At 41.4% G+C, this 57671-nt stretch carries 52 protein-coding genes (2 of these 52 running past the window's edge); 23 read left to right on the top strand and 29 right to left on the bottom strand.

What is annotated here, in order from left to right; all coding sequences use genetic code 11:
- From QWZ01_RS12990 to QWZ01_RS12970, 5 genes are all read right to left on the bottom strand, one after another.
- Window positions 1-125, bottom strand: the 5' portion of a protein-coding gene (locus tag QWZ01_RS12990) for a hypothetical protein (protein WP_290323767.1). 61 nt of this gene lie to the left of the window's left edge; only the first 125 of its 186 coding nucleotides appear in the window; it begins with the start codon at window positions 123-125; the stop codon falls past the left edge of the window.
- Window positions 126-148: 23 nt separating this feature from the next.
- On the bottom strand, window positions 149-952 hold the full coding sequence (locus QWZ01_RS12985) for a DUF1223 domain-containing protein (RefSeq protein ID WP_290323766.1): 804 nt from the start codon (window positions 950-952) through the stop codon (window positions 149-151).
- Between the two features lie 362 nt (window positions 953-1314).
- On the bottom strand, window positions 1315-2079 hold the full coding sequence (locus tag QWZ01_RS12980; RefSeq protein ID WP_290323765.1) for a LytR/AlgR family response regulator transcription factor: 765 nt from the start codon (window positions 2077-2079) through the stop codon (window positions 1315-1317).
- Window positions 2060-3091 carry a sensor histidine kinase gene (locus QWZ01_RS12975; RefSeq protein ID WP_290323764.1) on the bottom strand — a complete coding sequence of 344 codons (1032 nt, stop codon included), beginning with the start codon at window positions 3089-3091 and terminating at the stop codon, window positions 2060-2062. Before QWZ01_RS12975 ends, QWZ01_RS12980 begins: the two co-directional genes overlap by 20 nt.
- A gap of 440 nt (window positions 3092-3531) precedes the next feature.
- Window positions 3532-4257, bottom strand: coding sequence for a DUF4397 domain-containing protein (locus tag QWZ01_RS12970; RefSeq protein WP_290323763.1), 726 nt, complete (start codon window positions 4255-4257; stop codon window positions 3532-3534).
- A gap of 220 nt (window positions 4258-4477) precedes the next feature.
- Between QWZ01_RS12970 and QWZ01_RS12965 the strand changes: the two genes are divergently transcribed.
- Together QWZ01_RS12965 and QWZ01_RS12960 are read left to right on the top strand one after the other, a co-directional pair.
- The gene (locus tag QWZ01_RS12965) at window positions 4478-7594 is read left to right on the top strand and encodes an AsmA family protein (protein ID WP_290323762.1); all 3117 of its coding nucleotides are present in this window, start codon (window positions 4478-4480) and stop codon (window positions 7592-7594) included.
- A 20-nt stretch (window positions 7595-7614) separates the two neighbouring features.
- Window positions 7615-7977 carry an ankyrin repeat domain-containing protein gene (locus tag QWZ01_RS12960; RefSeq protein WP_290323761.1) on the top strand — a complete coding sequence of 121 codons (363 nt, stop codon included), beginning with the start codon at window positions 7615-7617 and terminating at the stop codon, window positions 7975-7977.
- Between the two features lie 24 nt (window positions 7978-8001).
- Here QWZ01_RS12960 and QWZ01_RS12955 read toward each other — a convergent pair whose 3' ends face one another.
- From QWZ01_RS12955 to QWZ01_RS12935, 5 genes are all read right to left on the bottom strand, one after another.
- On the bottom strand, window positions 8002-8313 hold the full coding sequence (locus QWZ01_RS12955; protein WP_290323760.1) for a hypothetical protein: 312 nt from the start codon (window positions 8311-8313) through the stop codon (window positions 8002-8004).
- Window positions 8314-8443: 130 nt separating this feature from the next.
- Window positions 8444-10249 carry a hypothetical protein gene (locus QWZ01_RS12950; RefSeq protein WP_290323759.1) on the bottom strand — a complete coding sequence of 602 codons (1806 nt, stop codon included), beginning with the start codon at window positions 10247-10249 and terminating at the stop codon, window positions 8444-8446.
- 26 nt (window positions 10250-10275) lie between these two features.
- Entirely contained in the window at window positions 10276-10965 is a 690-nt protein-coding gene (locus QWZ01_RS12945) for a hypothetical protein (RefSeq protein ID WP_290323758.1), read from the bottom strand.
- Window positions 10966-11422: 457 nt separating this feature from the next.
- Complete coding sequence (locus QWZ01_RS12940; protein WP_290323757.1) at window positions 11423-11899, bottom strand: DUF417 family protein; 477 nt, start codon at window positions 11897-11899, stop codon at window positions 11423-11425.
- A 107-nt stretch (window positions 11900-12006) separates the two neighbouring features.
- Window positions 12007-13668, bottom strand: coding sequence for an alpha-L-fucosidase (locus QWZ01_RS12935; RefSeq protein WP_290323756.1), 1662 nt, complete (start codon window positions 13666-13668; stop codon window positions 12007-12009).
- Between the two features lie 234 nt (window positions 13669-13902).
- Here QWZ01_RS12935 and QWZ01_RS12930 point away from each other — a divergent pair, with 234 nt between their 5' ends.
- Window positions 13903-15621: a tetratricopeptide repeat protein gene (locus tag QWZ01_RS12930; RefSeq protein WP_290323755.1), complete on the top strand. Its 1719-nt coding sequence runs from the start codon at window positions 13903-13905 to the stop codon at window positions 15619-15621.
- A gap of 10 nt (window positions 15622-15631) precedes the next feature.
- Here QWZ01_RS12930 and QWZ01_RS12925 read toward each other — a convergent pair whose 3' ends face one another.
- On the bottom strand, window positions 15632-17614 hold the full coding sequence (locus tag QWZ01_RS12925; RefSeq protein ID WP_290323754.1) for a phosphatidylinositol-specific phospholipase C domain-containing protein: 1983 nt from the start codon (window positions 17612-17614) through the stop codon (window positions 15632-15634).
- A gap of 119 nt (window positions 17615-17733) precedes the next feature.
- Here QWZ01_RS12925 and QWZ01_RS12920 point away from each other — a divergent pair, with 119 nt between their 5' ends.
- Window positions 17734-19191 carry a hypothetical protein gene (locus QWZ01_RS12920; RefSeq protein WP_290323753.1) on the top strand — a complete coding sequence of 486 codons (1458 nt, stop codon included), beginning with the start codon at window positions 17734-17736 and terminating at the stop codon, window positions 19189-19191.
- Window positions 19192-19321: 130 nt separating this feature from the next.
- Here the strand turns inward: QWZ01_RS12920 and QWZ01_RS12915 are convergent, their stop codons facing one another.
- Window positions 19322-20302, bottom strand: a complete 981-nt coding sequence (locus tag QWZ01_RS12915) for an NHL repeat-containing protein (RefSeq protein ID WP_290323752.1) — start codon at window positions 20300-20302, stop codon at window positions 19322-19324.
- 416 nt (window positions 20303-20718) lie between these two features.
- On the opposite strand from QWZ01_RS12915, the gene QWZ01_RS12910 reads away from it, so the two are divergent.
- Complete coding sequence (locus QWZ01_RS12910) at window positions 20719-22029, top strand: aspartate kinase (protein WP_290323751.1); 1311 nt, start codon at window positions 20719-20721, stop codon at window positions 22027-22029.
- A gap of 109 nt (window positions 22030-22138) precedes the next feature.
- On the top strand, window positions 22139-23374 hold the full coding sequence (gene lysA / locus QWZ01_RS12905; RefSeq protein WP_353959409.1) for a diaminopimelate decarboxylase: 1236 nt from the start codon (window positions 22139-22141) through the stop codon (window positions 23372-23374).
- Between the two features lie 143 nt (window positions 23375-23517).
- Here the strand turns inward: lysA and QWZ01_RS12900 are convergent, their stop codons facing one another.
- The gene (locus QWZ01_RS12900) at window positions 23518-24171 is read right to left on the bottom strand and encodes an HAD family hydrolase (RefSeq protein ID WP_290323750.1); all 654 of its coding nucleotides are present in this window, start codon (window positions 24169-24171) and stop codon (window positions 23518-23520) included.
- Window positions 24172-24373: 202 nt separating this feature from the next.
- Between QWZ01_RS12900 and QWZ01_RS12895 the strand changes: the two genes are divergently transcribed.
- Together QWZ01_RS12895 and QWZ01_RS12890 are read left to right on the top strand one after the other, a co-directional pair.
- A complete protein-coding gene (locus QWZ01_RS12895; protein WP_166089472.1) occupies window positions 24374-24568 on the top strand; it encodes a cold-shock protein in 195 nt (64 codons plus the stop codon).
- A gap of 141 nt (window positions 24569-24709) precedes the next feature.
- Entirely contained in the window at window positions 24710-25108 is a 399-nt protein-coding gene (locus QWZ01_RS12890; protein ID WP_290323749.1) for a YtxH domain-containing protein, read from the top strand.
- 71 nt (window positions 25109-25179) lie between these two features.
- On the opposite strand, the gene QWZ01_RS12885 is transcribed toward QWZ01_RS12890, so the two are convergent.
- Both QWZ01_RS12885 and QWZ01_RS12880 read right to left on the bottom strand, forming a co-directional pair.
- Window positions 25180-27054, bottom strand: coding sequence for a M1 family metallopeptidase (locus QWZ01_RS12885; RefSeq protein WP_290323748.1), 1875 nt, complete (start codon window positions 27052-27054; stop codon window positions 25180-25182).
- 290 nt (window positions 27055-27344) lie between these two features.
- Window positions 27345-27851 carry a DUF892 family protein gene (locus QWZ01_RS12880; protein ID WP_290323747.1) on the bottom strand — a complete coding sequence of 169 codons (507 nt, stop codon included), beginning with the start codon at window positions 27849-27851 and terminating at the stop codon, window positions 27345-27347.
- Between the two features lie 155 nt (window positions 27852-28006).
- Here QWZ01_RS12880 and QWZ01_RS12875 point away from each other — a divergent pair, with 155 nt between their 5' ends.
- A complete protein-coding gene (locus QWZ01_RS12875) occupies window positions 28007-28951 on the top strand; it encodes a Smr/MutS family protein (protein ID WP_290323746.1) in 945 nt (314 codons plus the stop codon).
- 38 nt (window positions 28952-28989) lie between these two features.
- Here QWZ01_RS12875 and QWZ01_RS12870 read toward each other — a convergent pair whose 3' ends face one another.
- From QWZ01_RS12870 to QWZ01_RS12860, 3 genes are all read right to left on the bottom strand, one after another.
- On the bottom strand, window positions 28990-29859 hold the full coding sequence (locus tag QWZ01_RS12870) for a creatininase family protein (protein WP_290323745.1): 870 nt from the start codon (window positions 29857-29859) through the stop codon (window positions 28990-28992).
- A gap of 107 nt (window positions 29860-29966) precedes the next feature.
- Complete coding sequence (locus QWZ01_RS12865; RefSeq protein WP_290323744.1) at window positions 29967-31835, bottom strand: tetratricopeptide repeat-containing sensor histidine kinase; 1869 nt, start codon at window positions 31833-31835, stop codon at window positions 29967-29969.
- Window positions 31836-31939: 104 nt separating this feature from the next.
- Window positions 31940-32362: a secondary thiamine-phosphate synthase enzyme YjbQ gene (locus QWZ01_RS12860; RefSeq protein ID WP_290323743.1), complete on the bottom strand. Its 423-nt coding sequence runs from the start codon at window positions 32360-32362 to the stop codon at window positions 31940-31942.
- Between the two features lie 228 nt (window positions 32363-32590).
- Between QWZ01_RS12860 and QWZ01_RS12855 the strand changes: the two genes are divergently transcribed.
- Together QWZ01_RS12855 and QWZ01_RS12850 are read left to right on the top strand one after the other, a co-directional pair.
- A complete protein-coding gene (locus tag QWZ01_RS12855; protein WP_290323742.1) occupies window positions 32591-33769 on the top strand; it encodes a GAF domain-containing sensor histidine kinase in 1179 nt (392 codons plus the stop codon).
- An 89-nt stretch (window positions 33770-33858) separates the two neighbouring features.
- The gene (locus QWZ01_RS12850) at window positions 33859-34272 is read left to right on the top strand and encodes a winged helix-turn-helix transcriptional regulator (RefSeq protein WP_290323741.1); all 414 of its coding nucleotides are present in this window, start codon (window positions 33859-33861) and stop codon (window positions 34270-34272) included.
- On the opposite strand, the gene QWZ01_RS12845 is transcribed toward QWZ01_RS12850, so the two are convergent.
- From QWZ01_RS12845 to QWZ01_RS12820, 6 genes are all read right to left on the bottom strand, one after another.
- Window positions 34269-34742 (bottom strand): GNAT family N-acetyltransferase, encoded by a 474-nt coding sequence (locus QWZ01_RS12845; RefSeq protein WP_290323740.1) that lies wholly within the window; start codon window positions 34740-34742, stop codon window positions 34269-34271. The genes QWZ01_RS12850 and QWZ01_RS12845 overlap by 4 nt on opposite strands.
- 193 nt (window positions 34743-34935) lie before the next feature.
- A complete protein-coding gene (locus QWZ01_RS12840; RefSeq protein WP_290323739.1) occupies window positions 34936-35688 on the bottom strand; it encodes an SDR family oxidoreductase in 753 nt (250 codons plus the stop codon).
- Window positions 35689-35827: 139 nt separating this feature from the next.
- Window positions 35828-36568 carry an SDR family oxidoreductase gene (locus QWZ01_RS12835; RefSeq protein WP_290323738.1) on the bottom strand — a complete coding sequence of 247 codons (741 nt, stop codon included), beginning with the start codon at window positions 36566-36568 and terminating at the stop codon, window positions 35828-35830.
- 88 nt (window positions 36569-36656) lie between these two features.
- Entirely contained in the window at window positions 36657-37595 is a 939-nt protein-coding gene (locus tag QWZ01_RS12830) for a helix-turn-helix domain-containing protein (RefSeq protein ID WP_290323737.1), read from the bottom strand.
- Window positions 37596-37677: 82 nt separating this feature from the next.
- Window positions 37678-38052, bottom strand: a complete 375-nt coding sequence (locus tag QWZ01_RS12825) for a DUF779 domain-containing protein (RefSeq protein ID WP_290323736.1) — start codon at window positions 38050-38052, stop codon at window positions 37678-37680.
- 65 nt (window positions 38053-38117) lie between these two features.
- Window positions 38118-39620: an aldehyde dehydrogenase family protein gene (locus tag QWZ01_RS12820; protein WP_290323735.1), complete on the bottom strand. Its 1503-nt coding sequence runs from the start codon at window positions 39618-39620 to the stop codon at window positions 38118-38120.
- A 158-nt stretch (window positions 39621-39778) separates the two neighbouring features.
- Here QWZ01_RS12820 and QWZ01_RS12815 point away from each other — a divergent pair, with 158 nt between their 5' ends.
- Window positions 39779-40708, top strand: coding sequence for an AraC family transcriptional regulator (locus QWZ01_RS12815; RefSeq protein WP_290323734.1), 930 nt, complete (start codon window positions 39779-39781; stop codon window positions 40706-40708).
- An 11-nt stretch (window positions 40709-40719) separates the two neighbouring features.
- On the opposite strand, the gene QWZ01_RS12810 is transcribed toward QWZ01_RS12815, so the two are convergent.
- On the bottom strand, window positions 40720-41532 hold the full coding sequence (locus QWZ01_RS12810) for an alpha/beta fold hydrolase (RefSeq protein ID WP_290323733.1): 813 nt from the start codon (window positions 41530-41532) through the stop codon (window positions 40720-40722).
- Window positions 41533-41733: 201 nt separating this feature from the next.
- On the opposite strand from QWZ01_RS12810, the gene QWZ01_RS12805 reads away from it, so the two are divergent.
- From QWZ01_RS12805 to QWZ01_RS12755, 11 genes are all read left to right on the top strand, one after another.
- Complete coding sequence (locus QWZ01_RS12805) at window positions 41734-42102, top strand: hypothetical protein (protein ID WP_290323732.1); 369 nt, start codon at window positions 41734-41736, stop codon at window positions 42100-42102.
- Between the two features lie 105 nt (window positions 42103-42207).
- Window positions 42208-43068, top strand: a complete 861-nt coding sequence (locus QWZ01_RS12800; RefSeq protein WP_290323731.1) for a helix-turn-helix domain-containing protein — start codon at window positions 42208-42210, stop codon at window positions 43066-43068.
- A gap of 61 nt (window positions 43069-43129) precedes the next feature.
- Entirely contained in the window at window positions 43130-43702 is a 573-nt protein-coding gene (locus tag QWZ01_RS12795; RefSeq protein WP_290323730.1) for a DUF417 family protein, read from the top strand.
- A 29-nt stretch (window positions 43703-43731) separates the two neighbouring features.
- Entirely contained in the window at window positions 43732-44271 is a 540-nt protein-coding gene (locus tag QWZ01_RS12790) for a carboxymuconolactone decarboxylase family protein (protein ID WP_290323729.1), read from the top strand.
- Window positions 44272-44281: 10 nt separating this feature from the next.
- Entirely contained in the window at window positions 44282-44788 is a 507-nt protein-coding gene (locus QWZ01_RS12785) for a DUF302 domain-containing protein (protein ID WP_290323728.1), read from the top strand.
- Between the two features lie 71 nt (window positions 44789-44859).
- Window positions 44860-45558: a ribose 5-phosphate isomerase A gene (gene rpiA / locus QWZ01_RS12780; RefSeq protein ID WP_290323727.1), complete on the top strand. Its 699-nt coding sequence runs from the start codon at window positions 44860-44862 to the stop codon at window positions 45556-45558.
- A 349-nt stretch (window positions 45559-45907) separates the two neighbouring features.
- Complete coding sequence (gene dinB, locus QWZ01_RS12775) at window positions 45908-47098, top strand: DNA polymerase IV (protein WP_290323726.1); 1191 nt, start codon at window positions 45908-45910, stop codon at window positions 47096-47098.
- Entirely contained in the window at window positions 47088-50036 is a 2949-nt protein-coding gene (locus tag QWZ01_RS12770) for a DNA polymerase III subunit alpha (RefSeq protein WP_290323725.1), read from the top strand. The genes dinB and QWZ01_RS12770 overlap by 11 nt, the downstream gene beginning before the upstream one ends.
- Window positions 50037-50110: 74 nt before the next feature.
- Window positions 50111-50962 carry a ThuA domain-containing protein gene (locus tag QWZ01_RS12765; RefSeq protein ID WP_290323724.1) on the top strand — a complete coding sequence of 284 codons (852 nt, stop codon included), beginning with the start codon at window positions 50111-50113 and terminating at the stop codon, window positions 50960-50962.
- A gap of 101 nt (window positions 50963-51063) precedes the next feature.
- Window positions 51064-51261 (top strand): hypothetical protein, encoded by a 198-nt coding sequence (locus QWZ01_RS12760; protein ID WP_290323723.1) that lies wholly within the window; start codon window positions 51064-51066, stop codon window positions 51259-51261.
- A gap of 41 nt (window positions 51262-51302) precedes the next feature.
- The gene (locus QWZ01_RS12755; RefSeq protein WP_290323722.1) at window positions 51303-51926 is read left to right on the top strand and encodes an alpha/beta hydrolase; all 624 of its coding nucleotides are present in this window, start codon (window positions 51303-51305) and stop codon (window positions 51924-51926) included.
- A 200-nt stretch (window positions 51927-52126) separates the two neighbouring features.
- Here QWZ01_RS12755 and QWZ01_RS12750 read toward each other — a convergent pair whose 3' ends face one another.
- The 4 genes from QWZ01_RS12750 to rhaT form a co-directional block, all read right to left on the bottom strand.
- Entirely contained in the window at window positions 52127-53515 is a 1389-nt protein-coding gene (locus tag QWZ01_RS12750) for an FGGY-family carbohydrate kinase (protein ID WP_290323721.1), read from the bottom strand.
- A 3-nt stretch (window positions 53516-53518) separates the two neighbouring features.
- Entirely contained in the window at window positions 53519-54793 is a 1275-nt protein-coding gene (locus tag QWZ01_RS12745) for a sugar isomerase (protein ID WP_290323720.1), read from the bottom strand.
- A gap of 277 nt (window positions 54794-55070) precedes the next feature.
- The gene (locus QWZ01_RS12740) at window positions 55071-57191 is read right to left on the bottom strand and encodes a bifunctional aldolase/short-chain dehydrogenase (RefSeq protein ID WP_290323719.1); all 2121 of its coding nucleotides are present in this window, start codon (window positions 57189-57191) and stop codon (window positions 55071-55073) included.
- 49 nt (window positions 57192-57240) lie between these two features.
- Window positions 57241-57671, bottom strand: the final stretch of a protein-coding gene (rhaT, locus tag QWZ01_RS12735) for an L-rhamnose/proton symporter RhaT (RefSeq protein WP_290323718.1). It continues 649 nt past the right edge of the window; 431 of the gene's 1080 nt are visible here — the last part of the coding sequence; its start codon lies off the right edge, out of view; the stop codon is at window positions 57241-57243.

Below are 57671 nucleotides of genomic sequence, written 5' to 3'. Positions count from 1 at the left end.
ACACTGATCATTTCACAGTTCTGCGGGTTACTTTCAAATGGGGCGCTTGTCAGCATCGACATGGATAACAGCGATACCAGCCCGATAATTAATCTGTTTTGTCCGTATTTGCTTAGTTTGTTCATGATCTGGTTTTTTATTGCTGTTATTATTTTGCTTGATTTGCAGCTCCGCTCAAGTCGGCTTTGGCAGCGGCCAAAATTTTACCTCGGGTTTGCTCTTGTACCATGGCCAATACTTCCCAGTTTTGGGTGTTAAAGCCTTTAGGTAAGGCAATTGTGCTGGTTCCGGTCCCGGTTTTATTGATCGAATCGCTTTGCAGCTTACGAACTATCTGTACATGTGATAATATGCGGCCTGCGTTTTCACCACGTTCAACCTTAGTTTTGGCTGATTTTTGCACTAAGGCAAGTACAAGATTGCTTCCTTTTATAGCCCCTGTAGCCTGGTATTGAACTTTTAGCATATCTCCTTGCTGGTTGGCTTGAAGTGCAAGCGTAGCATTTGGTTTAGTCGTTAATTCTTCTGAGATAGCCTGACGAAGAGCTGGTTCATCTGATCCCACAAATTCAGACTTTCCGTTTACAACAACCTGGGGAGTATAAATTTGGGATCCGCCGAACCAACGGCCATAATCAATTTGCCTGTCTGAGAAATCAGCACTGCTGAAAACATCTTTCCAGCCCTGGCGGTTCCAGTAATCAACGTGATAAGTCAATACGTAAACTTCTTTGCCTTGTGCTTCTTTCTGTATTTTGGCCAGTAGTTCATCTGCTGGTGGGCAGCTTGAGCAACCTTCGGAGGTAAATAATTCCAATACTGCAAAACCTTTTCCATCAACTTTAGCATCCGCTTTTTGAACTGATGTTTCATCCAGGCCGATAAAAGCGGCAAGCGATAATGATGTAATTATAAAGGCAGTGGCTATTCCTAAAATTTTGATAGTTTTCATGCTTTTTTTCTTATTTGTTACTCAAAGCTACCCCAAACAGGAGGCTGGCGTTAGCTAAATATGGCCCAGTTAGACACAATCCGGGCTGAGGTAGACAATTTTCGGGCTGAGTAATTTGGAAGGAATAGTTATAGGCTGTAATAGCTTATCAAGTTATTAAGCCTGCGATTATAACATCGGGAAAGGTGGTCTAAAGGCAGGCTGGCCCGCGGATGTTTTTGCGGATCTTCGCAGGCGTTTAAAACCATATAATAATGTGGTTTTGGCCAAAGAGTAAAGCGCACAAAACCAAGCTATATTATTAGCTGATTAGCAATAATATAGCTTGGTTGAATAGGAGAGCGGAGTTATTTAATTATAATTTAACGGTTATCAAGCCAGCCCAGGAAATCATGTATCTTTTCCTTGTTGATCAATAATTTTTCAGGTGTTGGTATAACCAGTTTCACGTACAATTTGCGGGCAAAATAGCGTTCAGTTTCTTTTACTGCGGTAAAGTTTACGAGGTACTGCCTGTTTACCCTGAAAAACTGGTTAGGGGTAAGTAAGCTATGAACATGATCCATTGATTGAGGAATACCGTATTCCTGCTGGCCAAAAGTTACAATGGTTGTTGTTTCGTTCCTGATATAGAAATAAGCAATGTTTTCGGTAGATACGGTAAGGTATTTATGGCTTTTGGTAACTAAAAAGCTTTTCTTTCCCTCAGTATTGCCACCCAACTTTGTAAGGAGGCCATTAATATCAGGGACAAGACTTTGCTGAAAAAAATTCTTAAACTCATCAACCTTTTTAAAGGCCGCTATGATGTTATCTTTTGAAATAGGTTTCACTACATAATCAATGCCATTTGCCTTAAAAGCCTCTAATGAATATTCGTCAAAAGCGGTGCAAAAAATAACCGGGGCTGTAATTTTAACCTCCTTAAAGATCTCAAAACTTAAGCCATCTGCCAGTTGAATATCCATGAATATGAGGTCGGGTTGCGGGTTTTGGGTGAAGTAGCTTACAGCACCTTCTATGCTTTGAATTTGAGCCAGAATCTTAGACTCTGGCTTAATATCGGTTATCATTGCCGCCAGCGATTTGGAAGCCTTTATCTCATCTTCAATGATTATGATGTTCATTTATTACTGGAAGTTTTACTTTAAATAGTTTATCGTTGCTTTCAATATCAACTTTCTCGTTTAAGAGGTGAATATAGCGAAGATTGATATTTTCAAGACCTACTTTAGTTGAAATTTCCTGTGTTTTTTTAAGCTGAACCTTGTTTTCAACAACTATTTTATTGTCCTCGGTGTAAAGCCTGATCTCCAATGGCTTATCCAATGATACCACATTATGTTTGATACAATTTTCAATAAGCAGCTGTATAGTAAACGGGGGGATCAGTGAATTGAAAAATTTTGGCTCAATGGTGTTTACTAAATTTATTCCCTCTTCAAAGCGTGCTTTTAATAAGAACATGTAAGCAGTTAGTATCTCCAGCTCTTCGGACAGGTGAATAAGGTCATGCTTGCGGCTTTCTAAGGTAAAACGGTAAAAATCAGATAGTTTAAGTATAAATTCAATAGTGTGCTTGTCATTGGTTTCAACCATCGCTTTCAATGTATTCATGTTATTGAATAAAAAGTGCGGGTTAACCTGTTGTTTCAGCATTTCATATTGTGCACCAAGGTTATCGGCCTTGCTGCGCTCCAGTTCAATGCCAACCTGTTGGTTTTGGTAACCCTGGTATACCAAATGCAAAAACATGTAAAAAGTAAGGTTAATAAGTATACCCCGTACTTCAACCATTAACATGGTTGGGCCAAAATCCATATGAGAAAGCAGCAATTGCTGAACATAGGCCAAAATAAACATAACTCCCAGACCAATGAGCAGGCTAAGCATAAGGCGCAGTATTGAAAATCCCCTGGCCTTATCACGAGAGGTGTATGCAGGCATGGTGTAGATGTTGTAATACCATACAAACAGGGCGAACAAAGCTGTAATTGACGAATTAACCAATGCTTCTGCAGTGTTAAAGTGGCGCTCTGCTATTTTAGGTACAGAAGCCAGTACGCCCATTAAGATAGAACTTGACCAAATGATAGCCGGAGATACACGCTGTATTTTATAATTTTCCGAATTATGCATAATGTTTTTATGGAAATACCGAAGGTTTTAAGTCAGGGATCATGTGATGCGGTAAATATACAATATGCCTATATTTTATACCGAATCAATCATCGTGAATAGGCCTGATCTTGTTCTTGATCATCCCGGTATTTCATGCTTTAATGTTTTACTTATTGCCAAGTTATCAAGTATTAAAGTACATAGGTAGTAATATAAGGTTAAGCCAGACAATTAAACCATTAAAGCAGACATTTTGATTGCTGAGTCGTCTATGGCTTATCTACACAATTAAATATTGATTTTTCGTTTTTTTGACATGGTTTAAAATTTACTATGCAGTACTTGGAAAAGTATAGAACCCAAAGTGAATTTTCTCATTGATTCGATTCGCAAAATGCATATAAAACAACAAAGGCCGCCTGGTTATCAGGTGGCCTTTGTTGTGAGTTGTAAAATGATCAATAATAAAAAGCGTTTGTTTGCACATGAGCTTCAAGTTTCTTTTGGTCGGTAGCGGCAGCAAGTCCTTGTAACCATACGGTATAAACGGAGCCACTGTTCACCTTTACATCGGTTAAAGTTACCAAAACAGTGCTTGTGCCAGCCTTGCGTACTTCCAATGTATAAGCGCTGTTTCCTTGCACCGGGATAAAAGGTGAAGCGGTTTTGTAGGCATTGCCACTTGCCAGTACTGTGCTGCTTTTAATAGCAAGATCAACTGCACCAGCATCTGGGCTAACATTTACCAGGCGAATAGTAGCTTTCCCGGCATCTGGCCTGGTGATTGAATCGGCAAATAAAACAATATCGGGTGTGCTGGCCACATTGGTTAAATACACAGTGTATAGTTTTTGAGCGGTAAGGTTGATGGTATCGGATTTAAGCTTTTGTGAACCTGAGCCTGCCAAAGAGAAAGTAGCAATCCTTTTGCCCGTAAACGCACGGATATAATCAATTCCGTGGCCGTAACTAATGGGCTCGATATTGGCGCGGTTTTGGTCTAAAAAGAAATTTACAGGTTGCACATCCGGTGAGGCGTTGATCACCGAAACAAGGGCCACCGGCTCATCTACATAATGGCCATTATCATGATCTTTTAAACATGATGAAAGTAGCCCGCTAAGCAAACACATCATCCCGACTATGCCTGCCCTTCTGTTGAAATTTTGGAAAACGTATTTCATAAATCAATAATGGTAATAGTGTATCTATAACTACTTTACGTTAGTTTACAGGCGGAATGCTACACATAATTAAAAATTTTATCTGCGAGATAAAATGAATGAGTTGGTATGATACCATAGGTTAATTTGTTCATGAGTAAAGTGTAATAATAATTTCATCTGCTGCATTTATCTTTTATAGCTATCTTCATGCGCCCTTGTCAGCAATAATTTTATGCCGATGCCGATCAAAAAAATCATATTTAAAACGCTTAAAATAAGCGGTATTACAATTGTTAGCTTACTACTGCTCATGTTCTTGTTACCGTACCTGTTCCCCCAAACGGTAACCAATAAAATAAAACAATGGGCAGGCGGCAGTATCAACGGTAAGCTGAATTTTACCAGCACACGTTTATCGTTCTTTAAAAGGTTTCCGGCACTTACGCTTACTTTAAATGATTTTTCGCTGAATGGCAGCGCGCCTTTTCAAAATGATACGCTGGTGGCCGCTAAAGAAGTTTCGCTGGCTATCGACCTATCTTCGGTATTTAAAAGCAAGGTCAACATTAACAAGATATACTTGAGTCAGGCTGTGATCAATATTCAGGTAGATAGCAGCGGCAAGGCCAACTATAATGTATATAAATCAAAAGACACCAAAGCTGCAAATGCTGCCGACACCAGCAGCGCTTCGTTAGGTATTGAGCAGATACTGATTGAGAACAGCCGACTGGCCTATAATGACCGCTCGATGCCGATGCTCATCAACGCGCGTGATTTTAACTACAAAGGCAGCGGCGATTTGAGCAAGGATGTTTTTGACCTTTACAGCCATGTACAATCTACCTCGGTTGACTTTTATTACGGCAACAAAGCTTATGTGCTGCATAAAAAAGTAAACGCCGATCTGGTGACCAGTATCAACACCAAATCATTAGCCTTTGCCTTTCAGAAAAATGATCTGCTCATCAACCAGTTGCCGGTTAAATTTAAGGGCCGGTTCGAGTTCCTGAAAGAGGGTTATGATATGGAATTCAGGGTAACGTCTGATCAGAACGATCTGAGCGATATTTTTACCGCCCTGCCTGCCGAGTATGCTAAATACGCAGATGATACCGATATTAGTGGTAACGGTAATATTCAACTTGCACTTACCGGTAAATATATCGCTTCCAAAAACATTATGCCCGACCTGAGTTTCAGTATGAAGGTTCGAGATGGTTATGTGGCTAACAAAAATACCCCTGAGCCCGTGAAAAACCTGTTTATCAACATGGATGCTAAACTGCCGGGACTAAATCCCGACAGTCTGAACCTCAACATAGATTCGATTTATTTTAACATCGGTAAAGATTATTTTGGATCGGTGATCAAAGTAAAGGGCATAAAAGAGCCGCAGGTATTCGCCAAGATCAATACCGAGGTTGATCTTGAAAAATGGAACCGCGCCTTTGGTATAAAAGCTGTTGATTTAAAGGGTCGTTATGCATTACACCTACTGGCCGATGGAAAATATGCTAAAGGCATCAAAAAAACAGGCGGCCTGAGGCCGAAAACCGATACCGTGATCACCAGCATCCCTAAATTTACCTTGCGTTCATCATTCAGCAATGGATATATCAAATACGCGAGTTTGCCGGAAGCTATTAAAAGCCTCAGTTTTAATTTGAATGCCAGTTGCCCCGATCATGATATAGCTCACTCCACCATGCAGGTTGATAACCTGAATATGCTTGCCCTTAATAACTATGTAAAAGGTTATTTTAAAGTGAGCAATACCGCAGGGACGCTTATTGACGCAGGCATTAAGGCTAAGTTTCACCTGGCCGATATTAAACAATTTATGCCTGCCGATACCAGTATGGATATCCGCGGCGACCTGAATGCTGATGTGCAAACCAAAGGCCATTATATTCCAGCCAAAAGGATATTCCCGGTAACCAAGGCGCTGTTGGAGCTTAAGGATGGCTACATCCAAACCAAATATTATCCGCACCCGCTGCAGGATATACAGGTAAGCGCTGATATTACAAATAACACTGGTTCGTTAAAAGGGCTGAAAGTGAATATTAAACCGGTATCGTTTAAATTTGAAGGCCAGCCTTTTATGCTTAAGGCTGATCTGAAAAATTTTGACGACCTGGATTACCGGATCGCTTCGCATGGGCGATTGGATATTGGCAAAATTTATAAGGTATTTGCCTTTAAAGGTTATGATGTGAACGGGCTCATCAGCACCAATTTTTCATTAAAAGGTAAGCAGAGCGATGCGACCGCGGGAAGGTATGATATGTTGGCTAATTCAGGTACCATGAAGGTGAAAGATATAGCGTTGACTTCAGAACTATTCCCTAAACCATTCATGATCAAAACCGGATTGTTTAGCTTTAACCAGGATAAGATGAAGTTTGATCAGTTTACAGCCAATTATGGTAAATCTGTAATTGTACTGAATGGAGCCTTATCAAACGTGATAGATTATGCGCTTAAGCCTAATTCGCCTTTAAAAGGGGAGTTTAACCTGAGCAGCAGCCTTATTTTAGCTGATGATTTTATGGCATTTGCTGGCACACCGGCTTCGGCCAGGCCAACACCATCTACTGGAGTGATATTGGTACCAACCAACCTCAATCTGAACTTTACGGCCGATGTGAAAAAGGTAAAATATATGGGCCTTGATATCAGCGATGCTAAAGGGCAGATGAACATCAATAACGGACAAATCGTGCTAAAGCAAACCGGCTTTAGTTTAATAGGGGCACCGGTAATTATGGATGCTACTTATGGGAGCGTTACACCACAAAAGGCATATTTTGATTACCACATCAACGCCAAAGAATTTGATATACAACGGGCTTATAAAGAAGTGAAAATGTTTCATGATATGGCCTCGTCCGCTGCTCATGTGCAGGGAGTAGTATCGCTTGATTACCAACTGAACGGCAAGTTGAACGGTGATATGAAACCCATATATCCTTCCATAAAAGGCGGCGGAGTACTTTCGGTTAAAAAAGTGAAGCTTTATGGGTTTAAATTATTTAGCGCAGTGGGCAAACAAACCGGGCACGATAGCCTGGCCAAGGGCGATGTGAGCAAGGTTGATATTAAAAGCACCATTGCCAATAACATCATGACCATTGAGCGTACCAAAATGCGTATGGCAGGTTTCAGGCCAAGGTTTGAAGGGCAGGTTGGCCTTGACGGCAAACTGAACCTGCAATTCAGGCTGGGCTTACCGCCATTTGGTATTTTCGGTATTCCGATGACCATCACCGGCACCCAGGAAAACCCTAAGATAAAGATGGGCAAGGCCAAGAAAGAAGATGAACTAAAGGAAACGACGGAGGATCAATAGGTAGAATTTAATTATTTTACATGAGAACATATTTGCTTCATAATAGCGTACAGACCGGTGATGTTGGCAACGTAGAGTTGCTTATTAATCAAGGTGCGGATTTGAATGAGCTCGATGAATTTGGAAATTCACCGTTGCATTGGGCTGTAATGGGTGGCTATTATGACATTGTGAAAATATTACTTGAAGCCGGGGCAAATCCCAATGTTTTATCCACAGACGGATATTCACCAAAATGGAGTGCAGTGGATTGGGGCTTAGTTGAGATAACTGACCTACTCAATTCGTATGATGGAAAGGTAATTACGAATGATCATTTCGATAGAACATCTTGGAATTTATTAAAAAAGGCGCTTGGTCAGTCATTGCCGGAGGAAGAATAATGAAGTCGTTAATGATGTAATTGACTAATACTCAAACGTTTCGTAATGCTCCACATGTTCCTCAAAATCCAGTAAATAATCTTTGTCGTCGGGATAGTAGCGGGCTTTTTCGTATTGCTTGCCGGCAAAGTTCTTGATACTGTCGAATGAGTCCCATTTGGTAACTGTCCAAAAATGGCAAACGTCGCCCTCCGTTTTTCGCCAAACCTCTACCGATAAATTGCCTTTAACGTTTTGATAATCGGGAATACCGCTTTTGTTCAGATAATCCAGATAAATGTCGGCATGTTCAGCCCTGGTTGTGCCATGCCATATACGGGTAATAACTGGTTTCATGTGTTTATTTTAAGCTGAATAAACAATACCTAAAATTACAATATGTTTATTTTAAAATCAAGGCTTGTGGAGAGTTGGTTTATAGATACTTATATGCTTTTAATCCGGATTTTATGATGACTTTTAACAATTAATAGTATCTTGAAACTGATGCACCTAACACATTAAATGAAGCATAATTGAAAACATCTTTAAAGTTTGGCATTTTAGCTAACTCAAAACGTTTTAAAGCTATTTTAGTTAAGTCAATTGATTTAACGCCTAAATATTTTGAAAAATCAGGAAGCTTCACATTGGTGTAATTAGCCGTTGCCGGCGAGTAAAAATCAGCACTTAAGCGTGTTGTTTCATTTCCTAAATATTCAAAATGTGCCGTGTATAAATCAAATAATCCGGAAAAAGAGGGTTTAAAATTTCCTAATGATGATCCTGGATTATTGAATGTGGCTGTAAAAGAGACCGGTTTATCTGGTATTGTTGTTCCGGTGGTTTTATAGAAATAGTTAAAATCTCCAATACTATAGAACATAGTGGTAGTATATTCCGGGAAACTTTCAGCAGGATAATAATAATCAATATGATTATTCTGGTTATAAACACTGCCAAAGTAATAAGAATTGTCATATTTTAAATCTGCCCTTGCTGATACCCAAACCTGAAAGTTTCCGCCGGGTGCTGTCATATTTTTTACAAGAGAGGTTTTGGTGAGTTTACTAAGGTCAACGTTGAAATCATGAACACCTTTATCGATATCAAAAAAGTTATAAAGCACTTTATTATTCTTTAGCATCTGAGCATAAATCTTGCTGTCGTCTGTATAGGCTAAATTTTGAATGTTAACTGTATCTTTAAGGGAGTTTAGAGTTATTCCTAACACATCGGTGCTGACATCTAATTTATCAAAACCTGATGTGTTTTTTAAATGAAGTCGTAAAGGCTGATTTTGAGGTTTTGCCATAGATAAAGGTGGGTTGGAAAAAACACTTCCTTTTTTTATTTGTAAATATCCTACAATCCAAGGTAGGCTATGTACGTCATCTGACACCTCGATCTGAAAAAAATTGATACGGTCCTTTTCATATGGCTCTGCCGAAGAAAGTTGAAAAGAAGTAGTCCCATTAATGTACTTCGCTTCTTTAAGTACATTTCCATTTTCGTCGGTTACAACAAAATAAGTAGTAGTATTTAAATAGTATTGAGGTATCAGATTTAGTGTTATCAGCGTACTTGAATTTACAGCTATCTGGTTATACTTAAATGGAGCAAACACAACTTCCACAGAAGTTTTATTAATGGTTATTGCTAAGTTGTATTGGTTTAACGGCTGAATGTTCAAAGCTTTACTAACAGTTTGTCCGGTTGCTTTTAATGCAAAAGTAAGGTTCCCTTTCGCTCCGCCTTTAACATATAAATAATAAAAGCCTTTAGTAAGCCCCATTTTATAGCTTTTGGTTCCGGTATCTGGTTTAAATACGGGTATCGTGTTATCTTTAATAAAATCTTTTGATATGGTTACCAACCCATCGGTTGTTACCGGATTCAGAGATAATGCTTGTTGTTCATCAACCGAGTATGATTTGATCTTTGCACTAAGATGAATGAAAGTATCGGCTAACAGCGGTTGATTTTTTGTAGAAAAGATGATATCATATTTACCTTTACCTAAATCTCTGTTGTAGGCGGCTATATTTTTTAGGTCAATACTATCTTTTATACGGGATGATGTTGAATCTTTTGAATCTTTTAGGTCAAACTCCAATAATGCAATTCCGCCAAATACTTGCTCCCACGGACTGTTTTCAAAGGTGCTTACACTGATTTTTTGAATTGTAAGCTTGGGCTCAGCTGGAGTATTACTATTGTTGTTGTTATCTTTCTTACAGCCTATTAATGTAAAAAGCATTACAATGAAAAGTAGAAAACCGTGTTTTTTCATGATATAGGAAAGTTGCAATAAGATATTTATAAAGGTTTAGCAATAAAATGTAAGGCATGTTTTGAAACTGCCAACGCTCCGGTCTGGAGATTAGGTAAAATATCATATTGAGTCATGGCATCAACAGTGATATATTTCATATACACGTTGTTGGCCGCGTCGTAAAAAGTAATCTTACCTGTTACAGAGCCTTTAACATATATATAATAATAATTGCCATTTGAACCAAGGTTAAAAGGCTGAGCAGATCCGGATAGGATAAAAGTAGGTGGAATAGAGGTGCTTATAGCATTTTTATTTATAGTTATAACCCCGTCAGATGTATTTGCATTTAAACTGATGGTTTGGTCTTGGTGTACAGCCAAGTCTTTCACCTGGGCATTAAAACGTATAAATGTATCAACAGGTGCAGTGCTTATTGTTTGGAGGGTTATATTATATGTTCCTGACGAAACCTGTTTACTAAGTAAAGCATTGCTTAATACAACAGTATCTTTTAATTCTGAAATTGATAAGGAATCGTTTTTTACGGAGGTAAATGTTAGTAGTGCTTTGCCACCCAAAATCTGGGTTGGGGTTACATCGTTTGCTGTTTTAATTACCGGAGATAATGAAACATGGAATAAGGTGTTATTAACAGGTTTGTCTATGTGGTTTTTAGAACAGCTGCTAAAAATAGCAGCCAAGACAAGTGTGCAGGCAATAGAGAGTTTCAACGTGATAAAATTTATTAGGTATCAAATTAATTATCTTAAAGCAACCAATTTGAATATTTTCGATGCAAAAATATAATTATATATACTAAAATGAAAAATATTATGATTTAATATATTTTCACAGATTTTGTCATTAATAATCCAGAGAAGTGTAGAGCCAATTGAGGGGTTAGGTTATGGGAGCAGTTAGCTATCTCGCTTTTAACCATTGACCAAATTCATAACCGGCTATGCCCATTTTAATCATCAATAAAACAATTAGTAGCGCTATAAATATCTTAAATACGGGTTTATTTTTGATTCGATCAAAAGCAGGTTTATTCATTATGTAATTGGTTCGAGATATGGAGCTACAATGTAAATAAAATCGGGAGATTTTTACAGTTAAAAAATCATCAGGTGAAAATTCTATAAGCCGGGCTTATTATTTATAAACTCCCGGCTTACAGAAATGATCTTAATACTGCGAAGCAATAGCTCTTTTTGAGAAGTAGCCTAACAAAAATATTGATGCCCCAAGAATACTGATATCCTTTATCAGGAATGATCCTACACCCGAAGGCGCCCAAACCCCGTCTACCTGGGCAATTGAACCTGGCGTTGTAAGGAAAAATGTACTGGTTACAAAGAAAATTACAATACAAAGCACACTGCCCCAAACACCTATTTTGGGTGAAAAGTTACCTGCCAGGATAGCAAGTGCGGCAATGATCTCTGTTACGCCAACAATACGTGATGTAGTTTGGATGCTGAAAATATGATACATCCAACTCATCAGCGGGCTGTTTTGTACTAACCCAGCTATACCATTAGCTTCGGATGGTGTAAATTTAAACAGGCCTATCCATAAAAGGATCAAAGCAATTCCGAAGCTTGATATGATAAAGCCTATGTTTTTTTCGTCGAGCCATTTGGCAAAATTTAATAGTTTCATTTTTATAATTTTTGATGGTTTTTAACAATTGGTCGTGCCATCAAATGGTTCCTTACAAAATGTTTCAAATTTTTTTGTCAAACGCCTTGAACGGGTGTGGTGCTATGCTAAACTATACCTTCAATTTTAAAAACTATCGCCTTGTTTTCAGGTTGTTGTACGTGTGTTTCAATTTTAAGGCCCTCATTGGTTTGCTGCCAGTTTAACTTGCCATGCGAGCCTAATAACGATACTGCACTTACTTTTTGCCCTGCCAGTTGCGGCGATGAATTGGCCAGTGTTTTAATCAAGCTACCCTTTTCGCCCGGCCAGCCCATGGCAATGGCATACAGTGTTTTGCCTTTGGTTGTAAAACGGATATCATCTGCGGTAAACGGTTTGCCCTTACCCTCATTAAACCCCTGGGCATTGATGGGTGCTGCCGATTCTATGGCAGGGCCTTCCCCAAACATTTTCCAGGGACGGGTACCATAAATTGCTTCACTATGCACGTGCATCCAGGCGGCCACTTCCTCTACCACGGCGCGTTCCTCGCTATCAATAGTTCCATCTCCCCGTATTGGGATGTTTAATAGCAAGTTGCCGTTTTTACTTATCACATCGGCAAGGGTATGTATCACTGTTTTGGCGCTTTTGTAAGTTTTATTATCATAGATGCGGCGATCATAATGCCAGCCGCCAATACAGGTGTCGGTTTGCCATGGCAGTGGTTCTATCTGGTTGCTTTGGCCTCGTTCAATATCCCATATCATACATTTGCGTTGTTCCACATCCAATACTTTGGCAAACAAGGCAGCATGTAGTTTGCCGTGCTTTTTAATACTGGTATTATACATGTGAGCTGCAATTTTTAAACCCACATCGCTTATTGGCCAAAGGGGTAAAACGCTATCATCAAAATAAATGAGCTCGGGGCCATACTTATCAATCAGTTCTATGGTGCGGTTTAAAAACTTTTCGGTGTAAGCAGTATTGGGTACACTGGCACCATTACCCCAGTCCCAATGGCGGCTCATGCTACTGTCATCAAGGCTATCCTGGCTCAGGGCATGGTTTTGAGCATATAATTCCTGCGGATCATAGCCATCCCACCATTTACCTGCACCATCTGCCTTGGTTATATTACCATCGTAAGGTACACCGGCATAAGGGCCGGCTTTATCAGAACGCTGAGCAACTTCATACCATGTCCACGGGTGTGAGGCATGTACAGTAACACCAAAAGGAAGGCCATGTTCTTTGGCGGCCTTTGCCCAGCCGCCAACCAAATCTTTCTTGGGCCCCAATTTGGTTGAGTTCCAGCTTTGGTATTTGCTGTCGTACAAGTCAAAATTATCATGGTGGTTAGCCAGTGCCATAAAGTATTTGGCGCCTGCACGTTTATATAAACCAACCAGTTCATTAGGATCCCAGTTCTCGGCCTTCCATTCATTTATTACATCCTTAAAACCAAATTTTGAAGGGTGCCCATATTTTTGAATGTGATATTTATATTGATCAGTACCTTCCTGGTACATGCCGCGGGCATACCAATCGCCCCGTTCGGGCTGGCATTGCGGGCCCCAATGCGCCCATATGCCAAACTTGGCATCACGAAACCAGTCAGGAACCTGGTACTGCGCCAGTGATTGCCAGTCGGGCTGAAAGGGGCCGTCGGCAATTAGCGAACGATTGTTGTAAGCCGGAAAATTAAGCGCTCCAAAAGTTTTTTGCATCCATAGCGCAGGCAATACGGCAGCCAGGCCTTTGATAACTGATCTTCGTTTCATGAGGTATGTGTTGTAATTGGTAAATGATTATCCTGCAGGGGTGGATAAAGTAAATTTAGAAAAAATAATATTCAGCGTTAACAGAAAATAGCTTTAGTGGTTAACAAAGCAATAATTCAAAAATCAGCATAAATTATCCTTCAGTTTTTTATTATATTAGAATATCTATTTGATTTATTGCCAATTAATAATACCGGCTATCCTTATCTGTAACTTTTGTTAAAATAACTGAAAATGAAAAAGCTATCGTTATTTTTTGCGTTGCCCTTTTTTTTGCTGGGAAGCTATTTGTTTCCATTTCAATTAAAAAAAGCTCCTTTATTAAACAAGGCAAAAAAAGCTTATCCGGTAGTTTGCGGTTCGTTTTCGGCCATTGATGATTTGGATACCGCAGCCAACGGAAAATTTATAGTAAAATTACCAGGATGGGGGCAGTACAGTTACCATATTTCAACACGGAATGATAGCGCCCAGTTTTATTTTAACCAGGGATTAACCATGTATTACAGCTATCATCTGAAAGAAGCCTTAGCCTCATTCAAAGAAGCCGCCAGGTTTGATCCCTCATCACCAATGACGTATTGGGGGCAGGCTTTAAGCATGGGGCCTTACTATAATGCCGCTCATTTGTACACGGTACCCAAAACGCTGCCAGAGGCCATGAAACAACTGAATGCCACAGCCCGGAATGCTACAGTGAAGGAAAAACAACTTATCAAAGTAATGAACTTGCGTTATCCTACTGTAAACGGACAAACTAAAAATGATAATGCAGGTTATGCCGAAGGGATGAAGAACCTGATAACCGCTTACCCTAATGATGTAGATATTAAAATGCTGTATATAGATGCAGTAATGCTGATTCACCCATGGGATTTTTGGAACACCGAGGGCCTGGCAAAAGCATGGACACCGGAGCTGATAAGCCTGTGTAAAGGAGTGCTGAAAGCTAACCCCGACCAGCCGGGAGCTTTGCATTATTATATTCATTTAACAGAGGCGTCCCATAACCCGGATGTGGCTATGCCCAATGCTGAGGCCTTGAAACGACTTTTCCCTGGGGTAGGGCACATGGTTCATATGTCAAGCCACGTTTATCAGCGTAATGGTTTATATTTTCAGGGTGTTGATGCCAATAACAAGGCTAATAAAAATACCCTCAACTATTATTCTCTTGCCAAAAATATATCGCTCCCTCAATTTAGTTCGCACCAGTTGGCTGTACAAACTTACTGTGCCCTTAGCGGTGCGATGTATGAAAAGGGAATAGATGCAGCTTTACATTGCCGCAAAAGTGTTTCGCCAACACCCGAAGATACCTACAGCCAGTATTTATACATGATGCCTGTACTAACCAAAGTGCGCATGGGTAAATGGAATGAGATATTGAAAGATACCACTACTTTCAATTCAGCCTGGACATACGCTCAGGTGCTGAATAATTTTGCCAGGGGCCTGGCCTTTATTTATACCAGCAAGTCAGACTCGGCTCGTGAGCAACTGGCACAGCTCCGCGAAAAAATGAAGGATCCGGTTTTAAAGATCAGGCGGATACCATTTAATACGCCTTTGGAAGGGGCTGCAATTGCCGAAAATATTTTGGAGGGAGCAATTTTATTACATCAAAATAAATACGATGATGGTATAGCCTGTCTGAAAAAAGCAGTTAAGGTTGAAGACAATATGATTTACGCTGAACCTTCCGATTGGCCCATTCCTGCGAGACAATTTTTGGGTGCTTATCTCTTGAAAAATGATGATATAGCCTTAGCCGAACAAGTTTACCGGGAAGACCTTGTGCATAACCCGAGCAACGGTTGGTCGTTATTAGGGTTATACCAGTGTTTGAAAGCACAGAACCGTAAAGAGGAGCTTCCGCATTATAAATCGGGTTTCCTGCGGTCGTTTTCCCATGCGGATGTGGCGCCTACGGGTTCTGTTTTTATGAACTGATATAACTTCTTTAATTGTAAACAGGCAATTTGTTTAGTTCGATGCAATAATCGGTTATCCAGGCACCGGCAACATCAACGTACAAAATATTGGGTTTGTTGTTTTTGTTAATAACCCCGTTGCTGATCCATTCATTAACTTTTGTAGGTAAATGTTTATTGCCAAACTTGGCAAGGTCAATAATGCTTTGATTTTTTTTGATCACGTTGGTAAGCAGCATTACACCGCTAATTACCGGATCTAACTTATCGTCCTGAAAGTCATTACATACGAGGGCAGCCTCGTCGCTGCTTTGGGTGAGCTGCCAGTCTAACCGAACCAGGTCATTTTTATTGGTGCCATCTTTCATCAGGGTAAAAAAAAGCTCCTCACGGGTTAATAGTTTGGCTATCTGATTGGTGGCCGCGTATGCCCTGCGGAAATTCAAGAAAGTTTTCGCTTTATCGGCCATAGAATTAGAGTCGATCAGTTTATCAGGGCTGGCATATTGCTCAAACGTAACTATCACCTTGCCAGCCAGATCATTCAGTTTAATCTGATCTATACTTTTCGACTGGTTATTGAAAACCCTTTCTTTACCCAGCATTTGGATAATAGTATCGGCCACTTTGCTTGCTGGAGCTTCTTTCTGACAAAAGTGGCTGAATGTTAATATGATAAATTCTTTTCTGTTCCGGTCGAGAAAGGTTTTAACAGAATCCAGAATGTCTTTAAACCGTTCGCCATAGCCACCACCCATGGCTTCGGCCATGCAGTCAGATGAGCTGTGTTTGGTATAAATACTGTTTTTAAACGAGCCTACCCGCAAGTCAAACATCCTGATACCGGCATTAAGCTGCTTGCCAATGTTTTGTTTTTGAGTAAGCGTATTACATGGGTTAATTGAGCCGCTTTGTGTACCCCCGGTGCCATTTAATGCCGACATGCCCGCATCATGTGAACCCGGGATCACAATATCTTTCAAGGTAAGATTGCCCTTGACCGGAAACAGGGTATCTTCCATCCAGTGGGCCGGGTTATAGTTGGTAAAATAGCTCAGATAAAGCTTTTGATCTTCGCCAACAAAAGCCATAATGAATTTTTTATTATCTACATTACAAACAGATACCGCTACGGTCGTTTTAAAGTACGCAGGTAAAAAATGTTCATCTGCAAGGCGGCTTTGTTCATCGGCGGTGGCATAATATATCAGATTATCTTTTTTATTGCCTTTCCACATATAAAACAACCTGTTGGTATTAAAGGCATGATAAACCGCCGGAGATGCTTTTGTTTTGGAAGCAGAAAAAGGAACCTGAGCGGTCCACTTTTTGGTATCGGTATTAAGATCCGCGTAATATATTGTCTGATCGGTAAAACCCTTATAGCACAGTCTTATAGTGTTGTTGGAGAGCGTTACGATGAATGGGTAATCATCACTTTTATAAGGCACGGTTTGTAAAGCTGATGATTTAAGAATGCCCTGATCATCAGCATCAATAAGGGCTACTACCATTTCATTCTTATTATCGGCATGTGAGGCTATCATCATGCGGCCATTTATAACGGTAGCCGTGATGCCTGATTTAAGTTTTGGCGAACCATCAAAGCTTACGGTGTTAATGGTTTGTGTATTAAAAGTGGTATCACTGCTGTTGATGATATATTTTAACGAGCCATCGGTGCCCAGCCATAGGGCATATATATGATTATTAACCACCCTTAAAACCGGCGCGAAGGCGCTTTGTTCGGAACCAACAGCGCTTTCATTTTGTAAAAAGTTGGTATTATACTGTTTGCCCAGGTAGCAAACATGAATATTGCCGGTATTACCGGCATCTTTCCAGGTTACAAAATAGCCGCCTTTAAAATTGGTAATGTCAATGGCCTTATCTGTACGAACGGCCGGCAAAAAATTAACCGGCTGGCTAAAGCTCAGGTTTTGCGCCTGCAGATGCCGGGTTTCTCCCAAAATTGAAAGGCAGACTATGATCAGGGTGAGGGTTAATTTCATGAAAGAGGCGCTTATTTCACGGAAATTTACCTAAATGTCTGATTATTAAAAATATAATATTCAAAATGTTATCTTGTGTTGTAATTGTGTGTTTTTTATTCTCTCAAAAAATACTCCCTATGTCAAAGCTTCTTATCACTATTTTATTTGCTATACTTTTCTTACAGGAAGTAAAAGCTCAAGACGCCAACTATTGGTCGTCAAGTTATAATCCGGGTGGTTTTTTAACCCCGGGCGCGGTAATTGCCTTTAATCGCGATAGCGGGGTTATGTTCCTGAATCCGGCGTTGCTGGCTTTCAGTAATAAAAACTCAGCATCTATTAGCGGGTCAATTTATCAATATGGCTCAATCAAAGTTAAAAACGGAGTAGGTACCGGGCTCGATCTTAAGTCAACCTCGGCCAGTATTATCCCGCAAATGATTTCGGCCAATATATCTTTTAAGGGCAGTCACCCTTTTACGGTTGGCTACGCGCTTACCCACAATCCGGTGATGAGTTACCAGACTACCCAGCAGCGTGATGCACGGTTTAATGTACTTGACGATTCATACAGCCCGGGTAATGAATACTTTTTGGGCCAGTATAAAAAGCTGAACAGTACCAATGAAACCTCGGGCATTATAAGTGGAGGTTTTAAGGCAACTGACCGTTTGTCACTGGGTTTATCTGCCGAGGGCTTGCTGCGAAAGCAATCCTTTAACTCTGATTTCAGCGCCAGATCCTTGATAAATACGCCAACTGCTGCAGGTTTGCTGCCACTTGTTAATGTACAGGAATCATACCTGGCCTCTTATTTTCATGTAGGTATTAAATTTAAGGCCGGTTTGTCGTATGATGAAGGCCGCAATCATCTCGGGCTTACCATAACTTCGCCCTTACTGCATATAATGGGTACTGCCAATATATTAAGTGATCAGGTGCTTAATAATTTAAGGATCGGAACTTCTGCCGAATCTGCGGGTGATACTGTAAGTTTTTTGGCCAATTCAAGGCAACAAAAACTCCGCGCTACCTACAAAATGCCACTAAGTATTGGTTTCGCTTATGCCTATGATTACAAAGGCGGTCAATTTTACTTTGTTACCGAGTACTTTAACAAGGTAAATGAATACAACCTCATAGAACCAAAGGACGGAAACTTTGTAAAAGGCGATATTCCGCAGGATTTTTTCGCCTCGGCATCACAATCATTAAAGCTTAAGGATGTGCGGGCACGGGTGGTTAATTTTGGTGTTGGCGCAAGCTGCCTCCTTAAACCCGATGTTACCGGCTTTTTATCCTTACATACCGATTTTAACTATGCCAAAAATAGTTTGTATAAAGATGATGAGGGCTATGTAGGGAATACGGCTTATTATAATATTTACCATGCCCAGCTGGGTGCCAATATCAAGAAAAGGCGATTCAATTTCCGTACGGGCTTGTTGCTCTCTTATGGTAAAACTAATAATTACAGGCAGTACGTTAATTTTGATAACCCCAATGAGGATAATGTTTTAGTAGGAGACCCGGTAGATACCAGTGCCAAGCAGTTTTCGGTGGGGTTGATGATATCTTATATCCATAATTTGTAGTTGTGATACATGCATTTGCAACAAGATAGTACCCGAGGTGAAATTTAATTTGCAAGTATTTGTAAATGGAGCTATGACTGTATTAGCGCGACATGCTTCAAATTAATAATCATAGCTCCCAGTAATATTACTATTGCAAATTGATTTTACTTACAGTACTACGCTTTTTGCTGGTAAAAAATAAGACCCTGCCACTATTGGATAAGGCTATTGCTGATGCATCAACATTTGAAACCAGTTTTTTGAGGGTTGGCTCACACGTTGGACACCGGGTTATTAATTTAAGTGATCCATTATCCGCTAAATATATTTTGGTTCCGTCTTTACTAATTGCTATGCTGGTCAGGTCATCGAATTTTGCGTTGGGTAAAATTTTATAAATAGCTTCTCCTTTAGTTACTTCAAATACACCTTCATCTGTAGCAAAAAATTTATTGCCATTTTGTGTTAGGCTTATGTCTTTTGCATACGTATCACTGGCTACGTAACCTCCACCAGAGGTAAACTCATCTTTAGGATCAAGTTTACCATAATAACTATCAATATATGAGGGTGTTACATTGGCTGTTACATACCAGAAAAATTTACCTCCTGGGTCAACGTCAATACCTTTTATCTGGCAGTGGAAACAGTCATAATATCCTTTTACATCATTCTCGCTTCGATACACAGAAATAAAATCAGGGTTAGATGTTGCTATTGCGCCATCAGTGGTAGCGGCAATACCCTCCGGAGCATAACTTCCGGATGATTCAGTAATGGTTGATACAATTGCACCGGGTACTATCCTTTGAATATAGCCGCCATCTGCAATGAGCAAAGAACCATCTTTTTTAACAAAAATTCCTGACGGGCTATAAAATCGTGCTTTTGAACCAACGCCATCGGCATGACCGGGAGCGTTTGCCTTACCTGCTATTATAACAGGAACATACATAGGAGTCGTCGCCGATTGAGGGTCTAAACCTTCAATTGCCAGGCTTTCGGTGTTTAAAGAAGTGTCAGCAATTGCAGAAGGGGTGGGTGCAAGGGGTTTTACTTGTTCCTCACGCTTACAAGCTGCCTGGCTCAATAAAATTATTGAGCACAAAGTGATAATGGCCTTTTTCATGGGATAACAATTTAATGGTTAATTAATGTTTAACTATTGCAGAATAAAAAAGGATGGAGTTGTTGTCTTAAAGTTAATAATTGATTATTTTAATTATTTATACAATTGTTAATCAATTATTTAAATAAAAGTGTGTAATAGTGAGAATATTGCTCTTTAGGAAATATAATGCATAAATATTATTGTTATTATTTTCCCAGAGCCGAAATTTAAAGGGATGGTTACATGGTTTTTGGGGAGGATAGTAGACTACTTCATAGGGTCAATACTTTAATCCTTACAAGGGTTGTAGGATTGCCTTGCAATCCCAAATTAATTCTGTTCATTTTAGGCTATAAGCGTTTTAAAATCTTATTTTTAGCGCCTCAAATACGGGTATGCATTATCCGGTGGTTTTAGGTATACAATAGCAAAAAATGAAAGTTTTAAAATTTGGCGGTACATCGGTGGGTAGCCCCGCACGTATGAAAAACCTGCTCGACATCATTAACCCTTCCGAAAGGCAAATTGTTGTGCTTTCGGCAGTATCAGGCACCACAAACAGCCTGGTTGAAATTGGACAAGCTTATCTTACAGGTGATAAGAAGAAGGCCATTGAGCTGATCAATATTCTGAAAGATAAATATGAGCTGTTTATAAAGGAGTTATTTGCCAACGAGAAATTTTTAAAACAAGGTAAGGAAGTAATTGACTATCATTTTTCATTGCTTAGCAATTTAGCTAACGACCAGTTCACTTACATTGAGGATAAAGTAATACTGGCCCAGGGCGAACTCCTGTCGACAACCCTTTATCACATATACCTTAAAGAGATCGGCGTAGCATCGGTTTTATTACCGGCACTTGATTTTATGCGGATAGATGAAGACAATGAACCGATTGTAGATTACATCACCGAAAATATAACCCCATTACTTGACAAACATCCTGATGTAAACCTGTTTATTACACAGGGCTTTATTTGCCGTAACACCTTTGGCGAAATTGATAACCTGCGCCGTGGGGGTAGTGATTACACAGCATCGTTAATTGGAGCAGGCATCCGGAGCGAAGAGGTACAGATATGGACAGATATCGACGGTATGCACAATAACGACCCGCGCATAGTAAAAGGCACACAGCCCATTGCCCAGCTATCGTTTGATGAGGCTGCTGAGTTGGCTTACTTCGGTGCAAAAATATTGCATCCACAAAGTGTATTCCCTGCTCAAAAATATAAGATCCCGGTGAGGTTGCTAAATACCATGGATCCGCAGGCGCCGGGTACCCTGATCACCAATACCAGCGAAAAGGACAAGATCAAGTCAATAGCTGCTAAAGATGGTATTACAGCTATCAAGATACAATCGAGCCGTATGTTGCTGGCTCATGGTTTTTTACGTAAGGTGTTTGAGGTATTTGAACGGTATAAAACATCTATTGATATGATCACGACATCAGAAGTAGCGGTGTCATTAACCATTGACGATACTACTCATCTTGGTGAAATTACCCGTGAACTTACCGCCTTTGGTTCAGTTGACCTGGATGTTAACCATACCATTATTTGTGTTGTGGGTGATTTTGGCGCCGAAAAGCACGGCTATGCAGCACGGGTATTGGAGGCAGTAAAACACATTCCGTTGAGGATGATCTCATACGGTGGCAGTGATCATAACCTGTCGTTACTGATAAAAACCGAAGACAAGGTAGAAACTTTGAGGAGCCTGCATAACAGGTTGTTTTAGTTTCGGCTTATAACTTAGCGCGCCAGAGTAACCAGGCCCCCACAAGAATAAATATAACAGAGAGCCAGGCAAACATAACGAATGATTTTTTAGGGATCTTTCCCCCTTTATAATTTTTATAGCTGATAGAAAGCCCAACGGCCATCATAATAACAAAACAAACAAAGAAAACCGGACTCATATTAATATGATTAGTACAGCCAATATAGATAAATTTAAAGATTTAGAAACCCCGTTTTACTATTACGACCTTGATGTTTTGCGTCAAACGCTTAACGCTTGTCGTGATGCTTCGGTAAAACATGGCTTTCATGTGCATTATGCCCTGAAAGCCAACTTTAACCCGCGTGTGCTTGATATTATACAATCATATGGTTTTGGTGCCGATTGTGTAAGCGGCAACGAGGTGAAGGCTGCTATTGCGCACGGTTTTGATAAGGGTAAAGTAGTATTTGCAGGTGTAGGTAAATCAGACAGGGAAATAAACCTGGCGCTTGATGCCGATATCTTCTGCTTCAATGTAGAATCGGTGCAGGAACTTCACATTATTAATGAGCTTGCTGCTGCTAAAAACAAAAAGGCAAATGTGGCTATCCGCATAAACCCTAATGTTGACGCCCATACACACCATTTTATCACTACCGGGCTTGATGAAAATAAGTTTGGAATAAATATATGGCAACTGCCCGATGTGGCTGCTGCTTTGCGCCAGTGCAGTAACCTGCAGTTTTTAGGTATCCATTTTCATATTGGTTCGCAAATTACTGATCTGGAGGTGTACAAAAGCCTTTGTACCCGTATTAACGAAATGCAGGATTGGTTTACCGATCATGGCTTTGAAGTGAAGGTATTAAATGCAGGCGGCGGCCTTGGTGTTGATTATCATCACCCTGATAATGACATTGCCGATTTTGAAAACTATTTCCAGGTGTTTAAAAACTTCCTGAATGTGAAACCGGGGCAGGAGGTGCATTTTGAGCTTGGGCGTGCACTGGTGGCTCAAAGTGCTGCGCTGATATCAAGGGTGCTTTATGTAAAAAACGGACTTAAAAAGAATTTCCTGATACTTGATGCCGGCATGACCGAACTAATACGCCCGATGCTTTACCAGGCTTATCATCAAATTGAGAACGTAAGCCAAAATGCAAAGTCATCAACTACTAATCTGAAATATGATGTTGTAGGGCCGATATGTGAAAGTACCGACTGTTTCCAAAAAGATGTTGATCTGCCCGAGTCATTCCGCGGCGATATAATTGCGGTGCGTACGGCAGGAGCTTACGGCGAAGTGATGGCCTCAGGCTATAACCTGCGTGATATTGTAGGAAGCGTATATTCAGAATAAGTAAAAATATGGGTGTCATCGCGAGCGTAGCAATCGCGAACTATGCAAAATTTGCTCTGTAAAGTTCGCGATTGCCACGTTACGCTCGCAATGACATATTTATGCAGTTATCCTTCGTTCCTCAGGATGACAATTTTAAAAAACTATCTTAACAGCTCCTTAAAATATCCATCCGTAAAATCTGCCGCAAAATGGATCACGTTGGATAGCTTTTCAAACTCATGAGGTTCATGCGTGGTGGTGATCACTACAGTGTTCATGCCTGCGTTAGCAGCGGCTTCGGCACCTTTGGGTACATCTTCAAATACCAGGCAATCAGTAGGAGAGGTGTTTAGCAATGCCGCGGCCTTTAAAAAGGTTTCGGGATGGGGTTTGCTTAGCACTACATCGTCGGCGCTTACAATGGCCTTAAAATAATGCCTGATGTTCAGGTTATCCAGCACAAAATCAATATTAAAAGGTATGGCCGCCGAACCAATGGCCATTGGGATACCCTGTTGATAGGCTGTTTCTAAAAACTCCTTTAATCCAGGTAAAAGAGCCAGGTAAGGTAAAAACTCCTGCTGGTATTTTTGCTCCTTTTTGTATGACAGATCGTTCATCTCTTCCAAGGTGAAGCGGTTGGGGCCAAACATGCGTACCAGCACTTCAGGGTTTTTGCCGTACATCTGTTGTTTTACTTCGTCCCAGGTGAAATTGCCGCCTAACTGATCATTTAAAAGAGATTGCCATGCTTTGGTATGATAGGTCATATCGTTGATCATGGTGCCGTTAAGGTCGAAAATAAAGGCCTTCATCTATATATGTTGTTTTGGGCAAACATACATTTTTATAAAAACTATTTGTCACAGGAGTATGTTCTTTTGATAATAATGAATTTGGGAATTTTGTTTAAGCGCTGTAGTTCAGTTGTTTGTAAAACTTGGCAACTGTTAATTAGTACCGCGGGTTTGTGATTACAAAATAATACGTACCTTGCGCGCTTTAATAAATAAAATAATGCAAAAAGAAGGAACAGTAAAATTTTTCAATGAAACAAAAGGTTTTGGATTTATTACACCAACAGGTGGTGGTCAAGACATTTTTGTTCATTCAACAGGCCTGATCGATGAAATCCGTGAAAATGATAAAGTGGAGTTTGAAGTAGAAAACGGAAGAAAAGGTTTAAACGCGGTAAATGTAAAAGTTATTTAATTATAATATAATCATTAAACCTACCAGGCATTCACTTTAGTGGATGCCTTTTTTTGTGCTTTATAATATGCACGGCTTTAAAACTGGCATTGTTGTTGTTTATGTTAGTGCAGGTTAAATCATCTACATAAAAAACTCAAAATGAAAGATCAAGCGAAAATTATAGCAGCACTATTAGTAGGCGCAGCAGCTGGTGCAGCATTAGGTTTATTACTGGCTCCGGAAAAGGGTGGTGACCTTAGAGAAGACATTGCCGACTATATTAATGACCTGGTTGATACCGCTAAAAACAAGGCGCAATCAACAGCCAGTGATATAAAAGATTACAGCAGCAGCGCAATTGATAAGGCAAAAGCCAGGTTTAGCGGTACTGTTAATGATTTGTATGATCGTGGTGAAGATGCAGTTGATTCTGCAAAATCAAAAGCACGGGAAGCTGCAGATAGGGCTAAAGATTTAGGTGAGGATGCTGTACACGAAGCAAAATCAAAAGTAAAAGGTACCGCAAACGACTGGAACAATTCTATACAAAGCGCATAATATTTAGGACTATATTATAAAACAACAAAGCCCCCGGTTATCAGGGGCTTTGTTGTTTTATAAAGATTTTATTATTTAGTAGTAAACTTATTATTGCTTACGTCTGCATCCATAAATATACCGCCATCTAACACTGCAGATTTGATTGCTTTAACTGTTTTAAGATTTACAGTTGTTTGCCTTTGGTTTTTCTCCCAAACACCAGGCGTTTGGTGTATGGTTTCGGTGGTGCCATCTGCGTATGTTATTTTAACATCAAAGGGTACGGCAAAGCCGCCAATGTTTTTGATAGCAGCAGTATAGCCACCTTTAACTTTGGTTATGCCTTGCAATGAAAGGTCAATGTAATAATTAGTGAAGAACCAGTTATTAAAGAACCAGTTAAGGTTACGTCCTGATACGCTGTTCATGGAGTTAAAATAATCCCACGGGATAGGGTGTTTGCCGTGCCAGCGATCCATATAGCCATGCAGGGCTTTCTTAAACAGGGCATCACCCAGCATATCCTTCAGGGCAAAGTAGCTTAGTGATGGCTTGCCATAGGCATTATTACCGTAACCGGCCTTTAACTCGCTTGATGGGGTTATAACAGGCAAGTCTTCAGAGGTTGAAGCGTTATTTATCCAGCCCTCAACCCTAAAGCTTTTATAAAGCTCGTCTGCTTTTTCCTGGCCTACTTCTGAAGCGCCGATCAGGCGTTCAAAGGTAGTGGCCCAACCCTCGTCCATATAGGCGTAACGGCTTTCGTTAATACCCATGTAAAAAGGGAAATAAGTATGGGCAATTTCATGATCCTGTACAAATTGCGAAAAGCGGATATCCTCTGTGTGGCTGTCGTTCACCATCATCGGGTATTCCATGTCTGCAAAACCCTGAAAAGCGGTCATTTTAGGGAACGGATAAGGTACACCCGGCCAGTTATGTGAAAGCCAGCTTAACGAGTTGCGCCCGTTTTGTACGGCATGATGAAAATCTGCTGCATTATCTAAAAACGCGGCCTGCATACTGGCTCTGCGTTGGGTTGCATCATCAACAATGGTACTGGCTGCGTCCCACACATAATGATCGCTTATACCTACAGCCATATCACTGATGTCATTGGCTTTCCAGATCCAGGTATTAATATCGTTTTGAGCGGTTACATTTTTAGCAGCCAGGTCAGTTGTGGTGGCAACATGAATGGTTGAGTCGCTGGTCATTGATGCCTGTAAACGTTTAGCATATTCAGGTTGCAAAACCTGGTTGGTATTTTGCAGGGTACCGGTGGCCCAAACTATATAATTTTTTGGAGCTTTTACCTGTAGGGTGTAATCGTTAAAATCGTTATAAAACTCTTGTGCATCCACAAAAGGCAGCCTGTCCCAGCCGTTATAATCATCATATACAGATACTCGCGGATAAAAATAAGCCAGGTAATAGGTGGTTGAATCAATCATTCCTTCCCGGCCGCTTTCAAGCGAGATCTGGAAATGCCAGGCAATGTTAAGCTTCACAGAATCATGGGGCATAAGGGCCTTAGGCAAGCTAACAATGTAATTAGTTGAGGCCATGGCGCTATTGAATTTCTTAGGCTGGCCGTTAACTAAAAACGTATCAATTTGTATACCTGGTGTTAAATAGTTTGGCTGGGCGGTGCCGGCACGTGCTGCACCTGGTTTATGAATATTCAATATCATCTTCATGTTAAGCCCCTTTAAGGTATCGGGACTATTATTAATGTAGATGATCTGTTCGGTGCCTTTAATGTTGCGGTCGGGCGGAAGGGCACTTATAGTAATGTTGTAGCGGCCATGGTTTTGCCAATATTTTTTACCGGGGTTACCATCGGCAGAACGGGTGCCTTTTTTGTAGGCAGCTTGTATATCGCGGGGCATATACAAATCCTGGGCTTGTGCCTGTACCAGTATAAAACAGGTAAGTGCAGTGAGAAAAATAGATCTGATCATGTTTTTAGTTAATACAACTGCAAATTAATGTAAATGAATTGGAAAATAATAAGCGATAATCACGAATGTGGCGCTATTTAGCTGTAGAAATAATTTATCCTTTGAGTAAAGTATTATGATTTCGTAACAAATTTGTAACAATAAATTATTTGGGAATAAATTGTTGCTTCTGTGGGATATATTTTTTTACTTTGTTTAAGTTATTTTAATAGGGGTATTAAATAACTAATATTTAAGCCATTCGCATAATGCGGATGGCTTTCTTTTTATACGCGTATTTTTATAAGTTATTAATTTTCAGAAAGATACTCTTTTGATATTAATAAAAATAACTGGTCGTTATCAATTGATTCATCAAAACACTCGGTAAGGAGTTGCCTGATATCATCATATTTTAACATTTTGGCAACCATAATTAACATCCGACATGATGTGATGCTCAGGTGTTCCAATAATTGAAGGTACATGATCAGGTCCATATCGCTTAATATAGGCATGTCCTGTTTATCGTCAAGGCAAAATCCATCCTTAATAATCGACTTAATAGGGTTGCAGTTTTTGTCGGATGGCGTTTCGTTTATAAGCAAATAAATTTCTTCCATTCGGTTTATCTGTTTCTTTACATCATCCCAAAATTCCTGAATGGCTTGTTGTAATGCGGTAAATGAGGCTAAATGAAGCAAATGATCCAGATGGTTGTTCAGATAGCATTTGCCAAAATATATACGGTTTAAATTATGTATAAACACTTGTTTTAATAAGCTGTCATCTAATAAATGGGGATTTGTATTACTCATGATCGTGTATGATAAATAGTTAGCTTTAAGATAAGGACTTATCATCAACTTAAAACCACAGGGAATGTTTCACTAAATGTAATTTAAAAGCATTCATTTTATTTATAAGCCTATATGCGGATATACGCTAACTTTGTACACTCATACAAACAACTATGAAATATAAATTAGGCGACTTTGTGCGCTTTGTTGACGAAAAAATGGAGGGTTTTGTAACCCGTATCATTGATGATCAGATGATAGGTGTTACCGGCGAGGACGAATTTGAAATACCCGTACTGGCCAGTAAGGTTACTACCGTGCATGGTTACGAACCGGCGGGCTCAAAACCCAAAATTGCCAATGAAGTGCCTGTAATTACAGGCGAGTTTGAAAAGAAAGGTATCTATATAGGTGTAGTTGCCGATGCTAAAGCAAATTCGGTAGTGCATTTTTATTTGGTTAATAACACCTCTTTCCATTTACTTGCGGTGCTGAGTACCGAAAAACAACAGGTATTTAAAGGTGAGTTTGCCGATGCGATAGGCCCAAAATCGGCTGTGAAGATATATTCGGCTCAGTTGGCCGACTTGCAATTATGGCCAAAATTTATTTTTAATATTATTTATAGCACTAAACAAAATGTTGAACCGCCGGCTCCATTGGTAGTTCAGGAAAAGTTTAAGGCAAAGGATTTTTCAACTTCTAAAAAAAGTATTCCATTATTAACTGAACCCGGCTGGTTGATACGCCTTGATGAACCTGAAATGGTGATTGATGCGCAGAAACTAAAGGAAAGTTTCTTTAAATCGGCAGAGGAAAAGGTGGTGTTGGATAAACCTGTTAGTGAGGTTGACCTCCATATTGAAAAACTGCGCGACGACTACCAGTTTTTACAAAGCAGCGAGATCTTGAATATCCAGCTTGCTCATTTTCATAAAGCGCTTGATGCCGCCATTGTGCATCAACTTCCTGATATGGTGTTTATTCACGGTGCCGGTAACGGAACTTTAAGAAACGAGTTGCATAAGCTTTTAGGCAAGCACCCCAAAGTACAAACCTTTATGGATGCCCGTAAAGAGAAATTTGGTTACGGCGCTACCAAAGTAATATTCAAATAAAACAAGAAACCCGGCTCGCAAAAGCCGGGTTTCTTGTTTTATTTATTCAGGTTATCAACCCGGTCATAAAATTCTTTTTGCAGTTTCAGGGTTTCTGTATCGGCCTTGATGGCTTTTAGGGCTTTAACAAAACTGTCAATTTCATGTTCGGCGGTGAACTTGCCTAATTCAGTTGTGGCTTTTGCCCCCTCGCCTGCGTAATGGTTAGGGTAGGCGGCATACCACCAGATAGGGGTATAAACGTTAGGTATATTTGACCGGTGTTGATTGGCGCCGGATTGTGACGCTGCCCTGTCCATCTTCATCAGATCGGGCCGGTAATAAAGCAGGGTTGATGTTTCACCTTCGCCAGCATGCTGATCATCTTGCGGGTCTGATTTATGCATTTTCAAATACTGAGCGGTAAATTCCTTATCGTTTTGAGGGGCGTAGAAGTATACCGCGTAATTATGCCTTTTGTTGAGTAACGATTGCATGAAAAAGCGGATGAACTCCGGATTGCCACCATGCCCGTTCAATATCACTATCTTATCAAAACCGTTCCGTGCAATCTCGTCGCAAGTAGCCTCTAACATGTCCAATATCAATTTGCTCGGCAGCGCAAACGTTCCGGGTTGATGACGGGCCTCATTGATCTGCCCGTAAAAGTAGTCAGGAAATATAACTGCGTATTCTGATTTTACAGCATGGGCGGCCCATTCCCTAACATGTATAAGATCGGTACCTAAGGGTGAGTGGGGGCCGTGTTTTTCTAATATACCGAATGGCAGTATGCAGGTTTTTGATGATTTTTCAAGCGCTTGAGGAAAATCAGAGGCAACAAGCTCATCCCAGCGGGCAAGTAATTGTTGGGCATTAGCAAAGCCTGAAAGGAGCAATGCCATTAATAAAAGCAAATAAGGTTTCATTTTAATAATATTGGTTTAAAACAGATGGATGTTATTGATGTGGAATTTACAAAAATATTTCACGCAAAAGTTTGCTTATCAGGAGGTAATGTAATTTTTACGGTTAATTATTTCAAATGCGGCAGGGCATAACAAAAAGCAGCTCCTTTTTTACCGCCATTTTCCGCCCAGATACGGCCGCTCATCTTCTCAATAAAATCTTTACATATCATAAGTGCCACACCCGCGCCTTTTTCCTTTTCATTGCTATAACGCATTTCGGATTTGAAATTGAATATCGATCCCATTTTTTCGGCTGATATGCCTTCTCCTTCGTCCTGCACACAAATAGATGTTTCGCCGGGATGCACAGAGGATGTAATGGTGATGGTTGAATGTTTTGGCGAAAACTTTATGGCGTTGTGTATAAAATTGCGATTAATGAACTGTATTAATTCCTTATCGGCATGTATAATTACATGTTGATCAACATTGTTAATAAACTTAAGCTGGTACTCTTCGGCTATGAGGCTAAAGGGTAACAGTGCTTCGTCAACCAACTCTTTTAAATGTAATGGTGTTGGCTGATAGTTAAAACCCGAGAGCTGTTGCTTTATCCATTGCAATATATTTTCAAATATCTCGAGCGATACGTTGGATGAATGCTCCATGGTATCAACAAGTTCCATAAGTTCCTCCCGGGTAAAGGAATCAGCATCCTTTAAAACCGAGGCAAGGGTTTTTAATGTACCTATAGGCTGCCTGAAATCATGGGCCAGGATAGATACCAAACGGTTATTAAACTCGTGGTCTATCTCCAGTTTTTCATTGCGCAGCAAAACAGATCTGTTAAGCGCTTCAAGTGTTACCGCGTGTTTTTGTTTGAGGCGATACAGGCGGTAAATAAATAATATCGTTATGGCTGTGATCACTAAAAGCACCCCCAGCACAATGATGAATATTTTCTTGGTTTGGCTCTTGATAATAACAGCCTCCAGTTGCTGGTCTTTTAGCGCGTAATCAATATAATCAAAGCCTGAAGTGTTGTTAAATTGCTCTTCATCATCATACAATTTCAGCAATTTTTCGCTGTAATACTTCGTTTCCTTAAGATCATTTTGGGATATATAAATGTCATAAAGTTTTTTGCCGAATACTTTTTGGTACATGTGATAGCCTTTTAAATCGGCAATATTAAGACCTTGCTTATAATACTCAATACCCTTATTTACATTACCATTACGGTACAGATCGCCCAAGCTCATGATAAGGTCTAAACTGAAATAGTTAAGACCTATGGCTATCCCTTCGGTAGCTGTTTTTTGTAACAGATTTAAGCCTTTTTCCAGCTCATTGTCTTTTAAATACAGCAGGGCCTGTATCTGGTCAACTTCAAGCAGTGAACGGTTATCTTTATATGAGATGGCTATCCGGCGGGCCTTGTTAAGATAATTAAGAACAGAATCTTTTGGAACCTGATCAGGATACATCAGTAAATAATTACAAAGTACCAATGACATGATCGAGTCCTGTTTAATAGTATTACCCAGACTGATTGCCTTTTTAAACATCTTGATCGATTTTTTGTCCTCCTTGTTCTCGTTAAAAACAAGGCCAATGTTCATCAGCGTTTGTACAATGTTTGATGAATCATGTAAAGCCAGGTAATGGTTGTAGGCATCGTTATAATAACGAAGAGATAACTGCAAATTACCCCTTAGGTCATAAACAATTCCCAGGGTATTTAATGCATCCGCAATACCATGCTGGTATTTTAATCTTTCGGCAATGGAGCGGGCGCGTTTGGCGCAGTAAAAGGCGCTGTCCATATTGCTTTCATACATCAGTATACCAAGCCTGTTAAGCGCATCTACATATTGAATACTATCGGTAATATGGGGAATGTCTTTCTTAATTTTGTTTATAGCCTTTACCTGGCCGTACCCATTGGTAAAAGCAAACAGCAACAGCATAAAAAAGACAAAGGTTTTCTTCATTAAGTAGCGCTTACATTAACTAATTGGAAGTAAAGGTTGATTTTAGAAACATAAGCTTTTAAGTTATACGAAATAAGAACATACAGAGTTTGCTCATTTGAATGCTATTCGCCCCAGGCTGTTATGATTAAATTTCTTGCGCCTCCGTAATTGCGGTGCTCGCACAGGTATATGCCCTGCCAAATGCCCAATGCGGGCCTCCCGTTACGGATAGGGATCATTACGGAGCTACCTAATAAAGCCGCCTTTAAATGGGCGGGCATATCATCCGGCCCTTCATCGTTATGTAAATAATCCGGATCATTTTCGGGTACCGATTTGCTGAAATAGGTCTCAAAGTCATGCCTAACAGTTGGATCGGCATTTTCATTAATAGTTAAAGAGGCCGAAGTATGTTGGATAAAAACCTGCATTATGCCTGTTTTAATTTCACTTATCTGGGGTATAGCGTTTAACACATCGGCAGTTATCAGATGAAAACCGCGTTTCCTTTCCCTAAGCTGTAACGCTTGCTGGTATATTTGCATGGTTGATGTAACTATAATACTTTATTAATAACAGGTATATTGTCATATAGTTGGTTAAAGTAATAATTTATTAACCATTAATTCAACATTTTATATAAATCTATAATATTAATATTAGAAGGTATTAAAACGGTTAATAAATATCATCTACATTGCTTAATACCAATGTATTTATTTGTAAATAATAATTTTAATTTGTAGTATAGAGAGGAATTAGAAAGGACGAAATTGTACGATATTGAAGCGAATTTCAAGGCAGATGTAGAGGCTATAACAGGCATCGACGCGGTGCCATCTATATTAGAAGTTATATGCCGCACTACAGGAATGGGGTTTGCTGCAGTCGCCCGAGTTACGCCCGATAAATGGATTGCCTGTGCAGTTCGGGATGAAATAGAATTTGGATTGGTACCGGGTGGCGAACTACAGGTTGAAAGCACCATTTGCCATGAAATAAGACAGAATCATGCTGCCGTGGTCATAGATCATGTTGATGAAGACGAGGTTTACGCCCATCATCACACTCCTGAAATGTATGGCTTTCAAAGCTATATTTCCATGCCCATTATGCTTAAAGACGGGAGCTTTTACGGTACACTTTGTGCCATTGACCCTAAGCCGGCCCGCTTAAACAATCCTGAAACCATAGGCATGTTCAAATTATTTGCGGAGCTTATAGCTTTTCATTTGAATGCCATTGATCAGTTAAACATAAGTCAATCAAACTTATTGGAAGAGCGAAAAACGGCCGAACTACGCGATCAGTTTATTGCGATACTGGGGCATGATCTACGTAACCCGGTTGGCGCGGTATCAAACGTTGCGCAGATATTATTGCGTATGCCCCTTGATGAACGTATAAAAAGATTGGCCACCATTATACAGGATTCATCGTTCCGCATGAAGGGGCTTATAGATAATATTCTTGACTTTGCCAGCGGCAAGCTGGGAGGAGGAATAACCCTAAACCGCGATAACGAATCACTTGAGCAGGTATTGACGCAGGTACTTACCGAACTAAAACTCATATGGCCAGAGCGTACCATTAACATTCAATTTAATTTAGCCGAACCTGTTAATTGCGATAGTAAGCGGATTGCTCAGCTTTTTTCAAACTTGTTAAGTAATGCAATTACCCACGGTAAAAAGGATGCGCCGGTTAGCGTAACTGCTGTCAGTGACAAAAAAGAATTTGTTTTAGCTATAAATAATGCCGGGGATAAAATTCCTGATAATGTAATTGAACATCTTTTTCAACCTTTTTCACGCGGCGAAGCCGGCTCATCAAAACAAGGTTTGGGATTAGGTTTATTCATCGCATCTGAAATTGCCAATGCACATGGTGGCACACTTACGGTATGCTCAACAGATGATAATACTTGTTTTACTTTACAAATACCTGCTTAATATTGTGCAATTGGTCATGCTGTTATTTGCTGATATACTGCTAATGATATAATTTTGTAACCAGTTTTACAGTATATATCAATAACAATATGGATCACAGCACATATAGCGCATCATTACAGGATGAGTACCCTGACCTTCCGGGTCTGGAGGTTATTTATGGCATAGATGGTAAAAGGAACGAGGCAAGGGAAATACAGGCTCTTCAGGATACCATTTATGTAATAGGGGGCAAGTGGAAGTTGCCTATCATCAATTCTATTTGTAATGGCAACAAGCGTTTCCGAGAAATTGAACGGAGCATCCCAGGAATAACCACCAGGATGCTATCGCGTGAGCTGAAAGAAATGGAAGTGAATAAGCTTATCAGCAGAACGGTGCACCCCGGCCCGCCGGTTTTGGTGGAGTATGAGTCGACAGATTACTGCAGAACATTTGGCCCGCTTATTTTAACCATGATCAAATGGGGAATTGAACACCGGGAAAAAATAAAGAAGAGTTAAATATCATCATCGAGGTTCATGCGCATGGTTAACAGTATGCCCGAAAAACCAACTTTTTCATATGCCTTAAGAGCGGGCTCGTTTTCGGCATACACTTCAAGCCTTATTTCAGAAACACCTCTTTGCTTTGCCCATTGTTTAAGCGCATCAATGATCATACTGTTTACACCCTTGCCCCGGTAATGCGGAGCCACATACATAAAGCCCAGATGTACATGTTGCCTGTGTTTTAAATAGTGTTTGGATTGTTCAATGCGCCCATATCCGCACCCAATTATTTCTTTGCCATTTTGGGCAACAAACACCGCTGTATTATCCGCCTCAATTAACTTCCGTATATCGTAATAATAAAGAGGTCCCGGTTTTAACGTGGGATCAAAGGGTCGTTCGGCATCTACCAGTTCTTGTTTAAATTCAAACAGAACATCCAGATCATTTAGTTCAGCTTCCCTGATAGTTATATTATCCATAGTACCGTCAATGATTTTAGCTAAGGCAATTTATCACTATTTAACTCAGATCAACGGATAGTGTTTAAATTATCTATCAATAACTGGCCTGGTCAATGTCAGGTCGGCTTAAGTTACCTTCGACATTCACCCTGAATTTAAATAGCCGGATGGGCATATGGCTCATCCGGCTATGGGGAAGTTTAAATATTAATTATTGATTAGCACCACCGTTAACCAGCAGGTGCTGACCGCTTACGAATGATGACAGATCGCTGGCGAAAAATTCGGCCGCGTTGGCCACATCTTCCACCTCAGCTAAACGGCCCATAGGGCAGCTGGCCAGCAGGCTTTTTCTCAGTTCAGGATAGCTGTCAGGCTCGGCAAATATACCTGAATGATCAACCGCGAAGGGAATGATAGAGTTCACGGTAACCCCGCGATGACCAATTTCCTGCGACAGTATATTAACCAGATATCGTGGTGTAGTTTTGCTGCCGCCGTATACAGCCATGCCCGGTACAGGGAAAGATGTTGTGCTGGAGGCTATGTAAATGATGCGGCCGTTGTCTTCTATATTTTTAGCAGCTTGCTGCATGGTAAAATAAGAACCTTTGGTATTGATAGAGAACAGGCGGTCAAATTGTTCTTCGGTAAAATCAACTACCGGGGTTTCTACCATTTCTATACCGGCATTGGCAACTATGATGTCTATTTTACCAAATTCTTTTTTAGCTTCGGCAAACAGCCGCTCAATGTCGGCCACTTTGCTTACATCGGCTTGTACGGCTATTACACTTACACCCATAGCCTTGATGTTGCTTAACACCTCATCGGCAGATGCTTTATCGCGTGAATAATTGATCACAATATCGGCACCTAAGGCTGCATAACGTTCTGCAATGGCTTTACCCAAGCCCCTGGCAGAACCAGTAATTAAGGCTACTTTATTTTTTAACGAGTTCATGATTTTTATTTATTAGTCCGGAAGTCGGAAAAGACCGAAAGCCTGGAGGGTTGTTTTAATAGTTATTTAGTTTGTTTAGTGATGTACCCCGGTTCTGGGTACAAAATTTTGACTTTTTAATTTTGACTTTTGAATTAAATTAAGCCATTGCGCCGTTTACGCCGATAATTTGTCCGCTTATCCATTTGGCATCATCACTGGCCAGGAAGGCAACTACTTTGGCAATATCTTCTGGCTCACCCAGGCGGTTAAAGGCATTTAGTGAATTTAAGCGGTCAATTAATTCCTGTGATTTGCCTTTGGTAAACAGTTCTGTATTAACCGGGCCGGGCTGTACTGCATTTACATTGATACCACGTGCACCAACCTCTTTTGCAAACACACGGGTAAGTTGCTCTACCGCGCCTTTAGTGGCTACATAGCTGCCATAGGTAGGTGTTATTACGCGGGTTTGGGTAGTAGAGAAATTGATGACAGATCCGTTATCGGTCAGTTTGGTGGCAGCTTCTTTAAGGGTGTTAAAAGTTCCTGTAACATTGATCTCAAACTGACGCGTAAATTCCTCAACAGAGGTATCTTTCAGTAATTTGGTGATCATGATGCCTGCGTTGTTGATCAGTACATCAATTTTACCGTAGTGGGCAATAGCTGCATCAAACATGGCGGTTACTTCATCGGCTTTGCTCACATCGGCCTGTAAGGCAATGGCGTCACCACCTTGTTGTTTTATTTCGTTAACAGTTTCTTCGGCTGCTTGCTGGCCGCCAGCATAATTAACAATTACCTTAGCGCCTTGGCTGGCTACTTTTTTAGCTATTGCTGCACCAATACCTTTAGAAGACCCGGTTACTAATATTACTTTTTCTGATAGCGTTTTCATGATTTTTTTCTTTGTTGTTTTGATATAACAAAGGTCAGGTTTAACGCAACCCAGAAAGTACAGATTTTAAAGCATTACATGCAAATATCTAAGATGTGATGGTGCTGTGCTGTTTTCTATATAAAACAGGGGAGGTATCAGTATATTTCTTAAAGTAATTACTGAAATGGCTCGACTCTGAAAAGCCCAGAATAAAAGCGATTTCCTTAATAGATGTGGAGGAGTTTTGCAGGAGGGATTTGGCCTCGGCAATAGTTTTTTCAGCTATCCAGGTACCAATGGGCTTACCGGTTTTGCTTTTGATAACGTTGCTCAGATAGTTGGGATGCAGGTTTTGCTCATCGGCATAATCCTGCACCCTGAAAACCTGGTGTATCTTGCCATTGCTCAGGTCGCGGTAATGTTGCTCAAGCGTACGTTTAAAGGTTTTAACAATTTGCGAGCTCCGGTTGCCCTCATAAATAGGGTTGTAATCTTTCCAGAAGTATTCCTTGATCTTTAACAAGAGCACCACAAATAAATTACCTATAAGCCGGTTACGATACGGGCTTTTTGACAGGTATTCCTTATTTATTTGAAGGTATAGCTGCTCAAATTTAAAAAAAGCATCGGGCGATAATACCCTTGGATGCACGGTTTCGGCCAGGAGAAAGGGAAACTCCTCAAAAATGTCGGGATGAACATTCTCCTTTAAAAAAGATTCGCTCAGGGTGATAAGATAAACTTCCCCGATCTCAAACCACTCGTGCGATTTATAATGCCCTGGATTGGTAAAGTATATGGTACCCGGGCTGCTATCAAAAGTGAGATTATCTGTAGTGTATTTGCCGCGACCATCTTTTACAAACAGGAAAGAAAAGAAATTGGGTCTGAATACCGGCGATTTAAAGGGCAGTTCCAGATGTATGTCCCTTAAATTATGAATGGTGAAATCGGTCTTGTCGTCAATACCCTCTGTAGGCAGGCCAAAGTGGGCATACTGTTTTAATAAGGTATTAAATACAAGCTTTTTTTCTGGCTCTTTCATTTGGCAGGACGCATGCGGAAATCATTATTCATGCGGACTAAAATTAAGAACAAATTTGAATATTTAGCTTGCCATAAGGGTATTACGATTCAAAATATACTACAGGCTCAAGACTGTGTAATTCATCATCGGTAAACAATCTTGACCGGATGATGAAACGGATCCCCATAGGGATCTCTAATGAAAAGCTGGAACCCCGGCCCGGGGTAACATCAAGCGTAAGGTGGGTGTGTTTCCAGTATTCAAACTGATCAATGCTCATGAAAAATTCGCAGCCGTGTATGTCGCCGATCTTAACATCGCTGCTGCCGATCTTAAACTCACCTTTCTCGAAGCACATTGGCGATGAGCCATCACAGCAGCCACCACTTTGATGAAACATCAACTCGCCAAAGCGGCCGCGCAGGTCATCAATAACTTTTTCGGCAGCGGGTGTAATGGAAACTCTTTTGGTCATGTTAAATTAAGTTAATAAAGGCGCTGCAAATGCCCAATACCTTTGCAGCTACCTTTAACTACAGGCTAAAAGAAGCCTAATTTGTTCTTATTATATGAGATCAGCATATTCTTTGTTTGACGATAGTAGTTGAGCATCATCTTGTGATTCTCTCTGCCAAAACCTGATTTTTTGTAGCCGCCAAAAGGCGCATGAGCAGGGTAGGCGTGATAGCAGTTTACCCAAACACGTCCGGCCTGTATGGCGCGTGGTACCTGGTAAATTTCATGAGCATCGCGGGTCCAAACGCCTGCACCTAAGCCGTACAGGGTATCGTTGGCAATTGCAATGGCTTCTTCAACAGTTTTAAAGGTAGTTACAGATACCACGGGGCCAAATATCTCCTCCTGAAAAATGCGCATCTTGTTATTGCCCTTAAATATGGTAGGCTGAATGTAATACCCGCCACCCAAATCATCGCCCAGTTTTTGCGCTTCACCACCGGCAAGCACCTCGGCACCTTCTTTTTTGCCTATATCAAGGTAGCTCAATATTTTTTCGTACTGATCATTGGAGGCCTGTGCACCCATCATGGTATCAGAATCAAGCGGGTTGCCCATTTTAATGGCCTTGGTACGGGCAATTACACGTTCAATAAATTTATCATATATGTTTTCATGAATCAGCATGCGCGATGGACAGGTACATACCTCTCCCTGGTTAAGGGCAAACAGTACAGCCCCCTCAACAGCTTTATCAAAAAACTCATCATCGGCATCGCCTACAGATTCAAAGAATATATTTGGCGATTTGCCACCCAGCTCCATAGTTACCGGAATCAGGTTTTCTGACGCATATTGCATAATGAGGCGACCGGTAGTGGTTTCACCGGTAAAGGCAACCTTACTTATTTTGGGCGATGTCGCCAGGGGTTTACCTGCTTCGGGCCCAAAACCGGTAACGATGTTCAGTACTCCCGGCGGCAAAATATCGCCAATAAGCTCCATAAGCACCATGATACTGGTAGGGGTTTGTTCAGCAGGCTTAACTACGGTGCAGCAGCCCGCGGCAAGGGCCGGTGCAATTTTCCAGGTAGCCATCAGCAGCGGGAAATTCCAGGGGATAATTTGGCCTACAACGCCAAGCGGTTCCTGCAGGTTAATGCTTACCGTAAATTCATCATGCTCAGAGATGCTGCTTTCTTCGGCGCGTATAGCGCCTGCAAAGTACCTGAAATGGTCAACCACCAGCGGTAGGTCGGCGGCCATGGTTTCACGTATGGCTTTGCCATTATCAATGGTTTCTACAGTAGCCAGGTAAGCCAGGTTATCTTCAATAACCTGCGCAATTTTAAGTAACAGGTTGCTGCGTGTGGTTGCTGATGTTTTACTCCAGGTTTTAAAGGCCTCTGTAGCGGCATCAACAGCGGCGTCAACATCTTCTTTGGTTGACCGTGCTGCCTGGGTAAAAACCTTACCATCAACGGGCGATATATTATCAAAATATTCTCCTTTAACAGGCGGTACAAACTTGCCGCCAATAAAATTGTCGTACCTGTCTTTAAAGATTGGCTTTTGTGCTACGCTCATAAAAATGTTTTTAAGTTTAATTGGTAATACTAAGTTACTGACCTGCGTTATAACTCTTTTGCACAATGCTATCAATTGCTTGCACTATTGTTCCATTTTTTTAAACGAATTATAAAGTATGGCAAACTATGCCTAACTTGTTATAAAATAAGCCTTTTATGAATGAGAAGAACCTGGTATCGCCTTTTAACCTTAGCGGTGAAAAAGAGCTGCGGACGCTGGTAGAGAACCGTAAAGCTTATACCTTAAATCACTGCGAACTTAATATTTACGAAACTTACGAACGCAGCGAACTGGTGCCCCTCACCTTTAACGATCTGGTAATTACAAGTATGTTAAGAGGCAAAAAGGTAATGCATTTGTTTGATAAGCCAGGCTTTGATTATTTACCGGGCGAAACCGTTATTGTACCGCCAAACGTAACCATGACCATTGATTTTCCCGAGGCATCAGAAACAAATCCTTCGCAGTGTACGGCATTGGCCATCAACCAGCAGGAAATTTGCAGTACCCTTGATTTTTTAAACGAGAACTATCCGCGGGCCAATAATGAGCTTTGGCAGCTTAACTATCAGCAGTTCCATTTTTTTAATAATTATGAGCTGGCCCAGTTGATCAACAAGCTCATCAGCATTAGCACCGGTGATGTTTTAACCAAAGATGTGCTGGCCAATTTAACACTGAAAGAATTACTGATCCGTATTATGCAAATGCAAAACCTGCATATGATTAAAGATAATTTGAACCAGCTATCGGCAGGCAACCGCTTTGCCTATATTCTCCAATATATTAAGGCTCACTTAACCGAAAAACTAAACATTGATACGCTAAGCCAGATGGCTTATATGAGCAAGGCCAGCTTTTTCAGGGCGTTTAAATGTGAGCTTGGTGTTTCGCCGGTTGATTATATTATTAAGGAGCGGATACAACTGGCCAAGCAATTTTTGCAAAGCCCGTATTGCAGTATTGCCGATGCCTGTTTTAAATCGGGCTTTAACAACCAGCATTATTTTAGCCGTGCCTTCCGCAAAATTGAGGGTACTACGCCAAGTATCTACAAGGCCCGAATCATAAAGATTTTTAATTGATGTGTCAGCGGTTAATTGCCTATAAATGATTTTACTGCTGTAACAATAGTATCGGGGGCAGTTATATGCGGAAAGTGCCCTTTGGAGTTTAAAAACTTTAATTTACTGCCTTTAATATTTTCATGCAGGTAATAAGCTACTTCTTCAGGTACGGCAATATCGTCCCAGGCATGCAGTAAAAGTACTTCCTTATTCAATTGACGTAGCTCTTCACGTACATCCGATTCAAAAATAACTCTGATCACAGATAACGCTATATCCGGCCTGATGGCGGAGAGCGAATAGGTAAAGTGTTCCACAAGTTCCGGCATTTCAGGACTGTTCATTACCATATCTGAAAAGCCGGTGGCCCAGGTGAAATAATTGGCATTCATGGTTGCATACATATCACTCAGCACGGCCTGGTTAAAGCCACCTGTATAACTGTTAACAGAATCATCAAGGTAGCGTGGCGAAGCACCAATAAATACCAGTTTTGAAAAATGCCGCGGGTTTTTGATTGCGGCCAGGGTAACTATCATTGAACTTACCGAGTGTGCCACTACAATGGCATCAGTAACATCTATATCGGCCAGTATAGTTAGCAGGTCATCAGCATAAGTGCTCAGCCTGTTATATTTTATGGGGTTGTAGTGATCCGGATCGGTATTTTCTGAGCCTGCATAATCAAATAGTATAAGCCGGTAATTATCCTTAAAATCATCTTTTACCCAGTTCCATACAGTTTGATTAGTGCCAAAACCATTTGCAAATATCAAAGTTTTGCCGGCGTTAACATTGCCCTCAATTGATACGTTATGTTTTTGTTGAATGATAGGGTTCATGCTGCTAAAATTATAGCCCATAATAAAATTAATAATTTATATAAAGAAAAAATTTCGGAAAAGGAAAATGAACAATACGGATAAACCACGCTATAATGAGGTTGTATCTCACTGACCGAAAACGTACGGTTTATGTATCGGAACAGAACATGTGTTGCTTGTATTTTATTGTAAGTATTTATTTATCAATTAATTGTAAGCATGGCATTTGCTTTGATGCTATATGTTGCAAGCAGGGAGGTAAGCATGAAACACCATAAACAATTAGAGCGGCGCACGTTTACACAAGACCGTTTCGATATACTGATCAAGCGCCAAAAAAGCGGAAAGGCAACCTTTAACGAACTCACCGAACTTGATGAAATTGTAAATCGCGACCCTGCCATCCGCGAAAGTATTTTAGAAGAAATGCAAGCCGTTAATGAGCCTCCCGACCTTCAAAAGCCGGATGATACCTTAATTACTCCATCAATAAAAAATTTAACCCTGCTTGATAAGATTACTGCCTTTATTAACCGCTTATTTATGGCTACAGGTATTACCGGTTTAAACCGCGCAATGGTTAGTTAATTATTATATTATTTAATAATTACCATTGTTATTTCGTGTAAGCTTTTTTAACCCCTTATAATCATTATTTTTGGTGTGTTCACGTATCCAACACAGCAATAACCAATGAGGGAAATTTTTTCACGGGCCGGAGAATATCTACTTAAACTAAAAAATACCGACACTGCAGAATTGAGCAACCCCGTTCAGTTTGATGAGTACACCATCGTTTTTATCCCCGAAGGAAAAGGAACTTACCATGCCGATTTTGGTGTGTTTAATTACGTTGGCCCGGTTATGCTTTTCTCAACCCCACTACAGGTTATATATATTGAGCAGCATGAACCCACACCAATAACCATGCTGCAGTTTCATTCTGATTTTTATTGTATTGAATACCACAGGGCCGAAGTGGCCTGCAATGGTTTGTTGTTCAATAATATTTACATACAGCCATGTGTTAAATTAAGTTGTACTGATACTGAGGTATTCGCACACCTTTTGAGTGATATACATAACGAGTTTAACCAGGCATCGCCGTCAGAAATTGTATTGCGCGCATATCTTCAGCTTTTTTTAGCCAAATCAAGCAGTGTTAAAATAAAACTGATTGAAGAGCCTACAGGACTTAAGGAAAAAGACGAACAGATGGAGCAATTCAGGCAGCTTTTAGATCAGCATTTCCTTACCCTGCACAAACCCAATGATTATGCACAGTTGCTGGCCATGTCGCCTAATAATTTCACTAAGCGGTGTACCCGTTACTTCAAAAAAACGCCATCGCAGCTTATACAGGAACGGCTAATACTCGAAGCTAAAAAGCGGCTCCATTTAACCCGGCAAAGCATTAAGGAAATAGCCTATGCATTGAAGTTTCAGGATGAGTTTTACTTTAGCCGGTTCTTTAAGAAAGTAACCAAGGTATCACCACAAACCTTTCGCGATAAAACAGGCATATCCATCGTGGCAGATTTGTCCAAGGTATAGCCTTTATTGTCCATGGTACAGGATTGAATACCGATATAACTTTGTGTAAGAAATTTATATCATGAAAAATTCAATCATCAATAGCATTGCAAACCTCGACCAATTTGGCAAAAAGGTTATCCGTTTAGGTATAGTAGTCGTATTCTTTTGGATAGGCGCACTTAAATTTTTCACTTACGAAGCCGACGGCATTGTGCCCTTTGTGGCCAACAGTCCGTTCATGTCATTCTTTTATACCCATCCTTCACCAGAATACAAAAAACACATGAATAAAGAAGGCGAGCTTATAGCCGCCAACCACCAATGGAATACCGAAAATAATACTTACGGTTTCTCCAAAGGCTTAGGTGTTTTCCTGGTTACACTTGCAATTTTTGTAGCTTTATATAAAGTAGCACCAATACCCAGTATGATAGCCAGTTTGCTTATCGGTGTAGTTACGTTGGGTACACTATCCTTCCTGATCACTACGCCCGAAAGCTGGGTACCGCATTTAACCGATAGCGACTGGGGTTTTCCATACCTGTCTGGCCGTGGTCGTTTGGTAATTAAAGATCTGGTGATACTTGGCGGTGCCATCATAACCATGAGCGATACCGCACGTGTTTATTTAAGCCGTCAAAAAAATAAATAATTTAAAAAGAACCTTATAATCATAATACAATGAAAACAATACAAGTGCCTGCTAAAGAACAGGTAAGTGCTGAAGCACAAGTTATATTTGATCAGTTTCAAAAACGTATGGGTAAAGTTCCAAACCTGTATGCAACTATTGGTTACTCAGGGAGCGCGTTAAAAGGTTTTGTTGACTTTGAAACCGCCCTTAGCCATGGCGTATTTACCGGGAAAGAAAGAGAAGCTATAGCACTTGTGGTGTCAGAAATAAATGGTTGTGAGTACTGTTTGGCAGGCCACACACTGGCAGCAATAAAAAATGGATTTACAAAAGAGGATACTCTGGCTTTAAGAAGGGGTAAAATAAATGATACCAAGCTTGATGCCATACTGCAGTTGGCTACATCGGTAACCATCAATAAAGGTCATGCAGATGAAAAAGCTTTAGCTGATTTTTATGCCGCCGGTTATAATGAAGCTGCCATAATGGAGCTTATCGGTTTAGTTACCGTGAGGATATTTACTAATTATGTTTACGCGTTAACAGAAATTCCTGTTGATTTCCCATTAGCCGAACCACTGAATTAATTATTGTTATATGTTGAATGAAAAGCAGGACAGCAGCTTGAAAACCCCAGCAGATAGTGATAGGAGGAGTTTTATAAAACAAGCTGTTGCCGCCTGTTTTTTTGTTGTTTTACCCTTTAAAGATATGGTCATGAGCAACCCAACCGGAGTTACCGTTCGTAAAAGTCAATATAGTGTAAAGGAAACTATTAACCGCCTGCAGGCGGCTTTAGAGCAGCACAATATAACCATATATGCCCGTATAGATCAGCAGGCAGAATTGCAAAAGGCAGGGCAGGCTATAGCCCCGCTGGAGTATTTACTGTTTGGCAATCCCAAAGCCGGCGGGCCGGTAATGATCGAAAATCCCATGGCAGCGCTTGATCTGCCCTTAAAGGTTATAGCCTGGCAGGATGAGCATGCGGTAGTGCACATTGCTTATAATGATGCCTCGTATATCAAAAACAGGTATGCTTTATCAACAGGTGTTACAGCTCCGTTAGCTATTGACGAGCTCATCTCTAAATTATTCTCCTGAAAAATTCCCGAGCTGTGAATGCTTGTTTTATTGCGAAGATATAAGCTATCTTGCTCAAAAAATACATACACATGGCCGATTATAAACTGGAAGCAGCAAAAGCTGCATTTAAATTTATTAAAGCAAACCAAACAATAGGCCTGGGGGCCGGTACAACGGTATTTCACCTGGTTGATATGATCAGGCAGGATCAGCATCTGGCGCAGTCTGTTGTTTTAGTATCATCCTCATTTAAAACAAACGCCTACCTGCAGCAGCATGGGCTAAATGTTAAATCATCGGCTGCTGTAAAACACCTGGATATTTATTTTGATGGCTGCGATCAGTTTGATCAGGAACTCAGTGCATTAAAAAGCGGCGGAGGTATCCACACATCAGAAAAAATACTGGCATCAATGGCCGGTGAATTTATTTTAATGGGCGATGAAACCAAGCTGGTTCCCCAATTAAACACAACTTACCCATTGGTGATAGAAATACTGCCACAAGCCTTGCAAATAGTGCTTGAGCGTATCCAGTCCGCGTTTCCGGATGCTGCTATTAAACTCCGCATGAGCAATCAGAAAGATGGCGCCGTTATATCAGAGAACGGTAACCTCCTTGCCGATATTCAGTTTACCACATTGCCCCAATGGCAGCAATTGAATACGCAGGTAAAAATGATTCCCGGTATTGTGGAGCATTCCCTGTTCTACCAAATGGCAACCAGTGCTGTAATTGCCGGTGAAAACGGTATACAGATAATCACACCTGAGCGTACAAAACATTAATTGGCCATACGTAAAACTACGTATGGTAATGCCGTAAATACCGCAGTGTTATTCCGTAGTACCCCTAATTGATTTTTTTATGTCGTCCTGTATTTTTGGATATATAAAAAGGTGCTATATCTCCTGTGGGGGCAGGAGATAAGATAATAAGTTATATATTAGGGATATTAACTTAGAGACAGCCGCTTACAGCAATGTAGCGGCTGTTCTTTTTTTATCGCTTTTTACTGTAAAGGACTGTTTATATTTTATTTAGCTCATTAACAATAGTTTAATGTAAAAATAGATGATTGCTTGCATGTGTTTTGCTAAAAATATTAGTATTTTAGCATCGTATTACAGCAAGCATATGGCAAATCCAGCAGTCCGTCGTTTTATATCGCACCTTGATCTCGATACCTTTTTTGTGAGCGTTGCCCGGCTGGATAACAGTAAGCTGGTGGGTAAGCCTGTAATTGTTGGCGGCCTCAGCGATAGAGGCATAGTAGCCTCCTGCAGTTATGAAACCCGGGCTTTTGGCGTGCATAGCGCCATGCCTATGAAAATAGCACGCAGGCTTTGTCCTGCCGCCGAAATTGTAAGCGGCGACCCCGATCGCTACAGCCGGCTTTCGCGCGATGTTACTGAAATTATCCGCGAGCAGGTGCCCCTGTATGAAAAGGCCAGTATTGATGAGTTTTATGCCGATCTCACCGGTATGGACAGGTATTTTGGCTGCAGCCAGTTCATGAGCGAATTAAAACAACGCATTACTAAACAAACGGGCCTGCCTATATCATATGCTCTGGCTTCCAATAAACTGTTATCAAAAGTGGCTACCAATGAAAGCAAGCCAAACGGGCAGGCGGTAATTGATTTTGGTACGGAGCGCGAATACCTGGCACCACTGGTGGTGAGGAAACTGCCGGGCGTTGGCGAAAAAACCTCATCCCTTTTGCGGCAAATGGGGGTAAGCACCATCCGCATATTAAGTGAGATTCCCCTGCCCATGATGCAGAGCCGCTTTGGTAAGCAAGGTGTTGAAATGCACCGCCGCTCGCATGGTATTGATGAAAGCCCTGTAGTACCTTATTCCGAGCAAAAAAGTATAGGAACCGAAGAAACCTTTGAGAACGATACCATTGATGTGCAGTTTTTGCATCGTGAATTGGTACGGATGACCGAAAAGGTAAGCTTTCAGCTCCGTCAGCAAAAAAAACTGTGCGGCTGCGTAACCATTAAACTGCGTTATGCCGATTTTAATACCGAAGTGAGGCAAACGGTTATAGGCTACACCTCGTCAGACGATATGCTGCTCAAAACCGCCAAAGAGCTTTTTAAAAAAATATATGACCGCCGCCAGCTGGTGCGCCTACTTGGTGTGCGGCTTAGTCACCTGGTACAGGGGCAGTACCAGATAGATCTGTTCAGCGATACGGTTGAAAATATCCGCCTGTACCAGGCTATGGATCATATCAGGAGCAGGTTTGGCGAAAACGCGGTGCACCGTTCCATAGCACAGCAGTTAAATGAGGTAGAAAAGGAGCGTTATGTACGTTAATTGTAAAACCTGGTTCAGCTATCGCTACGGTACGTATAAAACAAAAGAACTGATAGCGCAAGCCAAAGAAATGGGCATAAACGCGCTTGCGCTTACCAATATTAATGGAAACCCCGATGCATGGGATTTTGTTCACTTTTGCAGGGAAGCTGACATTAAGCCCATTTTAGGCTGCGAAATTCATAACAACAATAAGTTTTGTTACCTGCTCATAGCCCGCAATGATGATGGTATAAAACACATGAACCGGTTTATTTCTGAATATAAAATGGCAGATAAACCCTATCCGGACAGACCCGTTATCGATAATAATGTTTTTGTTATTTATCCGCTCGGCAGGCACAAACCTGCAACGCTGTTAAATCATGAGCTGATAGGGGTTAGGCCGAACGAGATTAATCGTTTATTTGGTGCAGGAGTTAAGCAGCATCCTCAAAAATTTGTTATCCGTCAGTCGGTTACCTTTCAAAGTAAAAAATATTTTAATCTGCACCGGTTGCTCAGGGCCATTGATCTGAATACGTTATTATCCAAACTAAGTCCGGATGATGTGGCATCGCCCGATGAAATGTTTGTATCCGAAGTAGCACTCGAAGCTAAATTTGTTGAATTTCCTGAGATCATTAACCGTACCCGGCAATTAATGGAAGCTTGTGGTACCGATATGGTGATCGATCCAAAATCTGATAAAAACAAACAGGTTTGCGGCACCTCGTTAGAAGAAGATCGTTTGAAACTGGAAGAGCTGGCTTTAAAGGGCATGCGTGAGCGATACCCGGATGATCCCGTGATCAAAGAACGAGTACAAAAGGAATTAAAAGTGGTTAATGACCTGAATTTTAATGCCTACTTTTTGATTGTGTGGGATGTAGTGAATTTTGCGCGCAAGAGAGGTTTTTACTATGTTGGCCGGGGAAGCGGTGCTAATTCGATCATCGCTTATAACCTCAAAATAACCGATGTTGATCCTATTAAACTGGATCTGTATTTTGAGCGTTTCCTGAATAAGTTTCGCACTTCGCCGCCCGATTTTGATATGGACTTTAGCCATAAGGACAGGAACGAGATCATCAGTTATATTTTTGAAAAGTATGGTCATGAGCATGTGGCCCTCTTAGGTATGCATGGCACTTTTCAGCGCCGGGCCGCTATTCGAGAACTGGGTAAGGTATTGGGGTTGCCCAAAGAAGAAATTGATACACTGGTTAAAAACCGTAACGCTACGTTTGAGGAAGATAGCATACAAAAGGTGATATTAAAGTACGCTGCCTTAATGAAAGATTTTCCGAACCATCTGAGTATTCACGCGGGTGGTATGCTGATATCAGAAGAGCCCATACACCAGTACACCGCCCTGGAATTGCCACCGAAGGGGTTCCCGACCTCGCAGATAGATATGTTTGGGGCCGAAAGGGTTGGTCTTGTTAAGTTGGATATCCTGAGCCAGCGAGGTTTAGGACATATTAAAGATACCATACAACTGGTTAAACAAAATAAGGGTGTTGATATAGATATATCAAAGGTAGAAGACTTTATGGCCGACCCTAAAGTAGCCGACCAGATACGCCGGGCCGATACCATTGGCTGCTTTTATATTGAAAGCCCTGCCATGCGCCAGTTGCTCATGAAACTCAAATGCGATGAATACATAACTCTGGTAGCGGCCAGTTCTATCATCAGGCCCGGGGTGTCTCAATCGGGTATGATGAAGGCTTATATCTACAACTATCATCACCCCCTTGAGGTGAAATACCTGCACCCCAAGATGGAGGAGCTGCTCAAAGAAACCTTTGGCATTATGGTGTATCAGGAGGATGTGATCAAGATAGCGCACCACTTTGGCGGGCTGGATATGGCCGAGGCCGATATATTACGCAGGGCCATGTCTGGCAAATATCGCGGTAACGAAGAGATGATACGCATTGAGGACAAGTTTTTCAGCAACTGTGCCGAAAAAGGCTATCCGTACCATATCAGCAGGGAGGTTTGGCGGCAGATAGCCAGCTTTAGCGGGTATTCGTTTAGTAAGGCCCATTCGGCCAGTTTCGCGGTGGAGAGTTACCAAAGCCTTTACCTTAAAACCTATTTCCCCATGGAGTTTATGGTGGGCGTTATCAATAACTTTGGTGGTTTTTACCGTACCCCGTTTTACTTTCATGAGTTAAGAAAAGCAGGGGCCAGGCTGCACGCCCCCTGCGTAAATCAAAGCGATACCTACACCAATATTATGGGCGTTGACGTGTATGTGGGCCTGGTACACATTGAAAGGCTAACCAGCAGTTTGCTGGAATGCATTATTACCGAGCGCCTCCATAACGGCCCTTACCTGAGTATGGAAGATTTTATGGAACGTACCCAGCCCGGTATGGAGCAGCTGAATGTGCTGATCCGCATTGGTGCGCTACGTTTTACAGGTGTAGGCAAACAGGAACTGTTATGGCGAGCCAATTTTTTTCAGAAACAGCAGCAGGAACAGCCGGTTACTATAACCTCCCTTTTTAACGAACCTGCAACAGACTTTAAATTACCACAGTTAAGTGCAAGGCCTCTGCAGGATGCCTTTGATGAAATAGAGATACTGGGTTTTGCACTTACCGATACCTTCCCGATGGTTGATGATGACCAGCAGGGGCTTACCTATGTGAAGGATCTGCCTGCAAAACTGGGGCAAACAGTAACTATGCTTGGCCAGTTGGTGACCATTAAAGAATCGGGCACTATAAAGCGTGAGATCATGAACTTCGGCACTTTTCTTGACCCTCACGGTGATTGGCTGGATACCGTACACTGGCCCGAATCATTAAAACGCTATACCTTTCAGGGCAGCGGCTTTTACCGGCTTACCGGTAAGGTAGTTGCCGAGTTTGATGTATATGCTGTTGAAGTATGGGAAATGCACAAAATAGGTTTCAAGGCCGAAATGCTGCAATGGGTATAATTGGCTATGTGTATTTTATAAAAATTCAGTTAGTTTTATAATTCAATCATTAACCAATATTTATAACCATAACCATGATCATTTGCACAGGTGCCCGAAAAATTGTCGCGCTGTTTATTGTAGTTTGTAGTCTCTGTTTCAATTTTTACCAGAGCAAAGCACAAAACACCAAACCTAAATTTAAGGTGATAGCCTTTTATACCGGCCGTGAAGATAAGGCGCATATCAGCTTTATGCACGAGGCCAACAAGTGGTTCCCGGCCATGGGCAAAAAATATAATTTCACTTACGATTCTACCAAAAACTGGAATGATATGACACCGGAGTTGCTATCCAAATACCAGGTGGTCATATTTTTAGATACCCGACCCGATGAACCCGCTCAAAGAGCCGCGTTTGAGCAATACATGAAAAAAGGCGGTGGGTGGATGGGGTTCCACTTCTCGGCTTTTGCGCTTACCCCTTCGGCTTATCCGCAAAACTGGGATTGGTATCATAATGAATTTTTGGGCTCGGGGCAGTATAAAAGTAATACCTGGCACCCTACATCAGCAATTTTGAGGGTTGAGGATGCTAAACACCCCGTAACCAAAGGTTTGCCCGTAACTTTTAAGGCATCGCCAAATGAATGGTACCGCTGGGAGAATGACCTGCGTACTAACCCTAATATTAAAATACTATTGTCAATTGATTCAACCAGTTTTCCACTGGGTACCGGCCCCAAACAAAGTGAGATCTGGCATAGCGGCTATTACCCGGTGGTATGGACTAACAAAAACTACCGTATGGTTTATTTTAATATGGGCCATAACGATATGGACTACGATGGCGGAACCAATAAGGAGCTTTCGCAAACATTTGGTAACGAAGTTCAGGATAAGCTGATCATGAACACGTTATTATGGCTGGGAACGGGTAAAAAATAAGGTTTCGGCTTTTTCTTCGTGCTGTCATTTTTTTCAAAAATTAGTGCCATTGGTGAGCATGTATTAGCTACACTTTTACCTTTGGTAATTACGGCTCATCTATGAAGAAATTAAAAGAATTGTTTAACCGTGTAAAAGAATCGGAAGCTACCGGTAATGCGGATATAACAGGTTTGCTTTGGCAACTGATCTGCTACTCACCAAAATTTCCGCTAAGGTTGCAACAGCAGCAATTGCTGGATGAGGCCACGCCTTTTACCCTGGAAGTTGATGATCCGCATTTAGCCGTTCAGTATTAAAATTTAATGGTTTTAAATGGGGCGGAGGCAAGCGTAAAGTGATGATCACCCACGGCTGGGGCTCTAAGGCAGCCGACTTTGCCGATCTGATCACAACCTTGAGAACGATTGACGATATGCAGATTATCGCATTTGATGCGCCGGGTAATGGCAGCTCTGAAAGCGAATTATCAAACCTGCTGCTTTTTACCAAAGCCGCGCAAGCTGTTATCAATACCCATGGCACCCCTGATGTATTGATAGGGCATTCATTGGGTGCTATGGCCAATATTATGGCTATTAACGAAACAGGAGTTAAACCCTCCTTGCAAATAAGCATAGCTCCGCTGGTAAGGTTAAAGGAAAACTTTATTGCCACCATGACCTCCGCCGGTGCATCGCAGGCCGCGCAGGATAGTTTCTTTAAAGATTTTGAAACGTTGTTTGAAGTGCATGCATCCGATTTTAATCTTTATGATCTGTACGTTGCTCATGACGATATAAAACACTGGCTGGCTTATGATCGCGAAGATAAAATAGCGCCTTATACTTACTTGCAGGAGTTTTTAAACGCCGAGCCCGCAATACAAACACAGGAATATGAAAGTGTTGGCCATGAACGTATAATTAAAGATGCAGGGCTTATTGAGCAGGTGGTGGAGTTGGTAAAGGCAACGGATTTATAAACAAGATCAAGGTGTCATGCTGAGCTTGTCGAAGCATGGTGGGCAAAGGCCTCTACGCACGATCCTTCGACAAGCTCAGGATGACAGGCCCGCTATTCGGCTACAACGAGTCATAAATTCTAATCTTGCTTTTGCTCATAATAAAATTCGAATAACCCAATAGGGTTCAGGTTATTCATAACATTATCCGTATATTCTATTCACACCACCTCATTCTGTACCCCTGAATAATATTTGAGCTCTATAAGATCATGAGGCAGAGTTTTGGTATTCCAGGCTTGGTGAATAGCAAGGGCCGTACCTACGGCTGTAGCCTGGGCCATTGAAGCGGCATACACCTCCAGGTAAGGGAATGCGAAAGCCAGCAGGTGCATAAATACGGTGTTTTTGCTGAATCCGCCATCAACAAATATGCGTTGTATCTTACAGCCCCGCAGTACATATCCTGTTGATATCACTTGTTGCTGTACAATATCTATCATCAATTGATGGTATGCTTCGGTATCGGTAGCGAAGTCGGCCAGGTTACGTTGTTCAAAAACAGATTGCTGTAGAGATCCTTCCTGCTGTTTGGGTTGAAACGTTGTTTGCGCCTGTAATCTGGCTGCTATAGCCGGATCAAAATTAATGATACGATACCTGATCGGGTCCTGGTTAAAATGGGCGCCAATACGTTTTATCTGCTGCTCATATTCATACCCTGTAAATAACCTCGATGCCTTAACCGTGTTGCCTTTATACTGCAAATAGTTCAGGCAATCATTTTTCAACTCCTCTTCAGTAAGCGGGTTTTGATTAAATGGGTTCAGGCTGATTGACCATGTACCTGTTGATATCAGCACAAAGGGCATATTGAAACTCACCAAATAGGGTATAAGCGCCGCCGAACTATCATGCAGACCAATACCAACACTATAAGTACTCCCAGGAAACACCGAAGGCAGCACACTATCTGCGGCTTTCAGTGGTGCCATTTTAGGCAGTATACCCTCCTGGGTTAGCCAGTCATGATAAGTGTTACGGTTAAAATTCCACAGTGCTGTATGGCAGCCTATACTGGTTAGGTCGGTTACCATTTGGCCGGTAAGCAGGTAGCTCATGTACTGCGGCAAATGAAGCGCGTATTTTATTTTTTTGAACACCTTGGGCTGCTGGTGTTTTAGCCGGTAAAGCTGCAGCCCCGAGTTAAGGTTGCCCAAAGTGGGCGAGGCAGTTTCATGCGCAAACCGGGCTTCGTCGCCGTAGGTTTCATAAAACTGCTTGCCTAACTCAGGTGGATATGGTTTAAGGTAATTATACAATGGTGTTAGCGGCCTGCCCTCCTCGTCAACATAAACAAAGCTGGCACCATAGGTTGAAAAGTTAACCGCTTTAAGGTTAAACTCTTTATGTTTAAATATTTCCCTCAGCGAATCAAACACCGACAGCCGGAGGCTGTCGAGGTTTTCACAAGGGTCGCCGTCCTCGTCATGGGTTTCTGTAAAGCGTGCTGTCCGTTCGAAAACTATTTTGTAGTTCTCATCAAAAAGAAACAACTTCTTGTTGGTTTTACCCACATCAAAAATAGCTATAACAGGTATTTGCTCCATAGTTTATAAGCCGGTTGATACTGCCAGCGCTCCACGTTCATCAATCAATTGTTGGCGTATGGCTTGTTGCCTGTATACTGCCAATGGGTCTAATGCACCGCCATTTCTTAAACGGGCCTCGGCCAGCAACGGGCGAACATCTGTGCGGTAAGCTTCCTGTAAAATTTCCTGTGCCAGCACCACATCATTGTTTTGCTGTGCCTGTACCAAAGCAGGCTGATCAACCAATAATGCCTGCGCGTAAGCTATTTTAATGGCTTCTACCGATTGTATCAGATCTTCAACAGGGTCTTTGACGTTGTGCGATGCATCAATCATCCAGCCTATGCCGGTAGCATGGTTAAGGCCACGGGCATCCATGCCTTCAACCAGTTCGTTAAATATCAGGAATAACTGGTATGGGTTGATGCTGCCAACGGTAAGATCGTCATCACCGTATTTTGAATCGTTAAAGTGGAAACCGGCAAGTTTACCTTCCATCAATAATAAAGAAACAATCTGCTCGATGTTGGCACCTTGTAAATGGTGACCCAGATCAACCAGGGTTTGTGCCTTATTACCTAATTTGGATGCTAACAGGTATGATTGGCCCCAATCGCCTATGGTGGTAGAGTAGAAGTTTGGCTCATAAGGTTTATACTCGATCCATACCTTCCAGTCTGCAGGCAGGGCATCGTAAATTTCCTGTAAGCTCTCCAGCGTACGCTCAAACGCGCCGCGCATGTTAAGCTGACCGGGGAAGTTTGATCCGTCGGAAAGCCAAACAGATAAGGCTTTTGAGTTGAGTTCCACACCGTAATTAATCACCTCAATGTTGTGTTCAACCGCTTGCCTGCGCACAGCTTTATCTACATGGTGTAATGAACCATGTTTGTAGCTATGCTGCTGACCAGGCTGATCCTGGAAAGTGTTAGAGTTAACGGCATCAAAATGCAAACCATGCTGTGCTGCCAGCGCTTTAATAGCCGAAGCGTTTTCAGGAATATCCCAGGGAATGTGCAGCGAAATAGAGTTACTGCTTCTGTTTAAAGCATGAATCAGACCCACATCCTCAATTTTTTCTTCAAGGCTGCGTGGTTCGCCACCGCCGCTAAAGCGGCCAAAACGTGTACCCCCGGTGCCTAAGGCCCAGCTGGGTATGGCAATATTAAAATCGGATATTTTTTGAATAATGGTATCCAAACCTTTTATATCGGCAGCAATAAAATCAAACTTGCGCTGGTGCGCGGTTTGAAGTTTATGGTTAGCCTCATCAATAATGCTCTTCTCTAATTGCATGGTTAGTATGGTTAGGCCCCACCCAAACCCTCCCCTGAGGGAGAGGGCTTAAAAAGGACAGTTTAACTCTTTCTTTTTATTCTTTCTTAATATAGTTCAAAATTTGTCATTGCGAGGAGGAACAACGAAGCAATCGCAAACTTTGCAGTCTCAACATATATAGTTCGCGATTGCCACGTTTCGCTCACAATGACAAAGTGGGTCTTTGATCCTTTGTCTTAAAGTCCTTTGTCCCAAAGTCCAAAAATCCCCAAGTCCAAAAGTTCCCTCAAACGGATTATCTTACAAACGCCATCGCGACACCGCCATCAACATTCAGCACGTTACCGGTTGATTTGTTGAGCAGGCCGCCAGTTAAGGCGAAGCATGCATTAGCGATATCCGCAGGTAAAATGATCTCGTTCAGTAAAGTACGTTTGGCATAGTATGCAGGCAATTCTGCCACTGTAATGCCATAAGCTTTAGCGCGACCTTCGGCCCATCCGCCGGCCCAAATATTGCTATCGCTAATCACTGCATCAGGGTTTACCACGTTTACGCGAATATGGTCGACACCTAATTCAGCAGCGTTTAGGCGGCTCAGGTGCAGTTGTGCAGCTTTTGCCGATCCGTAGCCCGCGTTGTTTGGCCCGCTTACCAAAGCGTTCTTGCTTACTATATTGATAACATCGCCACCGATAGCTTGTTTTTTCATAACTGCAACGGCTGCCTGTGTAATAAAGAACTGGCCCTTAACCAATACATCATACAGCAAGTCCCAGTCCTTTTCGGTATGGTCGGCAATTGATTTGGATATAGAAAGGCCCGCGTTGTTGATGACGATATCAACACCACCAAATGCTAAAGCGGCTATTTCCAGCGCGCTGTTAATCTGGTCGCTGTTGGTAACATCAAGCAGAGCGGTAGTGTAGGCGTCTTTACCGTATTGAGCTTTAAATTCCTCGCCGGCACTTTCCAGACGCTCGGCATTCATATCGTTAAGGATCACTACGGCTCCTTCGTCAACAAACTTTTTGGCGATGGCTTTACCTATACCACCCGCGCTGCCGGTGATTAAAGCAATTTTGCCCGATAAAGCTTTCGGTTTAGGCATACGCTGAAGTTTAGCTTCTTCCAGTAGCCAATACTCGATATCAAAAGCTTCCTGGCGAGGCAACGATGTATACTCAGATATAGCCTCTGAGCCTTTCATTACATTGATGGCGTTGGTATAAAACTCGGCTGCAACGCGTGCGGTTTGTTTGTCTTTTGAAAAGGAGAACAAGCCCACACCCGGATACAAAATGATTACCGGGTTGGTATCGCGTATGGCCGGGCTGTTATCATGTTTGCAGGTATTGTAATAATCAGTATACATTTGGCGGTAAGCAGCAAAGGCAGGGGCAAGACGATCCTGCAAAGCTTTCACATCGCTCAGGTCCTCACTCGGTTGCAAATCAAGTACCAGTGGACTGATCTTAGTGCGCAAAAAGTGGTCAGGGCAGCTGGTACCCAAAGGTGCCAAACGGTCAAGGTCATTGGAGTTGATGAACTCCAATACACGGGCATCATCAGTAAAATGACCAACCATGTGTCTTTCGCTTGAGCAAAAGCCACGCAGAACAGGGGCAATGGCAGCAGCCTGTTTTTTACGACCGGCCTCATCTAAACTTTGAACTTTCTGACCGCCGAAAACAGGGCCTTTTTTGCCGTAGTTTTCTTCCAGGTATTCGGCACAACGCTCAATAACTTCAAGCGTGTTCATATAGCTTTCGTAAGCAGTATCGCCCCAGGTAAATAACCCGTGCGAGCCTAACATAATACCACGAATGCCTGGGTTTTCATCAAGGCATTGCTTTAGTTGAAGGCCCAGTTCAAAACCCGGTTTTTTCCATTCAACCCAGCCAATGGTTCCGTTAAAGAGTTCTTGGGTGATTTTTTTACCATCCTTAGCGGCAGCAATAGCAATAGCAGCATCAGGGTGCAGGTGATCGATATGTTTAAATGGCAAAAAGCCGTGCAATGGAGTATCTATTGATGGCGCTTTTGAGGCCAGGTCATAAATACAATGGTTAAACAATTCAACCATTTCGTCTTCATGCTCCACGCCGCGGTATACGTTCTTTAAACTGCGCAGTCTGTCAACATAAAGTGCAGCCAGTCCGCTTTTTTTAAGGGTGCCAATATCACCTCCGGAGCCCTTGATCCACATAACCTCAACCTCGCTGCCTGTAAGCGGGTCTTTGGATATTACCTTACATGATGTATTGCCCCCGCCATAGTTGGTAAGCCTTAAATCGGCACCCAACAGGTTTGAACGGTATATTAACAGGGCTACTTCGTCGCCTGCAAGTTCGGCTGCTTTGGCATCGTCCCACAGGTAGCTTACATGTTTAAATGATGTTGTTTTGACAGACATATATTTTAATGTTGAATTACTGAGTTATTGATTGAATTATTTTATTGATCTATTTAAGTGAGTTTCCATATCCTACCACCAGTACCGAAAGGGTAATTACCGCGATGCCGGCTATTATGGTGGCCAAGGTTTTTTTGCTTACACCTTTCCATTCTTTTAACACTAAACCCCATGTGTTAGCTATCAGAATAATAAAGGCCATGTGCAGTATCCAGGAGCTTGCCCCGTTGCCCATTTTACTTTCGCCCATACCGTAAAAAAAGAACTGTAAGAACCAGGTAGTACCCGCCAATGCTGCAAACAGATAGTTTTTAAGCAAGGGCGTTTTTTTGTCGGTATAATTACTAAACGTTTTGTTGCGTGCATTTAGCACCATGCACCATATAAAGTTGGTGGTGAGGCCGCCCCAAAGTATAATAACATAGGTTACATTGTTTTGGTACAGGAAATTGCCCTGCCCCGGATGGCTTGCCTGCCAAA

The organism is Mucilaginibacter aquaedulcis, from assembly GCF_030409325.1.
Classification (GTDB): Bacteria; Bacteroidota; Bacteroidia; order Sphingobacteriales; family Sphingobacteriaceae; genus Mucilaginibacter; species Mucilaginibacter aquaedulcis.
Note: the sequence above shows the minus strand (reverse complement) of the source record. Positions and strands in the feature narration are given on the sequence as shown.

Excerpts from the sequence above, each read along its gene's own strand:
- QWZ01_RS12985 (WP_290323766.1), bottom strand. The coding sequence starts at position 952 with ATGAAAACTATCAAAATTTTAGGAATAGCCACTGCCTTTATAATTACA.
- QWZ01_RS12980 (WP_290323765.1), bottom strand. The coding sequence starts at position 2,079 with ATGAACATCATAATCATTGAAGATGAGATAAAGGCTTCCAAATCGCTG.
- QWZ01_RS12975 (WP_290323764.1), bottom strand. The coding sequence starts at position 3,091 with ATGCATAATTCGGAAAATTATAAAATACAGCGTGTATCTCCGGCTATC.
- QWZ01_RS12970 (WP_290323763.1), bottom strand. The coding sequence starts at position 4,257 with ATGAAATACGTTTTCCAAAATTTCAACAGAAGGGCAGGCATAGTCGGG.
- QWZ01_RS12965 (WP_290323762.1), top strand. The coding sequence starts at position 4,478 with ATGCCGATCAAAAAAATCATATTTAAAACGCTTAAAATAAGCGGTATT.
- QWZ01_RS12960 (WP_290323761.1), top strand. The coding sequence starts at position 7,615 with ATGAGAACATATTTGCTTCATAATAGCGTACAGACCGGTGATGTTGGC.
- QWZ01_RS12955 (WP_290323760.1), bottom strand. The coding sequence starts at position 8,313 with ATGAAACCAGTTATTACCCGTATATGGCATGGCACAACCAGGGCTGAA.
- QWZ01_RS12950 (WP_290323759.1), bottom strand. The coding sequence starts at position 10,249 with ATGAAAAAACACGGTTTTCTACTTTTCATTGTAATGCTTTTTACATTA.
- QWZ01_RS12940 (WP_290323757.1), bottom strand. The coding sequence starts at position 11,899 with ATGAAACTATTAAATTTTGCCAAATGGCTCGACGAAAAAAACATAGGC.
- QWZ01_RS12935 (WP_290323756.1), bottom strand. The coding sequence starts at position 13,668 with ATGAAACGAAGATCAGTTATCAAAGGCCTGGCTGCCGTATTGCCTGCG.
- QWZ01_RS12930 (WP_290323755.1), top strand. The coding sequence starts at position 13,903 with ATGAAAAAGCTATCGTTATTTTTTGCGTTGCCCTTTTTTTTGCTGGGA.
- QWZ01_RS12925 (WP_290323754.1), bottom strand. The coding sequence starts at position 17,614 with ATGAAATTAACCCTCACCCTGATCATAGTCTGCCTTTCAATTTTGGGA.
- QWZ01_RS12920 (WP_290323753.1), top strand. The coding sequence starts at position 17,734 with ATGTCAAAGCTTCTTATCACTATTTTATTTGCTATACTTTTCTTACAG.
- QWZ01_RS12915 (WP_290323752.1), bottom strand. The coding sequence starts at position 20,302 with ATGAAAAAGGCCATTATCACTTTGTGCTCAATAATTTTATTGAGCCAG.
- QWZ01_RS12910 (WP_290323751.1), top strand. The coding sequence starts at position 20,719 with ATGAAAGTTTTAAAATTTGGCGGTACATCGGTGGGTAGCCCCGCACGT.
- QWZ01_RS12900 (WP_290323750.1), bottom strand. The coding sequence starts at position 24,171 with ATGAAGGCCTTTATTTTCGACCTTAACGGCACCATGATCAACGATATG.
- QWZ01_RS12895 (WP_166089472.1), top strand. The coding sequence starts at position 24,374 with ATGCAAAAAGAAGGAACAGTAAAATTTTTCAATGAAACAAAAGGTTTT.
- QWZ01_RS12890 (WP_290323749.1), top strand. The coding sequence starts at position 24,710 with ATGAAAGATCAAGCGAAAATTATAGCAGCACTATTAGTAGGCGCAGCA.
- QWZ01_RS12885 (WP_290323748.1), bottom strand. The coding sequence starts at position 27,054 with ATGATCAGATCTATTTTTCTCACTGCACTTACCTGTTTTATACTGGTA.
- QWZ01_RS12880 (WP_290323747.1), bottom strand. The coding sequence starts at position 27,851 with ATGAGTAATACAAATCCCCATTTATTAGATGACAGCTTATTAAAACAA.
- QWZ01_RS12875 (WP_290323746.1), top strand. The coding sequence starts at position 28,007 with ATGAAATATAAATTAGGCGACTTTGTGCGCTTTGTTGACGAAAAAATG.
- QWZ01_RS12870 (WP_290323745.1), bottom strand. The coding sequence starts at position 29,859 with ATGAAACCTTATTTGCTTTTATTAATGGCATTGCTCCTTTCAGGCTTT.
- QWZ01_RS12865 (WP_290323744.1), bottom strand. The coding sequence starts at position 31,835 with ATGAAGAAAACCTTTGTCTTTTTTATGCTGTTGCTGTTTGCTTTTACC.
- QWZ01_RS12860 (WP_290323743.1), bottom strand. The coding sequence starts at position 32,362 with ATGCAAATATACCAGCAAGCGTTACAGCTTAGGGAAAGGAAACGCGGT.
- QWZ01_RS12850 (WP_290323741.1), top strand. The coding sequence starts at position 33,859 with ATGGATCACAGCACATATAGCGCATCATTACAGGATGAGTACCCTGAC.
- QWZ01_RS12845 (WP_290323740.1), bottom strand. The coding sequence starts at position 34,742 with ATGGATAATATAACTATCAGGGAAGCTGAACTAAATGATCTGGATGTT.
- QWZ01_RS12840 (WP_290323739.1), bottom strand. The coding sequence starts at position 35,688 with ATGAACTCGTTAAAAAATAAAGTAGCCTTAATTACTGGTTCTGCCAGG.
- QWZ01_RS12835 (WP_290323738.1), bottom strand. The coding sequence starts at position 36,568 with ATGAAAACGCTATCAGAAAAAGTAATATTAGTAACCGGGTCTTCTAAA.
- QWZ01_RS12830 (WP_290323737.1), bottom strand. The coding sequence starts at position 37,595 with ATGAAAGAGCCAGAAAAAAAGCTTGTATTTAATACCTTATTAAAACAG.
- QWZ01_RS12825 (WP_290323736.1), bottom strand. The coding sequence starts at position 38,052 with ATGACCAAAAGAGTTTCCATTACACCCGCTGCCGAAAAAGTTATTGAT.
- QWZ01_RS12820 (WP_290323735.1), bottom strand. The coding sequence starts at position 39,620 with ATGAGCGTAGCACAAAAGCCAATCTTTAAAGACAGGTACGACAATTTT.
- QWZ01_RS12815 (WP_290323734.1), top strand. The coding sequence starts at position 39,779 with ATGAATGAGAAGAACCTGGTATCGCCTTTTAACCTTAGCGGTGAAAAA.
- QWZ01_RS12810 (WP_290323733.1), bottom strand. The coding sequence starts at position 41,532 with ATGAACCCTATCATTCAACAAAAACATAACGTATCAATTGAGGGCAAT.
- QWZ01_RS12805 (WP_290323732.1), top strand. The coding sequence starts at position 41,734 with ATGGCATTTGCTTTGATGCTATATGTTGCAAGCAGGGAGGTAAGCATG.
- QWZ01_RS12800 (WP_290323731.1), top strand. The coding sequence starts at position 42,208 with ATGAGGGAAATTTTTTCACGGGCCGGAGAATATCTACTTAAACTAAAA.
- QWZ01_RS12795 (WP_290323730.1), top strand. The coding sequence starts at position 43,130 with ATGAAAAATTCAATCATCAATAGCATTGCAAACCTCGACCAATTTGGC.
- QWZ01_RS12790 (WP_290323729.1), top strand. The coding sequence starts at position 43,732 with ATGAAAACAATACAAGTGCCTGCTAAAGAACAGGTAAGTGCTGAAGCA.
- QWZ01_RS12785 (WP_290323728.1), top strand. The coding sequence starts at position 44,282 with ATGTTGAATGAAAAGCAGGACAGCAGCTTGAAAACCCCAGCAGATAGT.
- rpiA (WP_290323727.1), top strand. The coding sequence starts at position 44,860 with ATGGCCGATTATAAACTGGAAGCAGCAAAAGCTGCATTTAAATTTATT.
- dinB (WP_290323726.1), top strand. The coding sequence starts at position 45,908 with ATGGCAAATCCAGCAGTCCGTCGTTTTATATCGCACCTTGATCTCGAT.
- QWZ01_RS12770 (WP_290323725.1), top strand. The coding sequence starts at position 47,088 with ATGTACGTTAATTGTAAAACCTGGTTCAGCTATCGCTACGGTACGTAT.
- QWZ01_RS12765 (WP_290323724.1), top strand. The coding sequence starts at position 50,111 with ATGATCATTTGCACAGGTGCCCGAAAAATTGTCGCGCTGTTTATTGTA.
- QWZ01_RS12760 (WP_290323723.1), top strand. The coding sequence starts at position 51,064 with ATGAAGAAATTAAAAGAATTGTTTAACCGTGTAAAAGAATCGGAAGCT.
- QWZ01_RS12755 (WP_290323722.1), top strand. The coding sequence starts at position 51,303 with ATGATCACCCACGGCTGGGGCTCTAAGGCAGCCGACTTTGCCGATCTG.
- QWZ01_RS12750 (WP_290323721.1), bottom strand. The coding sequence starts at position 53,515 with ATGGAGCAAATACCTGTTATAGCTATTTTTGATGTGGGTAAAACCAAC.
- QWZ01_RS12745 (WP_290323720.1), bottom strand. The coding sequence starts at position 54,793 with ATGCAATTAGAGAAGAGCATTATTGATGAGGCTAACCATAAACTTCAA.
- QWZ01_RS12740 (WP_290323719.1), bottom strand. The coding sequence starts at position 57,191 with ATGTCTGTCAAAACAACATCATTTAAACATGTAAGCTACCTGTGGGAC.